48 protein-coding genes and 2 pseudogenes (1 of these 50 cut by a window edge) are annotated in these 47,154 nt (G+C 72.0%); 25 read left to right on the forward strand and 25 right to left on the reverse strand.

Annotated features, from left to right (window positions below; genetic code table 11):
* The 3 genes in view from PV721_RS00810 to PV721_RS00820 are tightly spaced (each overlapping or abutting the next) and all read right to left on the reverse strand, a layout consistent with a single transcriptional unit that may run on beyond the window.
* On the reverse strand, positions 1-266 hold the 5' portion of the coding sequence (locus PV721_RS00810; protein ID WP_319720783.1) for a methyltransferase domain-containing protein. 529 nt of this gene lie to the left of the window's left edge; 266 of the gene's 795 nt are visible here — the first part of the coding sequence; the start codon lies at positions 264-266; its stop codon lies beyond the left edge, outside the window.
* Entirely contained in the window at positions 263-919 is a 657-nt protein-coding gene (locus tag PV721_RS00815; protein WP_319720784.1) for a TIGR04282 family arsenosugar biosynthesis glycosyltransferase, read from the reverse strand. Before PV721_RS00815 ends, PV721_RS00810 begins: the two co-directional genes overlap by 4 nt.
* Positions 916-1,611, reverse strand: coding sequence for a glycosyltransferase family 2 protein (locus PV721_RS00820; RefSeq protein WP_416370994.1), 696 nt, complete (start codon positions 1,609-1,611; stop codon positions 916-918). The genes PV721_RS00815 and PV721_RS00820 overlap by 4 nt, the downstream gene beginning before the upstream one ends.
* Positions 1,612-1,726: 115 nt before the next feature.
* Between PV721_RS00820 and PV721_RS00825 the strand changes: the two genes are divergently transcribed.
* Positions 1,727-2,464 (forward strand): response regulator transcription factor, encoded by a 738-nt coding sequence (locus PV721_RS00825; RefSeq protein WP_319720786.1) that lies wholly within the window; start codon positions 1,727-1,729, stop codon positions 2,462-2,464.
* Positions 2,461-3,573 carry a HAMP domain-containing sensor histidine kinase gene (locus PV721_RS00830; protein WP_319720787.1) on the forward strand — a complete coding sequence of 371 codons (1,113 nt, stop codon included), beginning with the start codon at positions 2,461-2,463 and terminating at the stop codon, positions 3,571-3,573. Before PV721_RS00825 ends, PV721_RS00830 begins: the two co-directional genes overlap by 4 nt.
* Before the next feature lie 27 nt (positions 3,574-3,600).
* On the opposite strand, the gene PV721_RS00835 is transcribed toward PV721_RS00830, so the two are convergent.
* On the reverse strand, positions 3,601-3,876 hold the full coding sequence (locus tag PV721_RS00835) for an STAS domain-containing protein (RefSeq protein WP_319720788.1): 276 nt from the start codon (positions 3,874-3,876) through the stop codon (positions 3,601-3,603).
* 245 nt (positions 3,877-4,121) lie between these two features.
* Positions 4,122-5,183 carry an NAD-dependent epimerase/dehydratase family protein gene (locus PV721_RS00840; RefSeq protein ID WP_319720789.1) on the reverse strand — a complete coding sequence of 354 codons (1,062 nt, stop codon included), beginning with the start codon at positions 5,181-5,183 and terminating at the stop codon, positions 4,122-4,124.
* 250 nt (positions 5,184-5,433) lie between these two features.
* On the opposite strand from PV721_RS00840, the gene PV721_RS00845 reads away from it, so the two are divergent.
* A complete protein-coding gene (locus PV721_RS00845) occupies positions 5,434-6,024 on the forward strand; it encodes a DM13 domain-containing protein (protein ID WP_416370995.1) in 591 nt (196 codons plus the stop codon).
* A 13-nt stretch (positions 6,025-6,037) separates the two neighbouring features.
* Here the strand turns inward: PV721_RS00845 and PV721_RS00850 are convergent, their stop codons facing one another.
* Both PV721_RS00850 and PV721_RS00855 read right to left on the reverse strand, forming a co-directional pair.
* On the reverse strand, positions 6,038-6,208 hold the full coding sequence (locus tag PV721_RS00850) for a hypothetical protein (RefSeq protein ID WP_319720790.1): 171 nt from the start codon (positions 6,206-6,208) through the stop codon (positions 6,038-6,040).
* 26 nt (positions 6,209-6,234) lie between these two features.
* Complete coding sequence (locus PV721_RS00855) at positions 6,235-6,633, reverse strand: carboxymuconolactone decarboxylase family protein (RefSeq protein ID WP_319720791.1); 399 nt, start codon at positions 6,631-6,633, stop codon at positions 6,235-6,237.
* 318 nt (positions 6,634-6,951) lie between these two features.
* Here PV721_RS00855 and PV721_RS00860 point away from each other — a divergent pair, with 318 nt between their 5' ends.
* Positions 6,952-7,965, forward strand: coding sequence for a PucR family transcriptional regulator (locus PV721_RS00860; RefSeq protein WP_319720828.1), 1,014 nt, complete (start codon positions 6,952-6,954; stop codon positions 7,963-7,965).
* A 175-nt stretch (positions 7,966-8,140) separates the two neighbouring features.
* On the opposite strand, the gene PV721_RS00865 is transcribed toward PV721_RS00860, so the two are convergent.
* From PV721_RS00865 to PV721_RS00875, 3 genes are all read right to left on the reverse strand, one after another.
* Entirely contained in the window at positions 8,141-8,404 is a 264-nt protein-coding gene (locus PV721_RS00865; protein WP_319720792.1) for a hypothetical protein, read from the reverse strand.
* A 16-nt stretch (positions 8,405-8,420) separates the two neighbouring features.
* Positions 8,421-9,728, reverse strand: a complete 1,308-nt coding sequence (nhaA, locus tag PV721_RS00870; RefSeq protein ID WP_319720793.1) for a Na+/H+ antiporter NhaA — start codon at positions 9,726-9,728, stop codon at positions 8,421-8,423.
* Positions 9,729-9,987: 259 nt separating this feature from the next.
* Positions 9,988-11,529, reverse strand: coding sequence for an alanine/glycine:cation symporter family protein (locus PV721_RS00875; protein WP_319720794.1), 1,542 nt, complete (start codon positions 11,527-11,529; stop codon positions 9,988-9,990).
* A 392-nt stretch (positions 11,530-11,921) separates the two neighbouring features.
* On the opposite strand from PV721_RS00875, the gene PV721_RS00880 reads away from it, so the two are divergent.
* Positions 11,922-12,803, forward strand: a complete 882-nt coding sequence (locus tag PV721_RS00880; protein WP_319720795.1) for a potassium channel family protein — start codon at positions 11,922-11,924, stop codon at positions 12,801-12,803.
* 75 nt (positions 12,804-12,878) lie between these two features.
* Here PV721_RS00880 and PV721_RS00885 read toward each other — a convergent pair.
* The 4 genes and pseudogenes from PV721_RS00885 to PV721_RS00900 all read right to left on the reverse strand — a co-directional run.
* Positions 12,879-13,181: pseudogene (locus tag PV721_RS00885) on the reverse strand (MerR family DNA-binding protein); the annotation flags it as partial.
* 1,348 nt (positions 13,182-14,529) lie between these two features.
* Positions 14,530-14,841 carry a thioredoxin gene (gene trxA / locus PV721_RS00890; RefSeq protein WP_319720796.1) on the reverse strand — a complete coding sequence of 104 codons (312 nt, stop codon included), beginning with the start codon at positions 14,839-14,841 and terminating at the stop codon, positions 14,530-14,532.
* Between the two features lie 42 nt (positions 14,842-14,883).
* Entirely contained in the window at positions 14,884-15,828 is a 945-nt protein-coding gene (trxB, locus tag PV721_RS00895) for a thioredoxin-disulfide reductase (protein WP_319720797.1), read from the reverse strand.
* Entirely contained in the window at positions 15,825-16,247 is a 423-nt protein-coding gene (locus PV721_RS00900; protein WP_319720798.1) for an arsenate reductase ArsC, read from the reverse strand. Before PV721_RS00900 ends, trxB begins: the two co-directional genes overlap by 4 nt.
* A gap of 90 nt (positions 16,248-16,337) precedes the next feature.
* On the opposite strand from PV721_RS00900, the gene PV721_RS00905 reads away from it, so the two are divergent.
* Genes PV721_RS00905 through PV721_RS00915 form a run of 3 tightly spaced genes read left to right on the forward strand, consistent with a single transcriptional unit; the run spans position 16,338 to position 18,536 of the window.
* Positions 16,338-16,652: an ArsR/SmtB family transcription factor gene (locus tag PV721_RS00905; RefSeq protein ID WP_031147140.1), complete on the forward strand. Its 315-nt coding sequence runs from the start codon at positions 16,338-16,340 to the stop codon at positions 16,650-16,652.
* Between the two features lie 34 nt (positions 16,653-16,686).
* On the forward strand, positions 16,687-17,481 hold the full coding sequence (locus tag PV721_RS00910; RefSeq protein WP_319720799.1) for an aquaporin: 795 nt from the start codon (positions 16,687-16,689) through the stop codon (positions 17,479-17,481).
* A complete protein-coding gene (locus PV721_RS00915) occupies positions 17,478-18,536 on the forward strand; it encodes an ArsO family NAD(P)H-dependent flavin-containing monooxygenase (RefSeq protein WP_319720800.1) in 1,059 nt (352 codons plus the stop codon). Before PV721_RS00910 ends, PV721_RS00915 begins: the two co-directional genes overlap by 4 nt.
* Positions 18,537-18,977: 441 nt before the next feature.
* Here the strand turns inward: PV721_RS00915 and PV721_RS00920 are convergent, their stop codons facing one another.
* Complete coding sequence (locus PV721_RS00920; RefSeq protein ID WP_319720801.1) at positions 18,978-20,264, reverse strand: MFS transporter; 1,287 nt, start codon at positions 20,262-20,264, stop codon at positions 18,978-18,980.
* On the reverse strand, positions 20,261-21,625 hold the full coding sequence (locus tag PV721_RS00925; RefSeq protein WP_319720802.1) for an MBL fold metallo-hydrolase: 1,365 nt from the start codon (positions 21,623-21,625) through the stop codon (positions 20,261-20,263). The genes PV721_RS00920 and PV721_RS00925 overlap by 4 nt, the downstream gene beginning before the upstream one ends.
* Before the next feature lie 83 nt (positions 21,626-21,708).
* Between PV721_RS00925 and PV721_RS00930 the strand changes: the two genes are divergently transcribed.
* The 5 genes from PV721_RS00930 (at position 21,709) to PV721_RS00950 (ending at position 26,288) form a co-directional block, all read left to right on the forward strand.
* On the forward strand, positions 21,709-22,374 hold the full coding sequence (locus tag PV721_RS00930) for a metalloregulator ArsR/SmtB family transcription factor (protein WP_319720803.1): 666 nt from the start codon (positions 21,709-21,711) through the stop codon (positions 22,372-22,374).
* 347 nt (positions 22,375-22,721) lie between these two features.
* Positions 22,722-23,996, forward strand: a complete 1,275-nt coding sequence (locus tag PV721_RS00935; RefSeq protein ID WP_319720804.1) for an APC family permease — start codon at positions 22,722-22,724, stop codon at positions 23,994-23,996.
* 184 nt (positions 23,997-24,180) lie between these two features.
* Entirely contained in the window at positions 24,181-24,735 is a 555-nt protein-coding gene (locus tag PV721_RS00940; protein ID WP_319720805.1) for a GNAT family protein, read from the forward strand.
* A 42-nt stretch (positions 24,736-24,777) separates the two neighbouring features.
* A protein-coding gene (locus tag PV721_RS00945) for an IS5 family transposase (RefSeq protein WP_416370996.1) occupies positions 24,778-25,652 on the forward strand; the annotation gives its coding sequence in 2 pieces (ribosomal slippage) (positions 24,778-25,159 and positions 25,159-25,652; 876 coding nt in all).
* A 129-nt stretch (positions 25,653-25,781) separates the two neighbouring features.
* Positions 25,782-26,288 carry a DoxX family protein gene (locus PV721_RS00950; protein WP_319720807.1) on the forward strand — a complete coding sequence of 169 codons (507 nt, stop codon included), beginning with the start codon at positions 25,782-25,784 and terminating at the stop codon, positions 26,286-26,288.
* Positions 26,289-26,300: 12 nt separating this feature from the next.
* Here PV721_RS00950 and PV721_RS00955 read toward each other — a convergent pair whose 3' ends face one another.
* Positions 26,301-26,615, reverse strand: a complete 315-nt coding sequence (locus PV721_RS00955; RefSeq protein ID WP_319720809.1) for a PadR family transcriptional regulator — start codon at positions 26,613-26,615, stop codon at positions 26,301-26,303.
* A gap of 740 nt (positions 26,616-27,355) precedes the next feature.
* Between PV721_RS00955 and panD the strand changes: the two genes are divergently transcribed.
* The 3 genes from panD to PV721_RS00970 are packed head-to-tail and all read left to right on the forward strand — an operon-like array spanning position 27,356 to position 28,809.
* Positions 27,356-27,775 carry an aspartate 1-decarboxylase gene (gene panD / locus PV721_RS00960; RefSeq protein WP_319720810.1) on the forward strand — a complete coding sequence of 140 codons (420 nt, stop codon included), beginning with the start codon at positions 27,356-27,358 and terminating at the stop codon, positions 27,773-27,775.
* Positions 27,776-27,790: 15 nt separating this feature from the next.
* Positions 27,791-28,168, forward strand: coding sequence for a GNAT family N-acetyltransferase (locus PV721_RS00965; protein WP_319720811.1), 378 nt, complete (start codon positions 27,791-27,793; stop codon positions 28,166-28,168).
* A complete protein-coding gene (locus tag PV721_RS00970) occupies positions 28,165-28,809 on the forward strand; it encodes an aspartate/glutamate racemase family protein (RefSeq protein WP_319720812.1) in 645 nt (214 codons plus the stop codon). Before PV721_RS00965 ends, PV721_RS00970 begins: the two co-directional genes overlap by 4 nt.
* 227 nt (positions 28,810-29,036) lie before the next feature.
* Here the strand turns inward: PV721_RS00970 and gndA are convergent, their stop codons facing one another.
* Entirely contained in the window at positions 29,037-30,491 is a 1,455-nt protein-coding gene (gene gndA / locus PV721_RS00975; RefSeq protein WP_319720813.1) for an NADP-dependent phosphogluconate dehydrogenase, read from the reverse strand.
* A 194-nt stretch (positions 30,492-30,685) separates the two neighbouring features.
* On the opposite strand from gndA, the gene PV721_RS00980 reads away from it, so the two are divergent.
* A complete protein-coding gene (locus tag PV721_RS00980; protein ID WP_319720814.1) occupies positions 30,686-32,002 on the forward strand; it encodes a transglycosylase family protein in 1,317 nt (438 codons plus the stop codon).
* A 24-nt stretch (positions 32,003-32,026) separates the two neighbouring features.
* Here the strand turns inward: PV721_RS00980 and PV721_RS00985 are convergent.
* A pseudogene (locus tag PV721_RS00985) lies at positions 32,027-32,839 on the reverse strand (DMT family transporter); the annotation flags it as partial.
* 291 nt (positions 32,840-33,130) lie between these two features.
* Between PV721_RS00985 and PV721_RS00990 the strand changes: the two are divergent.
* Positions 33,131-34,618, forward strand: coding sequence for an SDR family NAD(P)-dependent oxidoreductase (locus tag PV721_RS00990; RefSeq protein WP_319720815.1), 1,488 nt, complete (start codon positions 33,131-33,133; stop codon positions 34,616-34,618).
* 36 nt (positions 34,619-34,654) lie between these two features.
* Here PV721_RS00990 and PV721_RS00995 read toward each other — a convergent pair whose 3' ends face one another.
* Positions 34,655-35,158: a hypothetical protein gene (locus tag PV721_RS00995; protein ID WP_416370997.1), complete on the reverse strand. Its 504-nt coding sequence runs from the start codon at positions 35,156-35,158 to the stop codon at positions 34,655-34,657.
* A 312-nt stretch (positions 35,159-35,470) separates the two neighbouring features.
* Between PV721_RS00995 and PV721_RS01000 the strand changes: the two genes are divergently transcribed.
* Both PV721_RS01000 and PV721_RS01005 read left to right on the forward strand, forming a co-directional pair.
* On the forward strand, positions 35,471-35,647 hold the full coding sequence (locus PV721_RS01000) for a hypothetical protein (RefSeq protein WP_319720830.1): 177 nt from the start codon (positions 35,471-35,473) through the stop codon (positions 35,645-35,647).
* A 153-nt stretch (positions 35,648-35,800) separates the two neighbouring features.
* Positions 35,801-36,784, forward strand: a complete 984-nt coding sequence (locus PV721_RS01005; RefSeq protein ID WP_319720816.1) for an NAD-dependent epimerase/dehydratase family protein — start codon at positions 35,801-35,803, stop codon at positions 36,782-36,784.
* Here the strand turns inward: PV721_RS01005 and PV721_RS01010 are convergent.
* The 3 genes from PV721_RS01010 to PV721_RS01020 are packed head-to-tail and all read right to left on the reverse strand — an operon-like array spanning position 36,770 to position 39,674.
* Positions 36,770-38,209: a lipase maturation factor family protein gene (locus PV721_RS01010; RefSeq protein WP_319720817.1), complete on the reverse strand. Its 1,440-nt coding sequence runs from the start codon at positions 38,207-38,209 to the stop codon at positions 36,770-36,772. The two genes, PV721_RS01005 and PV721_RS01010, sit on opposite strands and share 15 nt — an antisense overlap.
* A gap of 20 nt (positions 38,210-38,229) precedes the next feature.
* Positions 38,230-38,763, reverse strand: a complete 534-nt coding sequence (locus tag PV721_RS01015; protein WP_319720818.1) for a DUF1990 domain-containing protein — start codon at positions 38,761-38,763, stop codon at positions 38,230-38,232.
* On the reverse strand, positions 38,760-39,674 hold the full coding sequence (locus PV721_RS01020) for a YndJ family protein (protein WP_319720819.1): 915 nt from the start codon (positions 39,672-39,674) through the stop codon (positions 38,760-38,762). Before PV721_RS01020 ends, PV721_RS01015 begins: the two co-directional genes overlap by 4 nt.
* A gap of 163 nt (positions 39,675-39,837) precedes the next feature.
* Here PV721_RS01020 and PV721_RS01025 point away from each other — a divergent pair, with 163 nt between their 5' ends.
* From PV721_RS01025 to PV721_RS01045, 5 genes are all read left to right on the forward strand, one after another.
* Positions 39,838-41,166, forward strand: coding sequence for a DUF6777 domain-containing protein (locus tag PV721_RS01025; RefSeq protein ID WP_319720820.1), 1,329 nt, complete (start codon positions 39,838-39,840; stop codon positions 41,164-41,166).
* 7 nt (positions 41,167-41,173) lie between these two features.
* The gene (locus PV721_RS01030) at positions 41,174-43,237 is read left to right on the forward strand and encodes a SpoIIE family protein phosphatase (RefSeq protein ID WP_319720821.1); all 2,064 of its coding nucleotides are present in this window, start codon (positions 41,174-41,176) and stop codon (positions 43,235-43,237) included.
* A 141-nt stretch (positions 43,238-43,378) separates the two neighbouring features.
* Positions 43,379-44,629, forward strand: a complete 1,251-nt coding sequence (locus PV721_RS01035; RefSeq protein ID WP_319720822.1) for a hypothetical protein — start codon at positions 43,379-43,381, stop codon at positions 44,627-44,629.
* Positions 44,630-44,649: 20 nt separating this feature from the next.
* Positions 44,650-45,510 (forward strand): Fpg/Nei family DNA glycosylase, encoded by an 861-nt coding sequence (locus PV721_RS01040; protein ID WP_319720823.1) that lies wholly within the window; start codon positions 44,650-44,652, stop codon positions 45,508-45,510.
* A 26-nt stretch (positions 45,511-45,536) separates the two neighbouring features.
* Positions 45,537-45,926 carry a hypothetical protein gene (locus PV721_RS01045; RefSeq protein WP_319720824.1) on the forward strand — a complete coding sequence of 130 codons (390 nt, stop codon included), beginning with the start codon at positions 45,537-45,539 and terminating at the stop codon, positions 45,924-45,926.
* A 5-nt stretch (positions 45,927-45,931) separates the two neighbouring features.
* Here PV721_RS01045 and PV721_RS01050 read toward each other — a convergent pair whose 3' ends face one another.
* Both PV721_RS01050 and PV721_RS01055 read right to left on the reverse strand, forming a co-directional pair.
* Entirely contained in the window at positions 45,932-46,432 is a 501-nt protein-coding gene (locus PV721_RS01050; protein ID WP_319720825.1) for a hypothetical protein, read from the reverse strand.
* A 208-nt stretch (positions 46,433-46,640) separates the two neighbouring features.
* Positions 46,641-47,154: sigma-70 family RNA polymerase sigma factor (locus PV721_RS01055; RefSeq protein ID WP_319720826.1), on the reverse strand; the 514-nt coding region annotated here is incomplete at its 5' end.

Here is a 47,154-nt window from a genome sequence, read left to right on the forward strand (position 1 = left end):
GCTAGGGCTGCGGCGAGGCGTCCGGGGCCGCATCCGATGTCGAGGACGGCCCCTCGGCAGCGGGCCAGGACGCTCTGGTCCGCAGCGTCAGGAGCGGCGCACCAGCGCTCCACATCCAGAGGCAGCAGCCAGCCGTCGCTGCGACGCAGGAACAGAGGGCCCTGCCCGCTGTCGAGCGCGTCGGCGTACGGGTCCTCGCGCCAGGCTGCCGGCCGGGGCAGGCAACCGGGGGCGACCGCCTCGGCGGGAGCCCCGTGCCGCCTCATGGGCGCACCGGGCGAGAGGCGGAAACTGTCGAGGCCGACGCGAACCGGGCGTATCGGGCGGCGAATCGGGTGCCGGCGGCCTCGCCGGCGACCAGCTGTGCGTCCTCGGCGGTGTCCACGTCCCGCAGCCGGGGCAGCCGCCCGACCCGCAGGCCTGCCGCGAGGAGCCGGCCGTACTGCACCGCGCCCGTCTCGCTCACCGACATCGGAACCCCGCGCAGCAGCGCGGGGTCGGGTGCGGCCAGCCCGAGCGCCCAGAATCCCCCGTCGAGGGCGGGGCCGAACCAGGCGTCGTGCTCCTGCCAGGCGTCCGGCCCGGTCGCGGGCGCCAACAGGGCGGGTGTGACCTGAGGGGTGTCCATGCCGATCAACAGGGCCGGCCCGGGGCAGCAGGCGAAGGCTGCGGCGAGCCGCTCGTCCAGCCCTCCGGAGCACTGCGGGACGACCTCGATACCGGGTGGAAGCCAAGGCCCGGGGCGGCCGTCCAGGACGAGCACCCGGCGTTCGGCGGGGGCCGCGGCGACGGCTTCCAGGGTGTCCGCGAGGGCGGCTTCCGCGAGCAGGGACGCCTGGGCCGGAGTGAAGGCGGGCGTGAGTCGCGTCTTGACCCGCCCCGGCACGGGCTCCTTCGCGATCACCAGAAGAGTGGTCACCTCCGGCCCCCCGTCACGGCCGCGGAACCCACCGGCTCGGCGAGTACGCGGCTCATGTCGCGTACGGCCTGGTAGGTGCCGCGCCATGTGCCAGTGACCTTGGATTTCCCGGCACGGGGCAGGTACGGCACGTCCACCTCCCGTACCTTCCAGCCGCCGTCGGCGGCGCGGACCACCATCTGGAGCGGGTAGCCGCTGCGCCGGTCGGTGAGCTCCAGGGCGAGGAGGGCCTCACGCCGAGCGGCCCGCATCGGGCCGAGGTCTTGCAGGCGCAGGCCGGTGCGGCGGCGCAGCATTCGGGACAGGGCCAGGTTCCCGGCCCGGGCGTGGAGGGGCCAGGCACCGCGGCCCTGGGGCCGGCGCCGACCGAGCACGAGGTCGGCCTCACGGTTCTCGACCGAGCGGACGAAGCCCGTCAGGAGTCCTGGATCGAGCGAGGCGTCACAGTCGCAGAAACAGACGACGTCGGCCTCGGCGGCCATCAACCCGGCGTGACAGGCGGCCCCGAAGCCACGGCGAGACTCATGGACCACGGTGGCGCCGAGGCCGCGTGCGATCTCGGCGGAACCGTCGTCGGAGCCGTTGTCGACGACGACGGCCCGCCAGCCGGCGGGGATGCGGGCGAGTACCCAGGGCAGCGCCTCGGCCTCGTTCAGACAGGGAAGTACGACATCTACGGTCACGGATTTCACCGTAGGGATGACGGGCCGCTCAGGGAGACATCGACTCCTTACGAAACGCGGACGTCACCCCGGGCGCCGCCGCAGCGGGGTCGGGGCCGGGCCGGACGGTGCGACCCTTGACCGCATGAGCATCGAGAACACGTCGGCCCGGGTCCTCGTCGTGGACGACGATCCGACGGTCGCCGAGGTCGTGACCGGCTACCTGGCGCGCGCCGGATTCGCCGTGGAGCACGCCGCCGATGGCACCACGGCCCTCGCGAGCGCCGGACGGGCCCGGCCCGACCTCGTGGTCCTGGACCTCATGCTGCCCGGGATGGACGGGCTGGAGGTGTGCCGCAGGCTTCGTGCCTCCGGACCGGTACCGGTGGTGATGCTCACCGCACGGGGCGACGAGGAGCACCGCATCGCGGGACTGGAGCTCGGCGCCGACGACTACGTCACCAAACCGTTCAGCCCGCGCGAACTCGTCCTGCGGGTCGAGTCCGTCCTGCGCCGCAGCCGGGGCCGCGGCACCGAGGGAACGGCGGCACCGGAGCCGGCGCTGGGCGGCGGGGGCCTGACCCTCGACCCCGGCACCCGACGGGCCTCCAAGAACGGTACGGAACTCGCCCTCACCCTCAGGGAGTTCGACCTCCTCGCCTACTTCCTGCGGCGCCCCGGCCGGGCGCACGGCAGGGAGGACCTGATGCGGGAGGTGTGGGGGTGGGACTTCGGCGACCTGTCCACCGTCACCGTCCACGTCCGCCGGCTGCGCGCCAAGATCGAGGACGACCCCGCCCGGCCGTGCTTCATCCAGACCGTGTGGGGCGTCGGATACCGCTTCGAGATGCCGGCCGGGACCGGGGAGGCGGATGCGCTGTGAAGGACCTGCTGCTCATCGCGGTCTTCGCCCTGGTCGGGGCCACCTGCGCGGGAGCGCTCGGCGCGGTCGTGCTGCGTCTGTTGCGCCACCGTTCGGTCGCCGTTTCCCTGACCGTCGTGGCCGCGGTCACGGTCACCGCGATGCTCGCGGGAACCCTTGCCGTCGCGCAGGCGATGTTCCTCTCCTCGCACGACCTGACCGTCGTCACACTGGTGGTCGCGATGGCTGCCGCCGTCTCCCTGGCGACCGCCCTGCTCCTCGGCCGCTGGGTCGTCGCCCGCAGCCACGACCTCACGCTCGCCGCACGCGACTTCGGCGACGGCGGCAGCTTCGCCGTTCCGGCCGTCCCGGCCACCGCGGAACTGGCCCTGCTCTCGCGTGAACTGGCCGCCACCAGTGCGAAGCTGGCCGCGTCACGCGAGCGGGAACGTGCCCTGGAGACCTCGCGCCGCGAACTCGTCGCGTGGATCTCGCACGACCTCCGTACCCCACTGGCAGGCCTGCGGGCCATGTCGGAGGCGCTGGAGGACGGCGTGGCCGCCGACCCGGCCCGCTACCACCGGCAGATCGGCGCCGAGGTCGAACGCCTCAACTCCATGGTCGGCGACCTCTTCGAACTGTCCCGGATCCACGCCGGGGCCCTGACCCTCACCCCCACCAGGATGTCGGTCTACGACCTGGTGGGCGACGCGCTCTCCGGCGCCGACCCGCTCGCCCACGCGCACGGGGTACGGCTCGTGGGAGACGACGTCGAACCGGTGCCGGTGGAAGTGGACGGCAAGGAGATGACCAGGGTGCTGGCCAACCTGCTGGTCAACGCCATCCGCCACACGCCCGCCGACGGCACGGTCGCCATCGCAGCCGAACGCCGTGCCCACGCCGTGGTCCTGTCGGTGACCGACGGCTGTGGCGGGATCCCCGACGAGGAACTGCCCCGGGTCTTCGACACCGGCTGGCGCGGCACCGCTGCCCGGACCCCGCCCGCCGGCGCGGGCCTCGGCCTCGCCATCGTGCGCGGCATCGTCGAAGCCCACGACGGTCGCGCCGACGTGCGGAACGTGCCGGGCGGCTGCCGCTTCGAGGTGACCCTGCCCGCCCCGACCGGCTGAGCCGGATCGGGGCGGGCAGGGGGATGGTCAGTCGGCCTCGCCGTAGCGGAGCAGCCCGTCCAGGCCGAGCGTGCGCAAGGTGGCCCGTGCCTGGGGACGGGCGTGGCTGACGATCACGGGGATGCCGTGGGAGGGGGCCGTACGCAGCGCGTCGAAGAGGACCTGGGCGCCGTCGCGGGTGAGGAGAGTGACCCGAGCGAGGTCGATCTCCAGAGCCGGTGGTCCGGTGGCAAGCGCTGCGGTGAGCCGTCGGCCGGCCTGCTTGCCGGTGCGGGCGGTGATCTCCCCGCGCAGGCGGACCACGGCCCGCGGATGCCGACCGCGGTCGGCTGACCGGCTGCCGCGACGTGCGGTGCGTCCACTCCGCCAGGCGGCGCCCAGGGCAATCAGCAGTGCGACGACGGCAGTGGTCAGGACCAGGAGTCGGCCCCAGAAAGGCTGGAGCCGGAAGGCGAACCCGAGAGCCGCCCCAGCGGCAAGGACGCACGCTCCAGCCGCTCAGGCCTCCATCCGCAGAACGGGGCCGTGCGGTCCGGCTTCTACGCCCTCTACGGAAGACCGGACGAGGCCCGCTGCTGCGCCCGTGCGAACTCTGCCATCCCCTCCGCGAAACCCACCCGGGGCAGCCACCCCAGCTCGCGCCGCAGCCGTGCCGAATCGGCGGTGACGTGCCGGACGTCACCGAGACGGAACTCCCCCGTGACCACCGGCTCGGGGCCGCTGTGGGCAGCAGACAGCGCCGAGGCCATCTCACCGATCGTGTGCGGTTCGCCCGAGCCCGTGTTGTACGCGGTGAACGAGCCTGCGGCGCGGCCGCCCGCCGCCTCCAGAGCCACCGCATTGGCCGCCGCCACGTCCCGTACGTGCACGAAGTCCCGTCGCTGGGCGCCGTCCTCGAAGACACGAGGTGCCTCACCCCTGGCGAGCGAAGACCGGAAGAAGGACGCCACCCCGGCGTAGGGGGTGTCCCGGGGCATGCCGGGCCCGTACACGTTGTGATAGCGCAGCGACACGGCGTGCCCGCCGGTGGAGCGTGCCCAGGCAGCCGCCAGGTGCTCCTGCGTCAGCTTCGTCGTGGCGTACACGTTGCGCGGATCCACCGGGGCGTCCTCGTCCACCAGGCCGGGGACCAGTTCCGCCCCGCACACCGGGCAGAGCGGTTCGAACCGCCCCGCCTCCAGATCCGCGACCGCGCGCGGACCGGGCCGAACGACGCCGTCCCGCGGACAGTCGTACCGGCCCTCCCCGTAGACCACCATCGACCCCGCCAGCACCAGCCGGTTCACCCCGGCCTCCGCCATCCCGGCCAGCAGCACGGCCGTCCCCAGGTCGTTGCAGCCGACGTAGGCGGGCGCGTCCGCGAAGTCCTTCCCCAGCCCGACCATCGCCGCCTGATGGCACACCGCGTCCACGCCCCGCAGCGCCGCGCGCACCGCTTCCGCGTCCCGGACGTCCGCCAGGACCATCTCGGCACCCGGCAGGTCGGGCGGCCCGGGGTGAGCGGTCGGCAGCAGCGCGTCCAGGACCACGGGCTCGTGGCCGCGCTCGGTCAATGCCGTGACGATGTGCGCGCCGATGAACCCCGCGCCTCCGGTGACAAGTACTCGCATGCCCGGGACGCTACGGAACCCGACCGTCGGAACACCCGCTCCACGCCCGGACGTAAGACTTCCGTCATCGGATGGTGCACGAGCCCACTCCCCGCGCTGCCCCGCTGGCTGACCGCCGCGGCCGCGCTCACCGCCCTGGAGGGGCTGGCGCTCGCGGACGTAAGGGTTTCGTCATCACCTCGCGCATAGCGCCCCCACCCGGCTGCGGCGTTGAATGGCCGTGACACACCAGTGAGGGGAAGGAACGGTCGTGACACGACGTACGGGACGGCGCGGCGGGCTCCTGGCCACGGCTCTGATCGCGGCGCTTGTGCTGCTGGGCGCGGGCCTGTACTGGTTCCAGCCCTGGAAGCTGTGGCAGGACGAGACGGTCCGTGAGGCCCTGCCGACGGCCGGGCCCGCCACCCCGGCCCCCGGCTTCGGTGCATCGGCTACGCCCTCGCCGTCCTCGGCCGCCGGCAGGGCGACGCCGAGCGCTCCGTCAGCCCCGCGGACCCTCGCACGCGGCTCGCTGATCAGCCACGAGCACACCACCACGGGCACGGCGACACTCGTCCGCCTCCCGGACGGCTCCCACACCCTGCGCCTGGACAACCTCGACACCAGCAACGGCCCCGACCTGCGCGTCTGGCTCACCGACGCACCGGTGAAGGAGGGGACGGCCGGCTGGCGTGTCTTCGACGACGGGAAGTACGTGAGCCTCGGCAAGCTCAAGGGCAACAAGGGCGACCAGAACTACATGATCCCCTCAGCCGTGAACCTAGCCGACTACAGCAGCGTCACCATCTGGTGCGACCGCTTCGACGTCTCCTTCGGTGCGGCGCAGCTGCAGAGCGTCTGATCCTTCGCCCGGATCACGTGCCGGGCGCGCTGAGCTTGCGGACCTGCTCGTCGTACTCGGCGAGCAGTTGGGTCAGCCGGCCGATGGATTCCTCGGGTACGTCGGCAGGGGAGGACTCCACGACGTACCGTGCCGCGGCGGTGAGCGCGGCCAGCTCGTAGGCGTGGAAAGTGCCGCGCAACACCGTAGGCCGGAGTCTCTCCAGCTCCATCACGAAGCCTTGGACCGCACGTAGTCGGTGACCTGCGTCAGCTCCTCGGCGAACTGGTCGTAGTCCTCCTGCATGCCGTTGATGTAGGCGCTCCACCCCAGGCTGGCCTTGGCGTAGTGGACGGCCTCCTGGATCTCCTCGTCCGTGGCCCCGAAGAGTTTCGCCGCCTCTGTGTGGAAGAGGCTGCAGTAGTGGCACTTGGTCTCGGAGTGCAGCCCCACGCCGATGAGTTCCTTGTACTTGTTCGGGATGAGGGTTTCCCCGAGTTCGATCCGCTTGAAGATCTCCCACTCCGGACCGAGCAACTCGGTCGGTATCCGGGAGAAGAAGTGCGGAACCAGGCCGAGCGTTTCCTTGATGTCGGCCTCGATCTCAGCACGGTTGACGATGGCAGCCATGGTCTTGCCCTTCTCCGCATGACGATCCGGTGGGCGTGCTCGCCGGATCGGGCAGCGGGAGTCAGGCGTGCGCCTTGGCGTCGGCGTCGAAGGGCCTGAATCTCGTTCCTGCAACCGGACACCGGACCCTGTACCCAGCTTAGGCCCGCGTGCTGAGCCCTGTCCGCTCGGCGGAACGGACGCCGTCCCGGTATCTCAGGGTTCCTCGTCCCGTGGCACCCTGGTCCCCGCGTCAAGAAGGCGTCATGAGCGCCGGGATCAGGGGGAACGGTGGCGGGAGCGGAAGCTGCGGAAGGGGAGCTGGCGGCGTACGCCCGGATGTTGCGGGACGCCTGTGCCACGGGACGCCTCCTCACCCGCGCCGAGCGTGACGCGCGCAGGGCCGAGGGAGAGCGGGCCGCGGGGACGGGAACAGGGCTCCGCGGTCTGATACGCGAGCACCTGGTGGTCGCCCGGGAGGTCTTGGCGCAGTTGCCCACCGACAGGGCCAAGCCCCTGTTGGCCGCTGTCGAACAGGCGGTGGACGCGTTCGCCGAGGGCTACGAGCGTGCCCAGCAGCAGGCAGTACGGCAGGAAGAGGCCGCGCGCCGGGAGTTCATCGACGACCTCCTCTACGGGGGTAGCGACCTGGGGCGGCTCGTGGAGCGGGCCGAGCGGTTCGGGCTGCGCCTGTCGCAGGCTCACGCGGTGGCCGTCGCCACCGGCCCGGAGCCCTACGGCGACGGATACCCCGTCGCCCGCGGCATCGAGGAAGCCATGCTGGCGAGGTTCGGCAACCGCAGGATCCTCCTCGCCACGAAGGACGGCCGACTGATCTGTGTGGCTCCCGGCGACCAGCCCGACGTCCTGGCGTACTTCGCCAAGCAGGCATACGGAGCCACCGACGGAGGCCAGGTGGCCATCGGCCGCTCCCACCAGGGGGCCGGCGGAGTGGTCCACTCGTACGAGGAGGCCCTCAACGCCCTCGACCTCGCCGCGCGCCTGGAGATCGACAGTCCGGTGCTGTACGCGGCCGACCTCCTCGTCTACCCCGTCCTGACCCGGGACCGGCAGGCCATGGCCGACCTGGTCGAGAGCGTACTCGGCCCGCTCCAGCAGGCCCGCGGCGGTGCACAGCCCCTGATCGACACCCTCCACGCCTACTTCGACAGCGGCTGCGTAGCGACCGAAGCAGCCCGTCGGCTTTCGCTCAGCGTGCGCGCGTTCACCTATCGGCTGGAACGGATCCACACTCTCACCCAGGCCGACCCGACCGACCCGCAGCACCGCTATACACTGCAGACCGCTGCCATCGGTGCCCGTCTGCTCCCTTGGCCGGGTATCCCGGGCTGAGCGGTGGCGGGGATCCGGTGAATGCGAATCCGAAGTCCCGCGGAATTGTTCTCGCTGTGGTCACCCCACCGCGGCCGACCTGCCCGCCGGGCACAGGCGCTGAGGCGCGAGCTCCTGCCCGCTTCTGCGCACGTCGGGCAGGTCGGCCGCAGTCTCGTTCGCACTCCTCGCCCTTTCAGCCGTTCGGCTCGTCCGTTGCGGTGAGGGAGGCGATGAGGAGGCCTGCGAGTACGGCCCACGCTGCGGCGGCGGGCCCAGTCGTGGCCCAGCCGATGAGCCCGAGCAACAGGGCGGCAAGGGCTCCGGCGGCGAGCGCGCGCCGGTCGGTCAGAAAGGCCCACTGCCGGCGTCCGCTCCCGGGCACGCGGAGCTCCGCGACAGCCGTCCTGATCACCCAGGCGGCCAGGATGACCGTGATGCTGAGCAGGGTGACCGCCATGCCGCCTCCGGGGTGATCAGTTGTCGTGCGCCCCGGCCGGTGCCGCCGGGGTGCGCTGGTAGATGTCGGGGATGCCGTCGGCGTCGTCGTCGGCGTTCTCCTCTTCGTACAGGCGCCGGTAGAGGGTGTTCCGGCGGCGCAGGAGTACGGCCGCGAGTACGGCGGCGGTGACGGACGCGATGAGGACGGCTGCCTTGACGTGCTCGCCGACGGCTGCGCCCGGGAAGGCGAGTTCACCGATGAGCAGGGCGACGGTGAAGCCGATTCCGGCGAGGACGGACAGCCCCAGGACGTCGGCCCAGGCGAGGTCGGGGTTGAGCTCGGCCTTGGTGAAGCGGGCGGCGAGGTAGGTGCCGACGAAGATGCCGAGGACCTTGCCGACGACGAGTCCGATGACGACTCCGAGCGGCTCGGGGCTGGTGAACACCTCGGCCAGGGCGGGGCCGGAGATGCTGACGCCGGCGGCGAAGAGGGCGAAGAGGGGGACCGCGACCCCGGCGGAGAAGGGGTGCATGACGTGCGAGACCCGGGAGGCGGGGGAGACCTCTTCACCCTTGTCGCGGGTGGTGCGCAGGATCAGGCCCATGGCGACGCCGGCGACGGTGGCGTGGACGCCCCCGTTGTACATCAGTGCCCAGATCGCGATGCCGAGCGGCACGTACCACCACCAGCCGCGGATCCGGTAGCGCTGGAGAAGGTAGAAGACGGCGAGTCCGGCGAACGCTCCGCCGAGCGCCCAGAGGTTCAGGTCGCTGGTGAAGAAGATCGCGATGATCAGGATGGCGCCGAGGTCGTCGACGACGGCGAGGGTGAGGAGGAACGCGCGCAGGGCGGCCGGCAGGTGCGTGGAGATGACGGCGAGGACCGCGAGGGCGAAGGCGATGTCGGTGGCCATGGGCACGGCCCAGCCGTCCAGGCTGCCGCCCCCTGCCCAGGCGGTGGCGGCGTACAGAGCGGCGGGCACGGCCATGCCGCAGACCGCGGCGATCACGGGCAGGGCCGCGGTGGCGGGGGTACGCAGCTCACCGACGACGAGCTCACGTTTGAGCTCGATGCCCGCGACGAGGAAGAAGATCGCGAGGAGGCCGTCGGCGGTCCAGTGCCCGACGGAGAGGTCCAGGCCCAGCGCGGGTATGCCGAAATGGAAATCGCGGATGGCCTCGTACGCACCGCTCCACGGGGTGTTGGCCCAGACCAGCGCGACGACGGCGGCTGCGAGGAGGACCAGGCCGCCCACGGTCTCCGTGCGCAGGGCCGAGGCGATGGCCTGGCGTTCGGGCCAGGGCACGAGTCCGAAAACGATGCGCGGGCGCGGGCTGCTCATGAGGGTGAGGGTGGCCTTCCGGGGGCGTCAGCGGGAAAAGGGCACACAGCCCCTATCGCCGACCAGACTTCCCGGCACACCCCGCGCCACTCGTTGAGGAGAAACGAGTTCCTTGACGCGTTCTTTACACCCTATCTGCGATCCCCGGATCCCACCAGAGGGGTTCTCACCTGCTGAAACACAAAAGGAGCGGGTCCGTACACACCAAGGCGCGAGGTGTGTACGGACCCGCTCAGGAGCCGGGTCGCCGGGGGGACGGTCAGACGGTGGTCTTCACCGGCTCCTGGTCTTCGTCCTCGTCTGCTTCGGTTTCCTGGCCGGCGTCGCGGCGGCGGACGAAGTCGAGGAAGGTGTTCAGCTCGCGCTTGACGACGGGGGCGAGCAGGTAGAGGCCGATGATGTTGATGACGGCGAGCATGAAGAGCACCGCGTCGGCCATGTCGATCAGGGTCTGCAGAGTCAGCAGGGAGCCGGCCACCGCGAACAGGGTGTACATGACCTTGAAGGTGAGCTCGCTGCCCTTGCTGCGGCCGAAGAGGTGGGTCCAGGCCTTCATGCAGTAGTAGCCCCAGGTCAGAACCGTGGAGATGGCGAACAGCATGACCGCGATGGTCAGGATGTACGGGAACCAGGGCAGGACGGTGGCGAAGGCGTCGGAGGTGATGGTCACGCCGCCGATGGAATCGCCCTTGCGGGCCTCGCCCCAGCTGGCCGGGTTGGCGATGACGATGGTCAGCGCGGTCATGGTGCAGATGACGACCGTGTCGATGAACGGCTCCAGCAGGGCGACCAGGCCCTCGCTGGCGGGGTGCTTGGTCTTGACCGCGGAGTGCGCGATCGGGGCGGAGCCGAGACCGGCCTCGTTGGATAACGCGGCCCGCTTGAAGCCGATGATCAGCGCACCCAGGACACCGCCGGCGACACTCTGCGGGTTGAAGGCGCCCTCGATGATCGACGAGACCGCGGACGGGACCGCGGAAACGTTGACCAGGATGACGACCAGGCAGGCCGCGATGTAGATGCCGGCCATCGCCGGGACGAGCCGGCTGGTGACGGAGGCGATGGAGCGGATGCCGCCGAGGAGCACGATGCCGACGATCGCGGCGATCAGGATGCCGAAGAACAGGGCGCCGGCGGAGGAGCCCATCATGCCGTTTTCGCCGCCGGTGACGGAGACCAGCTGGGCGTAGGACTGGTTGACCTGGAAGAGGTTGCCGCCGAAGAGGCCGAAGAAGAGGATCATCGCGGAGGCGAGGACCGCCAGGACCTTGCCGAGGGTCTTGCCGCGGGCGCCGAAGCGCTCGGCCAGGCCCTTGGGCAGGTAGTGCATCGGGCCGCCGGAGACGGTTCCGTCGGCGTGCACCTCGCGGTACTTCACGCCCAGGGTCACCTCGACGAACTTCGTCGCCATGCCCAGCAGGCCGCAGAGGATCATCCAGAACGTCGCGCCCGGGCCGCCGATGGAGACGGCGACGGCGACACCGGCGATGTTGCCGAGGCCCACGGTGCCGGAGACGGCCGCGGTCAGGGCCTGGAAGTGGTTGACCTCACCGGTCGACCCCTTCTCGTCGTACTTGCCGCGCACCACGTCCACCGCGAGGCGGAACTTGCGTATCTGGACCAGTCCGAACCAGCCGGAGAAGACCAGACCGGCCACGACCAGCCAGGCGGCGATCAGCGGCAGTTGGGTACCGCCCACCGGGCCGGAGTAGAAGACGATGTCCCCGAGCCACTTGGCGATGGGCTCGAAGAATCTGCTGACGGCGTCGTCCACGGAGGTGGTGATGGTGTCGAGTGACATCTGGCTTTACCTCGATGCCCTAACCGGCGCAGTGCGGTGCGTCGGTATGAGTGCGGGCTTTGAGCGAACGCCGTGTCCGATCGGCGAACCTGGGCGTCTCGGTCCTTGGACTCGGACCGGGATTCTCCCTTGTGCAAAGCCGGTGCGAGGCGGCACTCCGTGATCCGGCGAGGGGTGGTGCCGAAGCGGAGTGGCGTATTCATAGCAGCCCTTTACGAAACCTTTAGTGATGTAGATCACTGGCGCGGGGATCCGAGGTTCGATTCCCGGGGCCGGTGATGCGATCGTTATCCGGATCTGAGGTTTTCATGAGCGAACACGGCATGTGAGGGTGATCGCCCTGAGGGCTCCGGGGTGGGCTGAGGGGGGCGATTGCGGGGAAGGTGACCGGGATGAAGTGGTTGATCACCATCGCGGGCGCGGTCCTCGTCCTGGTCGTCCTGCGGGACGTGTTCCATACCCTGTGGCACCCCACGCGCCACGGTGGCCTCAGTCGCCTGGTCATGACGGCGCTTTGGAGGCTGTCATCCCGCCTGCCGCTGCGCCGCCGGGCCTCAGGACTGGCTGGCCCCCTCGCGATGGTGGTCGTCGTTGCCGCGTGGGCCCTCACCGCGGTCATCGGATGGGCCTTCATCTACTGGCCGCACATGCCACAGGCGTTCACCTACACCCCTGGCCTGCGCCCCGCCGAACACGCCGGCTTCCCGGACGCCCTGTACGTCTCCCTGGTCCACATCTCCACCCTCGGCCTGGGCGACATCGCACCCGCCGAAGGGTGGCTGCGCATCCTCGCCCCCGTGGAGGCCATCGTCGGCTTCGCCCTGCTCAGCGCCACGGTGGCCTGGACCCTCGGCATCTACCCCGCCCTCGCCCGGCGCCGGGCCCTCGCCCTGCGGCTCTCGCACCTTGCCCGTACCCATCCTTCGACGGAGCAGATCGACGCCGACGCGGGCGCAACCATTCTCGACGGCCTGGCCGGTGCCGTCTCCGTGGTGTCCGTCGACTTCCAGCAGTACGCCGAGTCCTACTACTTCCATGACGGGGACGACCGAACCTCCCTCGCCCGCCAGATCACCTCGGCCCTGAATCTGGCGGACCGGGCGGCGAGCGCCCGTCACCCGGACGTCCGGCTCTCCGCCGCAGTGCTGCGGGCAGCGCTGGACGACCTGGCGGCCATCCTCGACGAACGCTTTCTGCACACCGGCGGCACGGCGCGCGAGGTTTTCGAGTCCTTCGAGGGTGATCACGGCCGGCACGCCGCGGGTTGCGGCTGACGGGCGCGTCGCCTCGGCACGGGGGCGCCGGTGCTGGACGTGCTGCTCGGTTTACGAGGTGGAGCCGGGGCGCGGTCAGAGGGGAGAGGCCGGAGCGGTTTGCTCCAGGCGTGCGGCCAGGGTGGCTGCGAACTCCTCGGCGCGGGAGAGCTGGACGCGCAGCTTCTCGACCTGCTCGGCAGTGGCCCTCTCGTAGCCGCGGACCCGTTCCAGCAAGGCTTCGCGTTCATCCGGGTCGAGATCACCGTCGGCGTCGAGCCGGTCGGTGGCCTCCAGCAGGTCGCCCATCTGGTCCAAGGTGAAGCCGAGCGGCTTCATTCGCCGGATGACCATGAGCCGGGCGACGTCGGACTCGCCGCCGGCCACTGACCGGCTGCTTTCGCACGGGAGTCGCCTCAGGGGCTCCTCCGGTCAACCGCCTCCGGCGTCACAGCACGCCGGAGACGGAGCGGGTCAAGGACGTGTGGGACATGGCCGTGTTCGGGCGCACGAGCACGGTGCCGTTCACCGCGATCACGCAGCTGGCGCTGCGGGAGGCGATGAAGGTCTGGGTCTACGACGATCTGCCACGCCGGCTGAACAAGAACGCCGTCCATCACACCCGCGAGATCGTGGCCGCGGTGGCGATGCTGTCCGAGAGCCTGCGTCTGCAACGCCCCGACCGAGGGGAAGACCCGACCGGGGTGGGGTCGGGGCGACATCGTCGCGTTCACCAACCGCATGGGACACCTGACCGCGAGCGGAAAGCTGAGCGCATCCCGGCGTCTGGCGTTCACCCGCTTCGTCCGCCGGGTCCTGCTGCGGTTTCGCACCCTGGGCCTGGTTGGGCCGGGTGGTCTGCTGGAGGGCATGCCGGTCGACTTCGCGGTCTGGCCGGAGGACATGCCCGACGAGCCGGAGGACACCGAGGCGGGCCGTGACCTGCCCGAGGAGGTGATGCGTGTTCTGTGCGCGAACCTCGATCTACTGGAGGAGATGAGCACCACCGAGGTCCGCGTGGCGACCGAACTCCTCATCGACACCGGCCGCCGCCCCGACGAGATCTACACCCTCACGCTGGACTGCCTGGAAACCGATCCCGACGGATCGCCCGTCCTGATCTACGACAACCACTGGCGGCGAAACCGCGGAGGTGATCCGACGCCAGCAGCAACGTGTTCGGGACCGCTTCCCCGACGTAGCACCGGCCCGGCTGAGGCTACTGCCGCGGCCGAAGACCAACCCCGAGGGCACCAAGCCGGTCAGCGACATCGCCAGCAGGCACCGGAAGTGGGTGGATTCCCTTCCCGACCTCACCGTTCCGGTCATCACCACGGAAACCGGCTTGCACGCGTCCTGGGGCGTCCTGGTCCAGAGCTTCATCGCGATCTGCTGTGCGATGGAACCCCGTGCCCAGGACCTGGCCCTTCTCCGCGCACTCGTTGTCGGCGCGGATGGAGCCTGTCTCCTCCGGCTGTGTGCCGGGGCCCGTCCCCCGTCAGCGCGCGAGCGCTGAGCAGGACCGTGCCGGCGTCCCGGAGGGCTGCCGGGGCCAGGGAGTGCTGACGGGGCCGGCGTCGAGATTCCCCGACCGATACGTCGTTCCACGCACACCGGGGGAGTGGATAGTGCTTGCCGATGAACGCGTCCGTGCGGGGAAACGGAAGGAGAACAGCAGGTGCCTCGCGGAGTTGCACAGCAGTGCCCCTACGCTGTTCCGTTCCGTAGGGGCACCGGGGAAAGTCCGTCAGGCGGTGAGGAATTCGCCGAGTTCGCGTTCGAGGGCGGCCTTGGGCTTGGCGCCGACGATGGTCTTGGTGACCTTGCCGCCGACGTAGACGTTCATCGTCGGGATGGACATGACGCCGTACGCGGCGGCCGTCTCCGGGTTCTCGTCGATGTTCAGCTTCACGATCTCGATCTTCTCGCCGTGTTCGGCGGCGATGGCCTCCAGCGAGGGGGCGAGCTGGCGGCAGGGGCCGCACCAGGCCGCCCAGAAGTCGACGAGTACGGGCTTGTCGCTCTGCAGGACGTCCTTCAGGAAGGATGCGTCGGTCACACTTTTGAGGGCCGTGGTGAGGCCTCCTCTCAGGGGTCGGGATTACCGGGCGTCGGCGAGGGCCGCGAGGTAGCGCTCGGCGTCGAGGGCTGCCTGGCAGCCGCTGCCGGCTGCGGTGATCGCCTGGCGGTAGGTGTGGTCGACGACGTCGCCCGCGGCGAAGACGCCGGGGACGTTCGTCCGGGTGGAGGGGGACTGCACCCTCAGGTAGCCCTCGGCGTCCAGGTCGAGTTGACCGGTGAACAGCTCGCTGCGCGGGTCGTGGCCGATCGCGATGAACAGGCCCGTCACATCCAGGTGGCGGGTCTCCTCGGTGAGGGTGTTGCGGACGGTGAGCCCGGAGAGCTTGCCGTCCTTGTCCTCCAGCTCGGTGATCTCGCTGTCGAAGAGGAAGGAGATCTTGTCGTCGGTGAAGGCGCGGTTCTGCATGACCTGGGAGGCTCGCAGGGTGGAGCGCCGGTGCACGATGGTGACCGAGCGGGCGAAGCGGGTCAGGAAGGTGGCCTCTTCCATGGCGGTGTCGCCGCCGCCGACCACGACGATGTCGCGGTCGCGGAAGAAGAACCCGTCGCAGGTCGCGCACCAGGACACACCGCGGCCGGAGAGCTCTTCCTCCTTGGGGAGGCCGAGCTTGCGGTATCCGGATCCGGTCGCGATGATCACGGCCTTCGCACGGTGGACGGTGCCCTCGCTGTCGGTGACGGACTTGATGGTGCCGGTCAGGTCGACGGAGACGATGTCGTCGTCGATCATCTCGGCGCCGAACCGCTCGGCCTGGGCCCGCATGTTGTCCATGAGCTCGGGTCCGTCGACGCCCTGCGGGAAGCCGGGGAAGTTCTCGACCTCGGTAGTCGTCGTCAGGGAGCCGCCGACGAAGATCGCGCCGCCGAAGACGAGCGGCTTGAGATCCGCGCGGGCCGTGTACAGCGCGGCGGTGTACCCGGCAGGTCCGGAACCTATGACGATGACGTTGCGGATCTCGCTCACGCCGCAGGCTCCGGGGCGATCTCCGCGATCAGGCCCTCGATGAGCTTCTTGATCTCGTCGCGGATCGGGCGGACTGCCTCGACGCCCTGACCGGCCGGGTCCTCGAGCTTCCAGTCCAGGTACCGCTTGCCCGGGAAGACGGGGCAGGTGTCGCCGCAGCCCATGGTGATGCACACGTCGGAGGCCTTGACCGCGTCGACCGTGAGGATCTTCGGGGTCTCGGCGGACATGTCGATGCCGACCTCGCGCATCGCCTCGACCGCGGCCGGGTTCACCGAGTCGGCGGGGGCGGACCCGGCCGAGCGGACCTCGACCCGGTCCCCGGCCAGCTGGCTCAGCCACGCGGCGGCCATCTGGGAGCGACCGGCGTTGTGGACGCAGACGAACAGGACAGAAGGCTTGCCGGACTGCTCGGACATCAGAGATCTCTCTCGTCTCAAAGGGGAAAAGGGGCGGTAAAGATCAGCGCCCGGTGGTGTCAGCCGCCACTGATGTGAGAGTATCAGCCCATGATGACGTCAGTCGACACTGAACTGATCCGAGTCCTGGCAGACCCCCTCAGGCTTCAGATCGTGACCCTGCTCGCCCGCGAGACGCTGTGCACCACCCATCTCGTGGAGGAGACGGGCGCCAAGCAGACGAACCTCTCGAACCACCTGAGGGTTCTCCGCGAGGCCGGGGTCGTGGAGACGGAGCCGTGCGGACGGTACATCTACTACCGCCTGCGCCCGGAAGTCATCGAGGCCATCGCCGGTCAGTTCGCCGACCTCGCTCAGACCGCGCGTGCCACCGCCGAAGCGAACCTCAAGCGGTCCTGCCCATAGCCCGCTATTTGCCTCACCTGCCCGAGGAGAACCGTTGTCCGTCACCGAGCCCGTCGCCGCCCCCGCAGCGGCGTCCGGCATAGCCGCCGACGTGCCCCAGCCCGCACCCGGCGCGACCCCGCCCCAGACCCCCTTGATCGCCCGCGCCGCCGCCGAACTCGTCGGCACCGCGGCGCTTGTGGCGGTGGTGGTCGGCTCCGGCATCCAGGCCACCGAGCTCAGCCAGGACGTGGGCCTGCAGCTGCTGGCCAACTCCACCGCCACCGTCTTCGGGCTCGGCGTGCTGATCGTCCTCCTCGGCCCGGTCTCCGGTGCCCACTTCAACCCGGCCGTCACGCTGGCCGAGTGGTGGACCGCCCGCCGCGGCGGCGCCGGAGTCAACGCCCGCGAGCTGGCCGCCTACGTGCCGTCGCAGATCGTCGGCGCGATCGCGGGCGCGATCCTGGCGGGCGCGATGTTCGGCGAACCGCTGGTCAAGTGGTCCACCCACGACCGCTCCGCCGGGAACCTTCTCCTCGGCGAGGTCGTCGCCACCGCGGGACTGATCCTGCTGATCTTCGGCCTGGCCCGCACCGGCCGCCTGCGCTTCGCCCCCGTAGCCGTCGCCTCCTACATCGGCGCCGCCTACTGGTTCACCTCCTCCACCTCCTTCGCCAACCCGGCCGTCACCATCGGCCGCGCGTTCACCGACACCTTCGCGGGCATCGCCCCCGCCTCGGTCCCGGGCTTCATCGGCGCCCAACTGGCCGGCGTGATCGTCGGCCTGGCCCTGGTGGCAGTCATCTTCATGCGCGGCAAGACTGCGACTGCCGGAGCCTCCTCGGCATGACACAGCGCACGGACGTGGTGGTGATCGGCGGCGGCCAAGCAGGGCTCGCCGCCGGTTACCACCTGCGTCGCCTGGGCATCGAGTTCGTCATCCTCGATGCCCAGGCGGCACCGGGCGGAGCCTGGCAGCACACCTGGGACTCCCTCCGCCTGTTCTCCCCGGCCGCTTACTCCTCGCTGCCCGGTCGGCTCATGCCCGTCCAGCCCGGCGAGGTCTATCCGGACGCACAGCACGTGGTGTCGTACCTCGCCGACTACGAAAAGCGGTACGAGCTGCCCGTCAAGCGCGAAGCATGGGTCGATGCGGTCCACCGGGACGGCGCCTTCCTCCGCATCGACACCGACTGTGGCGACTGGCAGGCCCGGGCCGTCGTCAGCGCCACTGGCACCTGGACCCGGCCCTTCCTGCCCGCCGTCCCGGGCCGCCGCACCTTCGCGGGCCGCCAGCTCCACACCGTGCAGTACCGCAACTCCGACGACTTCGCCGGGCAACGCGTGATCGTCGTTGGCGGTGGGAACTCCGGCGCGCAGATCGCCGCCGACCTCGCGGCTCCGGCCGACCTGACGTGGGTCACCCGGCGTCCGCCCCGCTACCTGCCCGACGAGATCGATGGCCGTGCGCTCTTCGACGCCGCGACCGCCCGCCGCCAGGCCCTGGACGCCGGCCGCACGGACACCGTTGGTGTCGCCTCGCTCGGCGACATCGTCACCGTCCCGCCCGTACGCGCCGCCCGCGACGCCGGCCTCCTCACCGCCACGCCCATGTTCAGCCGCCTCACCAAGCAGGGCGTCACCTGGGCCGACGGGACGAGCGCGCAGGCCGACGCGATCATCTGGTGCACCGGCTTCCGCCCGGACCTGGCGCACTTCACCTCGCTCCGCCTGCGCGGTACCCACGGCCGCATCGCCACGATCGGCACCCGCGCCGTCGACGAACCCCGCCTGCACCTGCTGGGTTACGGCGACTGGACCGGCCCCGCCGCCGCCACACTCATCGGCGTCGGCCGCCCCGCGCGCGAAGCCGCACGCGAGATCGCGGAACTGATCCGAGCCTGACCTTCATCACCATGCACGGGGACCGGCCGCGGCCCGCGCCGCGCTGCCCGCGCTCTGCGCCATGCAGGTGGCCCTTCACCGCCGCGCACACTGGCAGGCCCAGCACCACGCAGTCTTCGACGCCGTCGGGCAGCAGAGGAGGCGGTGAACGGCGTAGGCCGACGCGCTCACCGCCGACGCGCGACCGCGCCGTCGACGACTCGGCGTACGACGCCCCCCACCGCGGTCATCCACCTGGTCCGCTCCGATTCCTCCGCAGGTCCGGCCCACTTCGTCCTGCACGACAGAGGGAGCGGACAGCGGACCGCCAACTCGCAGCCGCATCGCGCCGCCTCAACGGACCGTCGAACCGCTGGCCCCGGCCGCGACCGGAGCATCTCCCCGACGCCACTGGCAGAACTCCGTGCCGCACTGGCTCCTACCGCGGGCCTGTCCGTTGGGCTACTGGGGGCGGGCATGGGTCTCATACATCCGGACGGCGACCACGAGTCCGGCGGCGGCGGTGAGGGCGGCGACGGCCCAGATGGCGGCGGTCAGGCCGAAGGCGTCGGCGAGGACTCCGGCGAGGAGGGCGCCGACGGCGAAGCCGCCGTCGCGCCAGAGTCGGTAGACGCCGACGGCGCGGGCCCGCCAGGCCGGGTGGGCGACGTCGCCGATGACGGCCAGCAGTGTCGGGTAGACCAGGGCGGTGCCGACACCCAGCAGGACTTGGGCCGCGGCCCAGACCGGCAACGTCGTGCCGGCGGCGACCAGGCCGATGGCGGCGGCCTGGACCAGCATTCCGGCGGTGATCAGGTGTTTGCGGCCGATGCGGTCGGACCACCAGCCGGTCAGGATCTGCCCGACGCCCCACACGGCGGGGTACAGGGCGGCGAGGAGGCCGATCTCACCGATGGACAGGCCGTGGGCGGCGTACAGGAGCGGGAAGACGCCCCAGGCGAGGGCGTCGTTGAGATTGTTGACCATGCCCGCCCAGCTGGCGGAGGACAGCGCCTTGTCCCCCAGGCTGGTGATGCCTGCGATCTGTGCGGTGCTCAGCCCGCCATGGTGGTCGGGGTTCTTCGGCGCGGGATGCAGGGCCGCCTCGGCGCGGGCGTGTTCGCGGGTCTCCTTCACCACGAGGACGGACAGGCCCAGCCCCAGTGCCGCGTACGCGACGCCGAGGAAGAACGGCTGGGGCCGAAGGTCCCAGTGGGCGGCGATGGCGCCGGTGGCCATGGCGGTCGCGGCGAGGGCGCCGTAGCCGGCGGCCTCGTTGAAGCCCATCGCGAGACCGCGCCGGGCGGGGCCGACCAGGTCGATCTTCATGATGACGGTGGTGGACCACGTCAGGCCCTGGTTGACGCCGAGCAGGACGTTTGCGAAGACGACCCAGCCCCAGGACGGCGCCCAGATCAGCAGCAGCGGCACCGGCAGGGCGATCAGCCATCCGGCGACCAGCACCGGCTTGCGGCCGTAGCGGTCGGACCAGGTGCCGGCGAAGAAGTTGGTGACGGCCTTGGTCGCGCCGAACGCCACGATGTAGGTCAGGGCAGCGGTGTAGGCGGACAGATGGAACGTCTGTTCCGCGAGCAGGGGCAGCACCGTGCGCTCCTGGCCGAGCATGCCTCCGACCAGGGCGTTGACCGCGACCAGCAGGCTGAACTGGGCGAGGTTGGCGCGCAGGCCGAGCCGGATGTCGCCCGGCGCTCCGGCCGGTGGGGTGGGCCGGGCGGCGGGGCCTCTCATGCGCCGTCCTCCAGCTCCCGGCCGGTGGCCTTCGCCCAGTCGTCCGCGCCGCCGGCCAGGACGGTGAGGCCGCGGGCGCCGCTGCGGGCCAGGAGGCTGGCGGCGGTCATCGCGCGTTCGCCGTGCCCGCACATCACCACCGCCCCGTCGCCGAGATCATGGCTGTCGGCGGCGAGCGTGCCGAGTTCGCGATGGGCCGCGCCGGGGATGTGACCAGCCCGGAATTCGCTGTCCTGGCGGACGTCCAGCACAGGGCGGTCGCCGATCTGTCCGCCCGTGACGAGCGGAATCGTGGCGAGGGGGCCGCCGTCGGCGCGCCAGGAGTCCATGCCGCCCGCGAGCCGGCCGGCGAGGCGGTCGTAGCCGATCTTCGTGGCCTGCCAGGCGAGCTCGGCCGGGTCCTGGCCTGGGCCGAGGACGAAGACGAGCGGGATGTCGTCGGGCAGCAGCCAGCCGAGCCAGGTTGCGAACGCGGGGCGCAGCGGATTCGAGAGCGCACCGGGGATGTGGCCGTCGGCGAACTCGGCGACGGGGCGGGCGTCGACGAGCTGCGCGCCCGCGGCGAGCAGGGAGCGCACCTCGGTGGTGGTGAGCGGCTCCAGAGCGGGGGCGGCGGCCGTCAGTGCCGGTCCGCGGCGGTTGGTCTCGGCGAGGCGGTCGAAGTAGGCGGGGTAGGAGCCGAGCGAGGCGAGCAGCCGCTGGACGAAGATGTCCTCGTCGGGGGCGGCGAGCAGATGGTTGGCGGCCTTCTGGGCGCCGATGGTGGTGGTCCGCTCGCTGCCGGGCGGAGCGGAGCAGAACGAGCCGGCCCCGTGGGTGGGCCACACTGCGGTCGCGTCCGGCAGTTCGGCCAGCCTGCGCAGCGAGCGGTACTGACAGCGGGCCAGCTCCTCGGCCCGGTCCGCGCCCAGGAGGTCGGTGCGGGCGGCGGAGCCGACGATCAACGACCCTCCGGTGAACACCCCGAGCTCACGCGCCCCGTCGAGGATCAGGAACGACAGGTGCTCGTCGGTGTGGCCGGGCGTGGCCAGCGCCCTGAGGGTCAGTCCGCCGAGATCGACTTCGTCGCCGTCGCCGAGCGCGGTGTGTTCGAAGGCCCGGTGGCCGGCGGCCGAGGCCAACACGGTGGCGCCGTCGGCCGCTGCCAGCTGGAGGGCGCCGGTGAGGAAGTCGGCGTGCAGGTGGGTGTCGGCGGCGAACGCCACCCTCAGGCCCCGCCGGTCCGCGGCCGCGCGCAGGGCCCGCAGATCCCGCGAGGCGTCCACGGCCAGGGCGCGGCCGTCGCCGAGGTCGGCCAGGTAGGCGCTGTTGCCCAGCCCGTCGTCGACCAGGGGTATCAGGTGCTCATCTGCGAATCCCACGGCGTCCTCCAAGAAGGCAGGGGTCGGGGTGGCCATCCCACCCGACTGCTAATACAATATTCCATGGATTTATGGAGGATGCCATGGGAGACCCCGCCCGCAAAGCAGAGCTGTTCGACGCCATCGCCCAGACCGGCAAGGCCCTGTCCAACGGCAAGCGCCTGGAACTGCTCGACCTGCTCGCCCAGGGCGAGCGCAGCGTCGACGCCCTCGCCAGGGCCGCCGGGCTCGGCCTGACCACCGCCTCCGCCCACCTGCAGACCCTCAAGCAGGCCGGGCTCGTCGCCACCCGCCGCGACGGAGTGCGCATCCACTACCGCCTCGCCGGGGACGACGTCGCCGCCCTGTACGCACTGCTGCAGCAGGTCGCCCGGACCCATCGGGCCGCCGCCGGCCAGGCCCGCACCGCCTACCTCGGCCCTGACGACACCGACCACCTCACCCGCGAGCAACTGCTGGAGCGCGTCAAGGCGGGCACCGCCACCGTCATCGACGTCCGCCCCGCCGAGGAGTACGCCGCTGGCCACATCCCCGGCGCCGTGTCCATCCCACTCGACCAACTCGAAGCCCGCCTCGCCGAACTCCCCGACGGGGCTGAAGTGGTCGCCTACTGCCGCGGCACCAACTGTGTGCTCGCGCACGACGCGGTCCGCCTGCTCACCGCCCGCGGCCGCCGCGCCGCCCGGCTCGCCGACGGCATGCTCGAATGGCGCCTGGCCGCCCTGCCCGTCGACGCGGGCGCCGCATGACCGGCTGGCGCGGGAAGGACCGGTGCAGCGGCTGCCGGTGAAATTGTTCTTGGGGTCCACCTGCGGATTTCCGTGTTCGAGTGGGGTTGGGCCCGGAGGCGTTCGCAGAGGCTGATCCCGTCGGGAGTGAGGGGCCTTCCGGCCGGCGGATGCGGGCGTGCTCGGGCCGGTGCGGCGGGCCGTCGTCCCCTGTGGCGTCCTCGACCTCGGCGAGCGCCCGGCGGGGCAAGGCGACCGAGGGGTCTTGTCCGCGTTCGGCCCCCGCTTGGTGGCGCGAAGGGCCCTTATATCGTCTGCCGATATCGGAGTCCGTAAGAGGTGCGGCCCCGCTGCTGAGGAGTGAGTCCATGAGCCAACCATCGGGGGCCGCCGGGATGCCGGACGCGTTGCAGCGGCGGCTCGGCGTCACCGACGCCGTGGTGATCGGCCTGGGGTCGATGATCGGCGCCGGGATCTTCGCCGCACTCGCGCCGGCCGCGCACGCGGCCGGCTCCGGACTGCTGATCAGCCTGGCCCTGGCTGCCGTGGTCGCGTACTGCAACGCCACCTCCTCCGCCCGTCTCGCCGCCCGGTACCCGGCGTCGGGCGGCACCTATGTCTACGGCCGCGAGCGGCTGGGTGACTTCTGGGGCTACCTCGCCGGGTGGGGGTTCGTGGTAGGCAAGACAGCCTCCTGCGCAGCCATGGCGCTGACGGTGGGCTCGTACGTGTGGCCCGGTCAGGAGCACGCGGTCGCGGTCGCGGCGGTGGTGGCGCTGACCGCGGTGAACTACGCCGGGGTGCAGAAGTCGGCGATGCTGACCCGGGTGATCGTGGTCCTGGTGTTGGCGGTGCTCGCCGCCGTGGTGGTCGCCTCCCTCACCTCGTCCGCGTCGACCGCGGACCGGCTCGGTGTCGGGGACGACGCGACCTTCGGCGGCGTGCTCCAAGCGGCGGGCCTGCTGTTCTTCGCCTTCGCCGGGTACGCGCGCATCGCCACCCTCGGAGAGGAGGTCCGCGACCCGCAGCGCACCATCCCCTGGGGCATCTCCATCGCGCTCGGCATCACTCTGGTCGTCTACGCCGTTGTCGCCATTGCCGTCCTGACTGTGCTGGGCCCGCAGGGGCTGGCGGAGGCCGCAGCGCCGCTGTCGGACGCGGTGCGGGCCGCGGGTGCCGACTGGCTGGCGCCGGTTGTGCGCGTCGGGGCGGCGGTGGCCGCCCTCGGCTCGCTGCTCGCGCTGATCCTCGGCGTCTCCCGCACCACCCTGGCCATGGCCCGCGACCGGCACCTGCCCCACGGCCTGGCCGCCGTACATCCGAAGTTCAAGGTGCCGCACCGGGCCGAGCTCCTGGTGGGCGCGGTGGTGGCGGTCCTCGCCGCGACGGCGGACGTGCGCGGGGCGATCGGGTTCTCCTCCTTCGGGGTGCTGGCGTACTACGCCATCGCCAACGCCTCCGCCTGGACCCTCACGCCGGAGGAGGGCCGCCCGGCCAGGTTCATCCCCGCCCTCGGGCTGGCCGGCTGCCTCATCCTGGCCTTCGCCCTCCCGGCGTCCTCGGTGATCTGGGGCGCCGCGGTCCTGACCCTCGGCGCCGCCGCCTACGGGATACGCCGCATCGTGACCGCCCGCAGCTCCTAGGGCGTGTTTTAGAAGTCCCACCTCCTCGGCTTCCCCCCAACTGCGACTGTTAGCTGTCCACTCCGTGGGGTGGTCCCCTGACAGTCGGCGTTTCCTCCCGAACATGCTCTGGACCTGGTTCCGGCACCGCCGAAACCGATTGAGCGTGCGATCCCGACCGTGGTACCACTTCGTGATTCGTAAGATGATCACGAGACGCAAGGGGTCGGTGAGCATGGCGCTTGGAGAACTGGTGAAACTGCGGGCGATGGGGCCCGCGGACGCCGACGCACTGTGGCGCTGGAACCACGACCCTCAGGTCATGCGGTGGATGGACGACACGTATGCCCAGCCGGTGGAGCGCGTCCGCAAGTGGCTGGAGGAGCGCCCCCGCAACGCCTATGGCGACTTGCTCCTTGGCATTGAGGCGCTGGCCGACGGCCAGCTCATCGGCCTGATCATGCTGCACGATGCGGACCCGGAGAAGGGCATCGCGAAGCTCGATATCTACCTGGGCGAGAAGGCGTATTGGGGCCGCGGATACGCCACCGATGCGGTGCGGACGATCTGTCGCTACGGCTTTGAGGACATGCGCCTCCACAAGATAACGCTGACCGTGGTTACCGAGAACCACGCCGCGCGCAGGGTCTACGAGAAGGTCGGCTTCGTTGAGGAGGGCCGTCTTCGTCAGGTCTTCCGCCGTGACGGCAAGTGGTACGACATGTTCACGATGGGGCTGCTGGCGGGCGAGCTCTGCTGAGCCCCGGTTTAGAAGTGGATCAAGATCTGTCATGATCCAATCGTGGGGCGCGGAGATTTGACGGATGAGCAGTGGGCCAGACTGGAGCCGTTGTTGCCGGTGGGTAAGAAGCCGGGGCGGCCGCCGGTTTGGTCCAAACGGCAGCTGATCAACGGCATACGGTGGCGGACCCGGACCGGTGCCCCCTGGCGCGATGTGCCCGCCCGCTACGGCGAGTGGGAGACGGCCTACGGCCTGTTCCGGCGCTGGCAACGCAACGGCACCTGGAAGCGCATCCTCACTCGACTTCAGGCCGGGGCAGACGCGCAGGGTCTGATCACCTGGGACGTGAGCGTGGACTCCACAGTCGCCCGTGCCCACCAGCACGCAGCCGGGGCCCGCAAAAGGGGGACCTGCAGCGGGACAAACCCGGCGGCATCGAGGACGAGCCTGCCGACCACGGACTCGGACGCTCCCGTGGCGGCCTGACCACAAAGTTGCACCTCGCGGTCGAGCAGGGGCAGAAGCCGCTGGCGCTGATCGTCACCGCTGGCCAGCGCGGCGACTCGCCCCAGTTCCGGCCCGTGCTGGAGCGCATCCGAGTCCCGCGCATCGGCTCCGGGCGCCCCCGCACCAAGCCGAACAGGATCCGCGCCGACAGGGCGTACGGCTCCCGCGCCAACCGTGCCTATCTGCGCCGACGCGGGATCCACTGCACCATCCCGGAAAAGGTCGACCAGATCCGGAACCGCAAGAGACTCGGCGCTCACGGCGGGCGGCCGCCCAAGTTCGACAAAACCGACTACTGCGAGCGACACGCGGTGGAGTGCGGGATCAACCGACTCAAGCGCCACCGCGCGGTGGCCACCAGGTACGACAAACTCGCCGTCCGCTACGAAGCCACAGTCACTATCGCCGTCATCAACGAGTGGCTGTGACCAGCACTTTCAAAACACGCCCTAGGCGCGACGCGCCCGCTCCGTGCGGGCGGAAAGCCGCCGGTACCCCTCTGCCGCGCGGGACGATCGGTGTCCGATACGTCTTCGCCAAGGCAGAGAGGCACTCCCATGACTCAGCTCAGCATCCGGCAGGCCAGGCTGACCGCCACCAGCGCACCCGCCGCAACGGTCCTCATTCGCCTGTACGTCGGCGCGGTCTTCCTCTCCGAGGGCATCCTGAAGTTCATCCGCCCGGACACGCAGGGCACCGGCCGGTTCGACAAGGCCGGCATCCCCGCCCCCGGCCTCTTCGCCCCCCTCGACGGCGTCTTCGAGATCTCCTGCGGCCTGCTGATCCTGGCCGGACTGCTCACCCGGCTCGCCGTGATCCCCATGATCGTGAACATGCTTGGCGCCCTGCTGATCACCAAACTGCCGATCCTGTGGGGCGACGCCCCGCTGTTCACAGGCAAATCCGGCTGGTGGGACTTCGCCCACGAATCCCGCACCGACCTCGCCCAGCTGTGCGGGAGCCTCTTCCTGCTCCTGGCCGGTGCAGGCGCCCTCTCACTCGACGCACGCCTGGCCCGCACGACCGCCGTCCCGGCTGCCGCGGCCGACGCCGCGGTCCGCTGACCGGCCGCCAGGCTACGGGCGGAGGAGGTCCGCCGCAGGCAGAACCTCCCGGGCCAGCTCGGCCAGTGCCCGCCGGTCCTCGGCCAGCGCCGCCTTCCCCGCATCGGTCGCCCGGTACACCCGGCGGGTGCGGCCCTCGACCACCCGCTGCTCGGACACCAGCAGCCCGTCCGTCTCCAGCCGGTGAAGCGTCGGATACAGGGTCCCCGGACTGATCTGGTAGCCGTGACCGGCCAGTTCCCGGGCCATCCACGCGCCGTGGATCTCCTCTTCGGCCGCGTGGTGCAGGATGTGCAGCCGTACCGCGCCCCGCTGGAACTCCCTCACCCGTCCCACCTCCCTGCTCCGCCACCACAGTGACGAATCCGATATCGGCCCCCGATCCTACGCGGCTCGGAGCTCGCGCCCCCGTGGTCGAAGCGCCCAAGATAGCTTGGGCGGCCTGCGCATTGACCCTTCCCTGCCTGCTCCAGGGACTGGGCGCGGAAGCGCTGTCCGAGGACCCGGAGGCGATCGGGCCGCCAGGGCAAGTGGGCCGATCGGAAGCGGTGGCGGCTGGAGGGCGTCCTCGGCGCGGTCCTGCGCGAGGTGGACGTCCGCTCCGGGGTAAGGGGGATGGGCGACCGAAGGAAAGGGGTGAGCGAGGTGGTCCACGAGCCTGGGTAATTCGGCCAGGGGGAAGCGAATCGTGGCAGCACGGCAACTGGCCCGTATGCGGAGGGTGCAACCCGCCCCGCGACGACCGGCTACTTGATCACGGTGGGAAAGCCTGAGGTGGCCCAGGGGGAGCGGGTCGTCCTGCTGCCCCCCAAGCCCCTGAAGGGCCATCAGGTAAGTCAGCATCTGGTCAGCATTAGTCCCCAAGCGTTCCGAAGTGGCTGACCGAATGGACACCTGGTCGGCGGCGTCACGACAGCCGGGTTCGCACGGAAGTGCAGACCAGGAGCCTTCTCGTCAGAGGCAGTTGATTTTCTTTATGATCTCCGATCTGACCCCTACCGGTGTAGAGTGCAGGACGCCCTTGACCTGCAGAAAGCAGGCAGGGAGCCGTCTTCTAGGAGTTCAAAATGCTGCGCACCATGATCAAGTCCAAGATCCACCGGGCCACCGTCACCCAGGCCGACCTGCACTACGTCGGCTCCGTGACCATCGACGCCGACCTGCTGGACGCGGCGGACCTGCTGCCCGGGGAGCTGGTCCACATCGTGGACATCACCAACGGGGCCCGGCTGGAGACCTACGTCATCGAGGGCGAGCGCGGGTCCGGGGTCATCGGGATCAACGGGGCCGCGGCCCATCTCGTGCACCCCGGAGACCTGGTCATCCTCATCAGCTACGCACAGGTCGAGGACGCGGAGGCGCGGGTGCTGAAGCCCCGCATCGTGCACGTGGACGGCGACAATCGGATCGTAGAGCTGGGCGCGGACCCCTCCGCCCCGGTGCCGGGTACGGATCAGGAGCGCAGCCCCCACGCGGTGGCTGTCTGACGGGAGTCGGGGACCATGCCGGAGAGTCACAGCGCCGGGAGCGGCCAGAACACGCCGATCGAGTTCCAGGACGAGCGGAAGGCCGGGCGGCTGCTCGCCGTCGAGGGCGGGGCGGTGGTCGGATTCATCGCCTACTTCGTGCTCGCCGAGGCGCCCCACGCCCTGGTGGCGGTGCACACCGTCGTCGAGCCGGCCCACGAGGGCCGGGGCATCGCCGGGGGGCTGGTGAGGACGTTCTACGGGATCGCCGCCGCCGAGGGCGTTCCCGTGGTGCCGCTCTGCCCGTACGCGGCGAGCTGGGCCGCCAAGCACCCCGACCAGGCGCCCGAGCCCGCCGCCGGGGTCGTGGCGGCGGCCAAGGCCCAGCTCGACTCGGACTCCGACCTCTGGTGACGCAACCGGGCCTGGTCCTGCTGCACACCTCGCCCGTGCACGTCCCGGTCTTCGACGCGCTGCGCGACCGGCACCACCCGGGGGCCGTACTGCGCCACCTGGTGGAGCCGGAGCTGCTGGAACGCGCCCGCACCGAAGGGCCCCGGGCAGTGGCTCCGGCCCTGCTCGCGGCGGTGGCCGCCGCCGGGCCCGCGCCCGTCCTCGTCACCTGCTCGACCATCGGGGCGACCGGGGAGTCCCTGGCGCCGGAGCTCGGTGTCCCCGTACTGCGGGTGGACCGGCCGATGGCCGCGGCGGCGGTGCGCACGGGCGCGCGGATCGCCGTACTGGCCGCCCTGGAGTCGACGCTCGCGCCGACCGCGGAGCTGCTGGCCGAGGAGGCCCGGGCGGGCGGGCGGTGCGTGTCCGTCCGTACGCACCTGGTCGCCGGGGCCTGGGAGTGCTTCGAGGCGGGGGACGCGGACGGTTACCTGGCCCGTGTGGCCGCGGCCGCCGATGCCGTCACCGGCGCGGACGTCATCGTGCTGGCCCAGGCCTCCATGGCCGGGGCCGCCGACCTGACCGCGACCCCGGTCCCGGTGCTGTCCAGCCCCGCCCCGGGACTGGCCGCCGGCCTGCGGATGATTCCGGCGTCGCGGTAGGGCGTACCCGCCGCCATCGCGGGAAACTGAACAATATGGGACGAAACCTAGAGCAGACGCAGCCGCCGGCCCCGGACCCCAGCCCGTTCCCCGATCCCGAGCCGATGCCGCGGCCGGTGCCGCCCGTGCCCGGGCCGGTGCCCGAGCCGGACCCGATCCCCCCGCCCCCGGGACCCGCGCCGATCCCCCAGCCGGGGCCCCTGAGCTAGGCCCCGGCCAGGGCGTCTTCACGCGGGTCGGTCCGTGCGGACCTCCGAGCGGTCGCCGCTCCAGAGCGTGTGGAACGAGCCCTCGCGGTCGGTCCGCCGGTAGGTGTGCGCCCCGAAGAAGTCGCGCTGCCCCTGGGTGAGGGCCGCCGGCAGCCGTTCGGCGCGCAGGGCGTCGTAGTATGCGAGCGAGGCCGCGAACGCCGGGACCGGGATGCCCTGGCGCACGGCTGCCACGATCACCGCGCGCCAGTCCTCCTGCGCCGCGCCGATCTCGTCCGCGAAGCCCGGGTCCGCCAGCAGGCTCGGAAGATCCGGCCGGGCGTCGTACGCCGCCCGGATCCGGTCGAGGAACGCGGCCCGGATGATGCAGCCGCCGCGCCACAGCGAGGCCATCGCGCCCAGGTCCACGCCCCAGCCGTACTCCTCGCTGCCCGCGCGGATCTGGTGGAAGCCCTGGGTGTACGAGACGATCTTCGACGCGTACAGCGCCTGCTCCACCTGCGCGGCGAAGGCCTCCGCCGCCTCCGGTGCGAGTGCGGTGGCGGTCGGGCCCGCGAGCCCGCGTGCGGCCGTCCGCAGGTCCGCGTGGCCGGAGACGGCCCGGGCGAAGACCGCCTCGGCGATCCCCGACACCGGCACCCCCAGGTCGAGGGCGATCTGCACGGTCCAGCGGCCGGTGCCCTTCTGCTCGGCGGCGTCGGCCACGACGTCGACGTACGGGCGGCCGGTCGCGGCGTCCGTGTGCGCGAGCACCTCTGCCGTGATCTCGATCAGGTAGGAGTCCAGGCGCCCCCGGTTCCAGCCCCGGAAGGTCTCCGCGATCTTCGCGGGGGAGTAGCCGGCGACCTCGCGCAGCAGGTGGTAGGCCTCGGCGATCAGCTGCATGTCGGCGTACTCGATACCGTTGTGCACCATCTTGACGAAGTGTCCGGCGCCGTCGGGGCCCACGTGCGAGGTGCACGGCGTGCCGTCGGCGGCCTTCGCGGAGATCTTCTCCAGCAGGGGGCCGAGCGACGCCCACGACTCCTCCGAGCCGCCGGGCATGATGCTCGGGCCGAGGAGCGCGCCCTCCTCGCCGCCGGAGATGCCCACGCCGACGAAGTGGATGCCCTGCTCGCGCAGTTCCCTCTCGCGGCGCCGGGTGTCCTCGAAGTGGGCGTTGCCGCCGTCGATGACGACGTCGCCCTCCTCCAGGAGCGGGGCGAACTCGCGGATCACGGCGTCGGTGGGCTCACCGGCCTTCACCATGACGACGATGCGGCGGGGGCGCTCCAGCGCGTCGACGAACTCCTTCGCCGACTCGGCGGCCACGAAGCTGCCCTCGTGCCCGAATTCCTCCACCAGGGCCGTGGTCTTGGCGGCGGTCCGGTTGTGCACGGCCACCGTGAATCCGTTGCGGGCGAAGTTGCGGGCCAGGTTGCTGCCCATGACGGCGAGCCCGGTGACGCCGATCTGGGCTGTGCTGGTGCTCATCGTTGCGCTCCTGCGTGCTTCGGTGTGCTTCGGTGTGCGGGACTGCCGACGCTACCCCCACGCGGTCGCATGTGGATCTCCTGACGGGCAACACACCGTCAAGTACCGCTATGGAGCGCCCCGTTGCGCCCCTTGTCATGCCCTGTTCGCAACGTTAGGTTGTGCGGTTCCTGATGTCTTCAAGGGGGGCTCCCATGGGTGTACGGGGCCGGCACCGCCGGTATCAGCCGAGCAGCATCAACCGGGCCTCGCTGGCCGTCACCGCCGGCGGCGCCGGGATGGCGCTCCCGCTCATCGGCGCCGGGGTCGCCCACGGCGCCACTGTGGACACCTGGGACAAGGTGGCCGCCTGCGAATCCACCAACCACTGGCGCATCAACACCGGAAACGGCTACTACGGCGGCCTCCAGTTCAGCCAGAGCACCTGGCGGGCCTTCGGCGGCGCCGCCTACGCGCCCCGCGCCGACCTGGCCACCAAGGACCAGCAGATCGCGGTCGCGGAGAAGGTCCTGAAGGGCCAGGGTCCCGGGGCGTGGCCGCAGTGCGGCAAGAAGGCCGGCCTCTCCCGCAGCGGCCCGGCACCGGCCGTCGCCCCGCAGGCGCCGTCGCAGCCCAGGGCGCAGTCCGCGGCGCAGCCCAAGGCCGTGGCACCGTCCCAGCCGGTGAAGACGGCGGCCCCGGCGCAGACCGGCGCACCCCGCCCGACGGGGACCTCCGTCCTGCCGAACCCGTACGTCGTCGCGCCCGGCGACTCGCTCTCCGCGATCGCGACCGAGCAGCACGTCGAGGGCGGCTGGCAGGCGCTGTACGAGACCAACCGGGCCACCGTGGGGCCCAATCCGAACCTGATCTTCCCGGGCCAGCGGCTCACCCTGCGGATCACCGCCGCACCGGCCAAGCCGCCCACGGCGCCGGTGACGCCCCCGCCTCCCGCGCAGAACCCCGAGAAGCCGCCGCGGACCGCCGACCCGGTGAAACCGGGGGAGCCGGCGGCCGAGAAGCCCGCAGAGAAGCCCGCGCCGCCGAAACCGGCCGAAAAACCAGCCGAAAAGCCGGCCGAGAAGCCCGCGACGCAGCCCGCCTCAGCGCAGCAGAAGCCGGATGCGGGCGGTTTCTCCGCCCCCGTCGACGCCGGCCTCGGCACCGCGTACCGCGTCTCGGGCTCCCACTGGTCCAGCGGCTACCACACGGGCGTCGACTTCCCCGTGGCGACCGGTACCACCGTCAAGTCGGTCGGGCCCGGCCAGGTCGTCTCCGCCGGCTGGGCCGGTGCCTACGGCTACCAGGTCGTCATCCGGCACACCGACGGCCGGTACTCCCAGTACGCCCACCTCTCGGCGCTCGGCGTCAAGGCCGGCCAGCAGGTCTCCGGAGGCCAGCGGATCGGCCGCTCCGGCTCGACCGGGAACACCACCGGCCCGCACCTGCACTTCGAGATGCGCACGGGACCCGGATACGGCTCCGACATCGACCCGCTGAAGTACCTCCGGGGCCACGGGGTCCGCATCTGACCCGCGCACGTGCGAGGGCACGACCGTGAGCAGGACCAGGCCGGCCGCCGCCACGAGGGCGCTGGCCACCGCCGCGGCCGTGCCCGAGGCCCCGTACCGGAAGCCCTCGTCGAACAGCGTGATGCCGACGGTCGCCGCGACCACCGGGTTGATCACCGTCACGGTGGCCAGCGGCGCGGTCAGCCCGGCGCCCCGGTAGGCCGCCTGCGACAGCAGCAGCCCGGCGGCCGCGAGCGCCGCGATCGCGGCGAGGTCGGGCCACAGGCCGCCCAGCGCGCCGGGGGCGAAGCTCTCGGCGACCGACTTGGTGAACACGGAGGCCATGCCGAAGGCGGTACCGGCGGCCGCGGCCAGCAGCACGCTGTGCAGCACCGCACGGTGCATCCGGTGCGCCGCCACGAACAGCACGGCCACCGCCGCTCCGGTCACCGTCAGCAGCATGCTCCCCTCGCCGCCCGCCAGTGACTGCTCCGTCCTGCCGTCCCCGCCGGTCAGCGCCAGCAGCCCGGCGAGACCCACCGTGGCCAGCACCGCGCCGCGCCAGGCCGCCGCGCCCGCCCGGCGCCGTACGAAGACGGCCGCCATCGGCAGGGCGAAGACGATGGTGAGCGCACCCAGCGGCTGCACCAGGCTCAGCGGTCCGTAGGCGAGGGCCACCACGTGCAACAGTGCACCCAGGCCGTTCAGCCCCACCGCTACCCACCAGCCGCCGCGCCGCAGCGGGGCGTACGGGCGCTCCGGCGTGCTCGCCGCGACCCGTTCCTGGACGATCGCGCCACCCGCGTACGCCAGGGCGGACACGAGACAGAGCAGGACCGCCAGCGCCAGTGCACTCATAAGGTCCACAATGCCCGACTCATCTGCGCTATTCCTCCGCCCACAGGTGGTCACCGGTCATACTCCCGGCGTAGTACGGGAGTACGCCAGCGTGGCCCTTACCGCAGCGTAGGACGACCCCTGAGGCGCCCGGGAGCCGCGACGGCCGACCCCTACGGTGACCGGCCGCTCGCGGTCCGTGAGGATTCCGGGAGCGGTTTGTCTCCGGGCGCGTGGGATCCGTACAGTTCCCCTTTTGAGGACTTCCGCAGCAGGCGGATGCGGACGAGTGATCAAGGAACGGCAGCGGCCATGACGGTGACCGAAGAAAGCCACGACCACGGGCAGGCCTACGGGCCGGGCATCGACCCCGAGCGACTGGCTCTCTGCCTCAGCGTGCTCGACGAGCTGGACAAGCTCGACGTCGACCACCCCGACGCCATCACCGTACGCCGCGCCACCGCCGGCCTGTACCGCACGGTCAAGCAGCGCCGCCGCCAGGAGCGCCGCGCCGCCAAGACCGCCAACGACAAGGCCGTCACCGAGGCCACCGCGACCGGCTCCGCCGAGCGCATCGACGACGAGACCGAGGGCATCCTGCCCTCCTCGGTCACGGAGGCCGGCCGGATCGCCGGGATACTCCAGCGCCCGCGCTCCTGCTACATCTGCAAGACGCGGTACGTCGAGGTCGACTACTTCTACCACCAGCTCTGCCCGGAGTGCGCCGTCGAGAACCGGGCCAGGCGGGAGGCCCGCGCCGACCTCACCGGCAAGCGCGCGCTGCTCACGGGCGGCCGGGCCAAGATCGGCATGTACATCGCGCTGCGGCTGCTGCGCGACGGCGCCCACACCACCATCACCACGCGCTTCCCCAAGGACGCCATCCGCCGCTTCAAGGCGATGGAGGACTCGGCGGACTGGATGCACCGCCTGGAGGTCGTCGGCATCGACCTGCGCGACCCGGCCCAGGCCGTGGCCCTCGCCGACCAGGTGGCCGGGGCAGGTCCGCTCGACATCCTGATCAACAACGCGACGCAGACCGTGCGCCGCCTGCCCACCGCCTACGCGGCGCTGGTCGAGGGGGAGTCGGCCCCGCTGCCCGCCGGCGAGCTCCCCGCCCACCACGTCATCGGCGCCTTCAACTCCGGCGCGGTCGACGGCCTGACGGCCCTGCCCGTCGGGGTGAGCGGGCTCGAAGCGCAGAAGGTCGCCGACCTCGCCCTGGTCGCGGGCAACGCCAGCCTGGAGCGGCACCTCGACGGCACCGCCATCGACGCGGGCGGCCTGCTGCCCGACGTCGTCGAGAGCAACACCTGGGTGCAGACCATCGACCAGATCTCCCCGGTTGAGCTGCTCGAGACCCAGCTGTGCAACTACACGTCGCCGTTCATCCTGATCAGCGCGCTCCGGCCGGCCATGGCGGAGGCCGCCCGGAAGGCGTCCAGCGGGCGTGCGTACGTCGTCAACGTCTCGGCGATGGAGGGTGTCTTCAGCCGCGGCTACAAGGGAGCGGGGCACCCGAACACCAATGCCGCGAAGGCCGCGATGAACATGGTGACGCGGACCAGCGGTCAGGAGATGTTCCAGACCGACCGCATCCTGATGACCTCGGTCGACACCGGCTGGATCACCGACGAGCGCCCGCACTTCGACAAGCTGCGCCTCGCGGAGGAGGGCTTCCACGCCCCGCTCGACCTGGTCGACGGCGCGGCCCGGGTCTACGACCCGGTCGTCCGCGGCGAGGCCGGAGAGGACCTGGTCGGCGTCTTCCTGAAGGACTACGCCCCGGCGAACTGGTAGTCCCGGCGGCCCCCGGACCGGCCCGGAGGACAGCCCCTACGGCATGCCCGCGATCGACCCCCTCGGCGAACCGAGGGGGTCGATCGCGTTCCGGGCGGGTGCGGCCCGGCAGGACCCGGCCGCGACCAGTTCCAGCAGGGGCCGCCAGTCCTCCAGCACGCCCGCGTCCAGTCCGGACCCGGCGGCCGCGTCGTGGGCCTGGCGCAGGGTGGCCACTGCGTCGGCGTCGGCGCCGGCGTCGTCCCCCGGCACGTCGGCCCCGCCGGCCCGGTCGCTCCCCGCGGCCGACGCCTGCAGCCGTACGAGCCGGGCCACCCGCTCGCCAAGCAGCGGGCGCACCGCCTCCGCTGCGAGTACGGCGTGTCGCACTCCGTCACCCGGACGGAGCAGCTGGCCGATGCCGTGCAGCAAGCCCGCGAGCTGCAGTTCCTTGTCGGAGGGATGCGAGCGGCGGATCAGCGCCGCCGTCCGCAGAGCGTGGTCGTCGCGGCTGGTGCGCAGCAGGTCCATCAGCTCCACCACGCTTGTGACGTAAGGCACTTGGGCCTCCGGAACTCCGGACCTCGACACCGCCGACCCCCTCCGTCGCGCCTCGCGCATCCGGGTCCGAGCACACCATCCGCCACGTACCCGCCGACCTACGACTTGCTGAACTCGGGACGAAACTAAGAGGGCGCAGCGGATTTTGCCTTCCTATCGAGCGGAGGTCCGCTCATATGTGTACTCTGGGGCATCAAGACGGCCCCCATCCGGGCCGCGCTCCACTAAGGCGCCACCGCGTCCGGAAAACCCTTGATCCCTTGCCCGGTGCGCGGTCCGCCTGCCGGGTTACGCGACACAGAGGAGTGCGCGGTGACTGAAATGACGCAGCCCGAACCGACGTTGCTGGAGCGGCCGGCACCGCGGGCGAAGAAGCCCCGGACCGACGAACTCGGCAGCCTCGAGGTCTGGGCCCGCTCCGCCCCGATCCGGCTCGCGGGGTACGAGGACGACCTGGCGGAATCACACATCCTGCCCGGAATCGACTGATCCGCAGAGCAGTGCAGAGCGCCCCCCGTGCCGATCGGCACCGGGGGCGCTGCCCTTCCCGTACGGGTTCCCGTCCCGCGTACGCCCTGAGCGTCATCGCTGTCGGCGATCACCGCTTCCGCCGCCCCGCCCGCCACCGGCAGGCTGGAGGGCATGAAACTGCTGATGCTTGGTGGGACCGAATTCGTCGGACGCGCGATCACCGAGGACGCCCTCGCCCGGGACTGGGAGGTGACCGTCTTCCACCGGGGACACCACGCGCCCCCGCCGGGCACCCGGGCCCTGCACGGGGACCGCACCGCACCCGGAGGCCTGGCCGCCCTCGCCGAAGGGGAGTGGGACGTCGTCGTCGACACCTGGGGCGGCGCCCCCACGGCGGTGCGCGACAGTGCCCGCCTGCTGAGCGCCCGGGCCGGAAGGTACGTGTACGTCTCCAGCCGCTCGGTGTACGCCTACCCGGCCCCCGCCGGGCAGGGCGAGGACGGCCCCCTCGTCGAGGGCTCGCCGGACGCCGCGGCGACCGCCTACGCCGAGGACAAGCGGGGCGGTGAACTCGCCGCCCTGGACGCCTTCGACGACCGCGCCCTGCTGGTGCGCGCCGGGCTGATCCTCGGCCCCTACGAGAACGTCGGCCGGCTGCCGTGGTGGCTCAGCCGCATCGCGCGCGGCGGCCCGGTGCTCGCCCCCGGCCCGCGCGGACTCCCGATCCAGTACATCGACGTACGCGACCTCGCGCGCTGGGCCCTGGACGCCGCCGCGGCCGGGCTCGGCGGCCCCTACAACTTGGTCTCCCCGACCGGACACGCCACCATGGGCGCCCTCCTCGACGCCTGCGCCGCCGTCACCGGCGGGGCCGCCGAGCTGCGCTGGACCGACCCGGCGCCGATCCTCGACGCCGGCGTGGAGCCCTGGACCGAGCTGCCGGTCTGGCTCCCCGAGGGCGAATCGCACGACTACATGTTCGGCGGGGACGTGACCCGGGCGCTGGAGGCCGGCCTGAAGTGCCGCCCCGTCGAGGAGACCGTGGCCGACACCTGGGCCTGGCTGCGCACACTCGGTGGCCGGGCACCGCAGCGCAGCGACCGGCCGGCCCCCGGACTCGACGCCGAGCGGGAGGCCGCCCTACTCGGGCTCTGACAGCCAGGCGTCCGCGAGGCGGGTCGGCGGGAGGTACTCGCGCACCAGCGTGCGGTGCCACCAGGCCCCCGTCTCGCGCAGCTCCCGCCAGGTGGTGAACCGGTAGCGGTAGAGCAGGGCCCGGACGTAGACGGGCGGCGCGTCCGGGAACGGGTTGTGGCGCAGCAGCCGCAGCGTGTCCCGGTCGCCCGCCAGCAGCCGCTCCACGAACGGCCCGAACCAGTCCCGCGCGTAGCCGGGGGAGATCGCCGCGAACCACATCAGCCAGTCCAGCCGCAGGTGGTAAGGGGCGAACTGGCGGGGGACCCTGCGCAGTTCCGTCGGCTTGCCCCGGAAGCCGTACTCCCGCCAGGCGCCGTTCTCGTGCGGCACCCGGTCCGCGGTGCCCTCCACCACCACCTCCATGCGGACGCGGCCGACCGAGCCGAAGGCCCCGTAGGTGTTGACCAGGTGGAGTGCGTCGAAGGAGCGGTTCATCACCTGTCGGCGCGAGATCATGTTGAGCACCGGACGGCGGCTGAGGAACAGCACGAGGGCGGTCACGGCGCAGACCAGGACCGCGAACCACACGGGAGCCCCCTGCGAGGCGGCGGCCGGCGGAGCGCCCGCGAGCCCGGTGAAGTCCACGGCCGAGAGGGCCAGCGTGATCGTCAGCCAGTTCAGCCAGGCGAAGTTGCCGGACAGCACCAGCCACAGCTGCGTCGCGACGATGATCCCGGCGGCGTACGAGGCCACCGGCTGCGGGGTGAAAAGCAGGACCGGGACGATCAGTTGGGTCACGTGGTTGGCCGCGCACTCCACCCGGTGCACCGGCTTCGGCAGATGGTGGAAGAACCAGCTCAGCGGCCCGGCCATCGGCTGTGTCTCGTGGTGGTAGTAGAGACAGGTCAGCTTGCGCCAGCAGGAGTCCCCGCGCATCTTGATCAGCCCGGCCCCGAACTCCACGCGGAAGAGCACCCAGCGCAGCAGCCACAGCACCAGCACCGGCGGCCCCGCCCGGGCGTTGCCGAGGAACACCGCGAGAAAGCCGACCTCCAGCAGCAGCGACTCCCAGCCGAAGGAGTACCAGGTCTGCCCCACGTTCACGATGGAGAGGTAGAGCAGCCACAGCAGGGCCCACATCGCCATGGCGGCGCCCAGCGGCACCTCGTCCCCGGCCCCGGCGGCCAGTGCCGCGGCCAGTGCCGCGCCCGTCCAGGCGCAGCCGGCGAAGAGCCGGTCGGAGTAGCGCAGTTGGAACAGGCTCGGGGCGCGCCGGAAGGGCACGTACCGCACGTAGCGCGGCACGGGCAGCATGCCGTGCGCCCCGATCAGGGCCCGGAACTGCAGGGCGGCCCCGACGAAGGCGACGAGGTAGACACCGGCCAGTGCCCGCTGGAAGACCAGCCGGGCGAGCCAGTATCCGGGCGCCGTGAACCAGTCCATCGCCTCCAGTATCGGACCGGTCAGGCGGCGGTGGCCAGCTTGCGCAGGCGGTGGCCCAGCCAGCGGGCGTAGCGCAGCTGGAGGAAGGGGACCAGCGGGCCGGCGAGGCGGGTGTACCAGCTGTTCGGGCGGCTGAAGGCGGTCACCGTGAACCACACGGTGCCGTCGGGGTCCATGTCCACGATGAAGGACTCCTCCCCGCACTCAGGGTGGCCGGGCCTGGTCCCGTAGGCGAAACCGATCCGGGCGGGCTCGTACGCCGTCCAGATCACCTGGCACGGGGCGTCGATGCGCAGCGGCCCCACGCCGATCCCGACGACCACGCGGCTGCCGGGCCGGACGGCGCCGGCGTCGGCGCGCACCCGCATCCCGGAGGTGCGGTGCGCGTGGAAGGTGGTCACCGCGGTGCCGGCGGCCTCGAAGACGGCCCGGCCGTGCCCGAGGCGGGTGCGGTGGTTCAGGTGGTGGTATCCGGAGGGCAGCGGCCGGTGGGCGGTGGCGCCCTGGTCGGGGTAGTTGACGGTGTCCCGGCCGGCGCTGATGAGGCGGGTCATGGCGAGGTCTCCAGTCGGTGGGTGATCAACGGTGGGTGATCAACGGTGAGCGGCCGGTCGTCGCCGGCGAGGGGGGAGCGGCTGTCGCCGGTGAGCCTGCGCCAGGCCAGTACCGAGCAGAGGGCGAATCCGAGGGCGTTTCCGAGGCCGTGGGTCGCGGCCATCCAGGTCAGGGTGGGGTGCACGATCCCGGTGGCCTCGCCGACCGCCCACCACAGGGCGAGCAGCATGGTGGCCACCAGCACGGCCGCCGAGGTCGCGAGCAGCGCCCGCGTGCCGCGGTCCCGGGCTGCGGGCCGGATCTCCCGCCAGGTCAGCAGGGCCACGGCCCACATCCCACCGGTCAGCACCACCGCGCCCACCAGCTCCGCCCAGTCGTCGACGAAGTAGCCGAGGAGCACGAGCAGGGTGCCCGCAGGGACGCTGTACGCGGCCCAGCGCGAGAGGCCCGTCGCGGGCCGGTCCCGCACGGCCCGGCACACCAGCCCCGCGACCAGCGCGGCCGCGAACCCGGCGAAATGGAAGTGCGGCACGGTCAGCGCCAGGATGTCGAGGTCGAAGCCGAAGAGCCGGTACCCGGCGCGCTCGGCGACCAGCGCGGTTCCGGCGATCGAGGGCGAGACCAGGGCGGTGGCGACGGCGGTCCCGGCCGGGGTGGGCCCCGGGGAACGGTCCCGCAGCAGCTGGACCGGAGCCCGGGCCGCGAGCGCCAGGCAGGCCGCCGCGTAGAGTGCGGCGAGTGCCGTGGCGGGCAGCCCGCGCGGCAGCCAGAGGCACAGCGCCCCGGGGGCGGCGAGCAGCGGCCAGAGGCGGGCGGTCCGGCGGAGCCCGGACGGATCGATCAGGCGCAGGCCCGCCGGGACGACGTACAGCATGCCCAGGGTGACGATCACGTTCACCAGTACCGTCACCCTGGACTCCCCCCAATACTGCGGCCGAACGCCTTGAACGCGTTCAACTCGCGGTGGTGAGCCTACGTCCTCCCTTGAACATGTTCAAGACGCCCTCCGGTTGCGGGTCCCGCGCGCATGGGGCAGACAAGAGGGAGCAACCGGGGCGAAAAGGGAGATCCACGTGCACGCACCGTCACTTCCGACACTTCGTCAGACGTCGAGCCGTCACCTACCGGCCGGCGCCGCCCTCTTGGCCCTCCTCGGCCTGTTCGCCGCAGGCTGCGGCAGCGCCGAAGAGCCCAAGAGCGCGGCCGGACCCGAGAGCCAGGAGGTCTACCTGCAGCCCGTGGCCTCGGCCGGCCCCGACCCCTTCACCGCCTCCTCGGCCACCGCCGAGTCCGCCCCCGTACAGCCCCCGCTGCCCAACCCGACCGGACAGGGCATCCGCACCGTCAACGCGGCCACTCCCGGCCTGTACGGCGGCACCCAGCGGCTCGGCAGCTGCGACGTGGAACAGCAGGTCCGCTTCCTGACCGCCGACAACGCCAAGGCCCGCGCCTTCGCCCAGGCCGCGGACATCGAGCAGGCGAGCATCCCCGAGTTCCTGCGCGGGCTCACTCCCGTCGTCCTGCGAGCCGACACCCGCGTCACCAACCACGCCTTCCGCGACGGCGGCGCCGACGGCTTCCAGTCCGTCCTGCAGGCCGGCACCGCCGTCCTCGTCGACGAACACGGGATGCCCCGGGTGCGCTGCGGCTGCGGGAACCCCTTGGCCTCCCCGCTCGCCGCCAAGGGGTCCCCGGTGCACAAGGGCGACCCGTGGAGCGGCTACCAGCCCAACCAGGTCGTCGTCGTCGAACCCACCCCGCACGTGATCAACAACCTGGTGATCGTCAACATCGCCGACAACACCTGGATCGAACGCAAGCGGGGCGACGACGGCGCCCAGGACCGGCCCCCGCGCACGCTGCCCCAGTACGACCCGGCCGACGGGATCCCGACGGGGCCCGTCACCCCGTCCGGGTCCGCCTCGGTCCAGCCGTGCCAGGGCGATCCGGCCGCCGCGGCAGCGGACTGCCAGCCGACCGGACCGGCCCGGCAGAACCCGCAGGGCGAGGACCCGCCGCAGAGTCCGGGCGTCCCGCAGACCCCGGGCTCACCGTCGGACTCCGTCACCCGGCCGCAGCAGCCGCGCTCGGACAGCCCGTCGGACGTCCCCTCCGACCTGTCGGGCGACGTGCCCTCGAACATCCCCTCGGACATCCCGTTCGACCTGACGCAGCCCGACCCGAACGACCCGGGTCTCCTGCCCGAGGCCGACGGAACGGTGCCGCAGCCGAACGATCCGTACGCCGATCCGTACGCCGATCCCTCCGCAGACCCGTACACGGCCCCGTCCGCAGACCCGTCGTACACGGACCCCTCCGCAGACCCGTACACGGACCCCTACGCCGACCCTGACCTGCAGCCGCAGCCCTCGGACGGGAGCCGCCCGCTGGAGAGCGCCTGACCGGCCCGTGTGTCATGGTGGATCGGTGCCGACCACCGTATCGCTGCCGGACGACTGGCCCGCACACCCGGACCGGTCGCTCTCGCTGAACCGCATGGGCAGTTTCGACTGGGACCTCGTGACCGGTCTCATGCACATGGACGAAGCGGCCCTCGAGGTCTTCGACACGACCGCCGACGAGTACGACGGCCGGCCCGAGGCGCTCTCCCCGCGCGTCCCGGCCGGCGAGTCGGCGCGCCTCGACGCCCTCGTCTCCTCCGCCCTCAAGAGCAAGGTGGACACCTACGGCGCCTACTTCCGCATCCGCTGCCGCGACGGGCGGCTGCGCTGGACGCACACCCAGGGCCGCGTCATGCGCGGCCCGGACGGGCGGCCGCACCGGATCATCGGCATCGTCCGCGACGCGACCGACGAGCTCAGCCACTCGGCGGAGCGCCTCGGCCTGGACGAGGAACGGCGCCGCCAGACCTCGGTGGTCGAGTCCACGACCGCCGCCCTCGCCCACGCCCGGACCGTACGGGACGTCATCGACGTCATCGGCGACGCCCACGGCCTGGAGCGGCTCGGCTCCATGGGCATGGTGATGGGGCTCGTCGAGGCCGGGCGCATCCACCTCGTGGCCGAGGGCCCCCAGGACAGTTTCGTCCCCGGCACCCGCTACACCCGGATCGACGAGCAGTACCCGATGAGCGAGGTCGTCCGCTCGCTGCAGCCGCGCTTCCTCGACTCCGCGGAGGAGTTCGCCGAGGGCTATCCCGAGCTCTGGTCGAAGATCTCGAACATGCGGATCTCGGCAGCCGCCTATCTGCCGCTCGTCGCCCAGGCCCGTCCCATCGGCGCGATCGGGCTGCTCTACCAGGACAAGGACGGCTTCACCCAGGAGGAGCGCAACCTGCTCGTTGCACTCGGCAGCAGCATCGCGCAGAGCCTCCAGCGGGCCATGCTGCTCGAGCAGGAGCACGACCTCGCCGAGGGGCTGCAGCAGGCCATGCTGCCGAGGCGGATCCCCTCGGTGCCCGGCGGGGAGATCGCCGTACGGTACCGCTCGGCCCGGATGGGCCGGGACATCGGCGGCGACTGGTACGACGTCATCCCGCTGCCGGGCGGCCGGGTCGGCGCCGTCATCGGCGACGTGCAGGGCCACGACACGCACGCGGCGGCGGTCATGGGCCAGCTGCGGATCGTCCTGCGCGCGTACGCGGCCGAGGGGCACTCGCCCGGCACGGTCATGGCCCGCGCCTCCGTCTTCCTCCACGAACTGGACACGGACCGCTTCGCGACCTGCACCTACGCGGAGGCCGACCTCTCCACCGGTGTGCTCCAACTGGTACGGGCCGGCCACATCGACCCCCTGCTGCGCACGCGCGAGGGGGACTGCCACCGGCTCCCGTTGGGCGGCGGGATGCCGCTCGGCCTCTCGGCGGAGTTCGGCCAGCTCGAATACCCGGTGACCACGGTGGAACTGGACCCGGGGGAGACGCTCCTGCTGTGCACCGACGGCCTGGTGGAACAGCCCGGCGCCGACCTCGACGACGGCATCCGGCTGCTGACCTCCCAGATCCGCAGCGGACCGGCCGACCTGCAGTTCCTGGCGGACCGGCTGTGCGCGCTCGCCGACGAGCGGGGCGGGAACGACGACATGGCGCTGCTCCTGCTGCGCCGCGAGATGGTGGCCGCCCCCCAGGCCGGCAGCCGCCTGCAGCAGCACGTGGCACCCGGCGACCCCGAGGCCCTGGTGGCGGCCCGCCACATGATCGGGGCGGCGGTGCGCGCGTGGGGCGCGCGGGAGCGGTCCGACGAGATCGAACTCGTCGCGGACGAGCTGATCGTGAACGCCCTGATGCACACCGACGGTCCGGCGATCGTCACCCTGCGCGTCCTGGCTGGCCACGAACGCAGGCTGCGGGTGGAGGTCGAGGACCGCTCCAGCGCACTGCCGCGCCGGCGCGAGGCGGGGGAGGCGGGCGTCTCGGGCCGCGGCCTGATGCTGGTGGACCGGCTGGCGGACGTGTGGGGCGTGGAGCCGCGGGGCGGCGGCAAGTGCGTGTGGTGCGAGTTCGTCATGGGCTAGGCCCCGCGGCTGGGCCCCATGACCGTGGCGGGGAGGCGGTCCGGGGTGGCTTGCGCATCCGGCCTCCCCGCCGACCCCACGCGCGCCCGGGCGGGGAAAGTCCGTTGCGGGGCGCCGCCCGGTCCGTGAGGATCCATGGCGATGACTATCGCCATGGATGACGTCCGCCGGCTGCTCGATGCAGGCGATCTGCCCGGAGCCGTGCGTTCGCTGCGCCCCCGCGCGGAGACCCTCCCTGTCGCCGAACTCGCCGAAGCCACAAGGGCCTTGGCCGAGAGCGTCGGCTTCACCGACCTGGCCGACGCCGCCGGGGCCGCCGCCGAGCGGGCCGACGAACCGCAGGCCCTCTACGACTTCGGCTACGCCTGCGTGGAGCGCGGCGTCGCCTTCCTCGCCGTCGCGCCCCTGCGCGAGGCGCTCCGGCTGCTCCCCGACTCGCGCCCGCTCCTCGCCGAGCTGGTCTCCGCCCTGGAGGACGAGCACCGGCACACCGAGGCCGCCGCGCTGCTGTCCGGCCGCGCCGACCGGCTGCCCGCCTGGCCCGAGACGTACCTGCTGGTCCACCACACCCTGCTGGCCGGGGACCTGGACACCGCGGAGGGGCTGCTGCACGGCCTCCCCGACCCCGAGGACCCCCAGTGGTCGGGCGCGCGCGAGCGCCAGGCGCGCCAGGTGCTGCGCAGCGGCCGGTCCCGCCGGGCCCAGGGGGCGGCGGGGCACCCGGACCCGCTCGGCGCGGCCGACCTGCGCGGCTGGCACTACGGGCTCACCGGCGGCCTGCTCGGCACCCTGTCCCCGTACGGCTGGGACGCCGGGATGACGGGCCGGTACGCCTACCTCGGCGACAGCCCCGAACAGTGCCGCCGGGGCCTGGCACGGCTCGCGGTCGCGCTGGAGGCCGCGGGGCGCAGCCCCGCGACCGTCTCGCTGCTGCCCGGCCGGTCCGACCGGATCCTCGGGCTCGCCGCCGCCCGGGTGCTCGGGCTGCCCACCGTCCCGTACGGACCGAACCGAGCGGACACCCTCGTCGTCGCCTACGACCTGAACGCGGCCGACCAGGAACTCGTCCGCACGCTGCGGGAGCGCGCCGACGGCCAGATCCTCCACGAGCACGCCACCTGCTGGACCGAGCCGCCCGCGGTGAGCGCGGACTTCAGCGCGCTGCTCTGTCAGTACGCCGCCCCGCCGTGGCACGACGACGACCGGTCCGAGGCGGAGATCGCCGACGGGATCGCGGCGGCGGACCCGTCCCCGGACGAGGGCGACGGCGCCCCGGCCGACCCCGACGAGGCCTTCCGGGCGTTCGTGACGGGGGTCCGCACCGGCTGGCTCTCGGCGCCCCGCGACCGGGTCGCGTCACCGGGGCCCGTGCCCAGCTCGCGTTTCGCCTGAGGCGGCGGCAGGCTGGACCCATGCCGGAGCTGCCCGAGGTCGAGGCCCTGCGGGAGTACCTCGACGAGTACCTCACCGGGCGGGTGGTCGAGCGCGTCCTCCCGCTCGCCGTCAGCGTGCTCAAGACGTACGACCCGCCCCTGTCCGCCCTCGAAGGGCAGCCGGCGGGCGCTACCGCCCGGTACGGCAAGTTCCTCGCCCTGCGGATCGGCGGGCTCCACCTCGTCACCCACCTGGCCCGGGCCGGCTGGCTGCGCTGGCAGGACACCCTGCCCGCGCAGCCGCCGCGCCCCGGCAAGGGGCCGCTCGCGCTGCGCGTCGCACTGGAGGGCGGCGGCGGGTTCGACCTCACCGAGGCCGGGACCCAGAAGCGCCTCGCCGTCTACGTGGTCCACGACCCCCAGGAGGTCCCCGGCATCGCCCGCCTCGGCCCCGACCCGCTGGCCGAGGACTTCGACCGGGACGCCTTCGCCGCACTGCTCGGCGGGGAGCGGCGCCAGATCAAGGGCGTGCTACGCGACCAGAGCGTCATCGCGGGCATCGGCAACGCGTACAGCGACGAGATCCTGCACGCGGCGAAGGTCTCTCCCTTCAAGCTGGCCGCCTCGTTCGACGAGGACCAGGTGACCCACCTCTACGAGGCCGTGCGCGCCACCCTCGGCGAGGCCGTGGCCCGAGCGCACGGGCTGGCCGCCGGTGCGCTCAAGGCCGAGAAGAAGAGCGGGCTGCGCGTGCACGGCCGGGACGGGGAGCCGTGCCCGGTGTGCGGGGACACCTTGCGCTCGGTGTCCTTCGCCGACTCCTCGCTCCAGTACTGCCCGACCTGCCAGACGGGCGGCAAGCCGCTGGCCGACCGGAGGCTGTCGCGCCTCCTCAAATAGCGGGGCGCTGCGTAGACTCCTCCGCCATGGCGGAGGAGCAGCAGCAGTCGCCGCCCCGGCGCGAGATCGTCACCGGGGTGCCCCGGGGTGCCCGGCGCCGGCCGCCCGCACACGCCCCGGCCCGCTCGGAGATCTCCGAGCAGACCACCCTCGGCGCCACCTACGTACGGGCGCTGATGCGCAGCCAGCTGCGCGCCGGGCTGGGGGCGCTGGCCGCCCTCGTGGCGCTGGTCGGGACGCTGCCGCTGGTGTTCGTGCTGCCGCGGGCCGCGTCGGGGCCGCTGGTGTGGGTGGCGCTCGGTCTGCTGGTGTATCCGGTGATGTGGCTCATCGCCCGCTGGTACGTCACCCGTGCGGAGCGCAACGAGGCCGATTTCACCGGTCTGGTGACCGACCCGGCCGAACGCTCCTCGTAGGAGCGTCAGAACAGGTGCATCGCCAAGTGGCCCAGCGGCAGCCCGAGCTGCCAGGCCGGGGTCCACACGCGCGCGTTCTCGTCCAGTCCCGGCGGGGTGTCGGCGTGGCCGTGCCGGCCGGGGTCGAGGTTGGTGGCGAAGAGCTCGGTGCGGTCCAGCCAGCGCCACGCCGCCCGGGCCAGCTCCAGGTCGGGCTCCTCGCCGCGGCCGCGCTCCATGGCCTCTTCTCCCAGCGCGAGGAACCGCGTGTGCACCCAGTCGCGCCAGGGATGTCCGTACGCCGTCAGCGACATCCACTCGTCGAGCTGCGAGACCACGCGGATCCCGGAGAGCTCGCCGGCGGCGTCCGAGAGGTAGATCGTCAGGGCGAGCGTGTCGCGTCCGGCCCGGAACTCCAGGGTGCTGACCGGGATCAGCCGTCCCGTACGCAGCAGTTCGTCCGCGATGTACTCGGCGTAGAGCCAGGCCATGGGCACCGCGAACCCGCCGTCACTGGTGCCGTTCATACCCTCGGGCTGCACCGTTCCACCTTCTCCCACGCGTCGAGCGTCCCGTCGTCGTCAGCCCCGAGCCTTCACCGAGCGGCTCGCGCAGCGGGGGATGTTTACGCAACTTGGACGCACTTATGCCCAATTCCCTGCGTTTTTTGTCCGGTCCGCATCCCTTCACGGCGTTCCCGGACCTGTTGCCCCGATGTCTGCGCGTGGCGGAAGCTCAGGCGCCGAGGCCGTAGCCGTACCCCTGGAGGCCCTTCCGCAGGGCGCGAAGGGCGTAGTACGTACGGGACTTGACGGTACCGGCCGGGATGCCGAGCTCGGCGGCGGCCTCCGCCACCGACCGGTCCCGGAAGTAGACCTGCATCAGCACCTCACGGTGCTCCTGCCCCAGGCACCCCACGGCCCGCCGGACGTCGATCGCCGTCACCGAGCCGGACACCGCGTCGTCGGGGGCGGGCGCCTGCTCCAGTCCCTCCGCGTCCACCTCCAGCGGCCGTGACAGCCGGGCCCGGCGGGCGTCGATGGCGAGCCGCCGGGCCACCGTGAACAGCCACGGCCGCATCGAGTCGTGTCCGCTCGCCAGGGCCTCCGGGTGCTGCCAGACCCGTACGAGAGTCTCCTGCACGAGGTCCTCCGCGCGCTGCGCGTCCCCCGCGGTGAGGCCGAGCAGGAAACCGAACAGGGCCCGCCCGTGGTCGCGCTGGAGTTCGGCCAGCGCCTCGGGGTCCGTG

The organism is Streptomyces sp. MB09-01, from assembly GCF_033794505.1.
In the GTDB taxonomy this organism is placed as follows: domain Bacteria; phylum Actinomycetota; class Actinomycetes; order Streptomycetales; family Streptomycetaceae; genus Streptomyces.

Excerpts from the sequence above, each read along its gene's own strand:
- PV721_RS00825 (WP_319720786.1), top strand. The coding sequence starts at position 1,727 with ATGAGCATCGAGAACACGTCGGCCCGGGTCCTCGTCGTGGACGACGAT.
- PV721_RS00840 (WP_319720789.1), bottom strand. The coding sequence starts at position 5,183 with ATGCGAGTACTTGTCACCGGAGGCGCGGGGTTCATCGGCGCGCACATC.
- PV721_RS00855 (WP_319720791.1), bottom strand. The coding sequence starts at position 6,633 with ATGGCTGCCATCGTCAACCGTGCTGAGATCGAGGCCGACATCAAGGAA.
- PV721_RS00860 (WP_319720828.1), top strand. The coding sequence starts at position 6,952 with ATGTTGCGGGACGCCTGTGCCACGGGACGCCTCCTCACCCGCGCCGAG.
- PV721_RS00865 (WP_319720792.1), bottom strand. The coding sequence starts at position 8,404 with ATGGCGGTCACCCTGCTCAGCATCACGGTCATCCTGGCCGCCTGGGTG.
- nhaA (WP_319720793.1), bottom strand. The coding sequence starts at position 9,728 with ATGAGCAGCCCGCGCCCGCGCATCGTTTTCGGACTCGTGCCCTGGCCC.
- PV721_RS00875 (WP_319720794.1), bottom strand. The coding sequence starts at position 11,529 with ATGTCACTCGACACCATCACCACCTCCGTGGACGACGCCGTCAGCAGA.
- PV721_RS00880 (WP_319720795.1), top strand. The coding sequence starts at position 11,922 with ATGAAGTGGTTGATCACCATCGCGGGCGCGGTCCTCGTCCTGGTCGTC.
- PV721_RS00900 (WP_319720798.1), bottom strand. The coding sequence starts at position 16,247 with ATGTCCGAGCAGTCCGGCAAGCCTTCTGTCCTGTTCGTCTGCGTCCAC.
- PV721_RS00905 (WP_031147140.1), top strand. The coding sequence starts at position 16,338 with ATGATGACGTCAGTCGACACTGAACTGATCCGAGTCCTGGCAGACCCC.
- PV721_RS00915 (WP_319720800.1), top strand. The coding sequence starts at position 17,478 with ATGACACAGCGCACGGACGTGGTGGTGATCGGCGGCGGCCAAGCAGGG.
- PV721_RS00920 (WP_319720801.1), bottom strand. The coding sequence starts at position 20,264 with ATGAGAGGCCCCGCCGCCCGGCCCACCCCACCGGCCGGAGCGCCGGGC.
- PV721_RS00930 (WP_319720803.1), top strand. The coding sequence starts at position 21,709 with ATGGGAGACCCCGCCCGCAAAGCAGAGCTGTTCGACGCCATCGCCCAG.
- PV721_RS00935 (WP_319720804.1), top strand. The coding sequence starts at position 22,722 with ATGAGCCAACCATCGGGGGCCGCCGGGATGCCGGACGCGTTGCAGCGG.
- PV721_RS00940 (WP_319720805.1), top strand. The coding sequence starts at position 24,181 with ATGATCACGAGACGCAAGGGGTCGGTGAGCATGGCGCTTGGAGAACTG.
- PV721_RS00950 (WP_319720807.1), top strand. The coding sequence starts at position 25,782 with ATGACTCAGCTCAGCATCCGGCAGGCCAGGCTGACCGCCACCAGCGCA.
- panD (WP_319720810.1), top strand. The coding sequence starts at position 27,356 with ATGCTGCGCACCATGATCAAGTCCAAGATCCACCGGGCCACCGTCACC.
- PV721_RS00965 (WP_319720811.1), top strand. The coding sequence starts at position 27,791 with ATGCCGGAGAGTCACAGCGCCGGGAGCGGCCAGAACACGCCGATCGAG.
- gndA (WP_319720813.1), bottom strand. The coding sequence starts at position 30,491 with ATGAGCACCAGCACAGCCCAGATCGGCGTCACCGGGCTCGCCGTCATG.
- PV721_RS00980 (WP_319720814.1), top strand. The coding sequence starts at position 30,686 with ATGGGTGTACGGGGCCGGCACCGCCGGTATCAGCCGAGCAGCATCAAC.
- PV721_RS00990 (WP_319720815.1), top strand. The coding sequence starts at position 33,131 with ATGACGGTGACCGAAGAAAGCCACGACCACGGGCAGGCCTACGGGCCG.
- PV721_RS01005 (WP_319720816.1), top strand. The coding sequence starts at position 35,801 with ATGAAACTGCTGATGCTTGGTGGGACCGAATTCGTCGGACGCGCGATC.
- PV721_RS01010 (WP_319720817.1), bottom strand. The coding sequence starts at position 38,209 with ATGGACTGGTTCACGGCGCCCGGATACTGGCTCGCCCGGCTGGTCTTC.
- PV721_RS01015 (WP_319720818.1), bottom strand. The coding sequence starts at position 38,763 with ATGACCCGCCTCATCAGCGCCGGCCGGGACACCGTCAACTACCCCGAC.
- PV721_RS01035 (WP_319720822.1), top strand. The coding sequence starts at position 43,379 with ATGACTATCGCCATGGATGACGTCCGCCGGCTGCTCGATGCAGGCGAT.
- PV721_RS01040 (WP_319720823.1), top strand. The coding sequence starts at position 44,650 with ATGCCGGAGCTGCCCGAGGTCGAGGCCCTGCGGGAGTACCTCGACGAG.
- PV721_RS01045 (WP_319720824.1), top strand. The coding sequence starts at position 45,537 with ATGGCGGAGGAGCAGCAGCAGTCGCCGCCCCGGCGCGAGATCGTCACC.
- PV721_RS01050 (WP_319720825.1), bottom strand. The coding sequence starts at position 46,432 with ATGAACGGCACCAGTGACGGCGGGTTCGCGGTGCCCATGGCCTGGCTC.